Source organism: Dehalobacter sp. MCB1 (assembly GCF_003590275.1).
Classification (GTDB): domain Bacteria; phylum Bacillota; class Desulfitobacteriia; order Desulfitobacteriales; family Syntrophobotulaceae; genus Dehalobacter.
Genome location: NZ_LXPC01000013.1, coordinates 230,686 through 277,280, shown reverse-complemented (window position 1 = coordinate 277,280; position 46,595 = coordinate 230,686). Strand labels below are relative to the sequence as shown.

Below are 46,595 nucleotides of genomic sequence, written 5' to 3'. Positions count from 1 at the left end.
TGCATTTACTTTGACAGCTCACCCTGAAATATCAGTATTTATGGCATTGATTTTATAAAAGAGCTGTTGACACCCGACTTTTTCATTCGTCCTCAACAGCTCTTCTCATGTTTGATTACTTCATTGCTAAAGAATTCTAATACTCTTGTATTTTGGAATCTAATTAGAGTGGACTTTACGGCGCAGTTAGAACGCTTACCGGAGGCAGTTTGTATTTTTCCGGCCACTCAAGCCACCACTTATATCTCTCGATCTGTTCGGTGCCATATCCAAACATATCATCAATGGCTTTCAGCATCGACGCAGAAGTTTTACTCTGGCTTCCAATCCAAGTTCCCGCCTGGTGGAACCAGGAATCTTCCTTGGAATTCCACGGGCAGACCTTCATGCATCTTCCGCAGCAGACACCTTCTTCATTACTTACCCGGAATTCGGCACACTTGTCTGCATCGTTTTTCCAACGCAGGTAACCGTTCACTTCTTGCATATCATCGTCGAGTGAAATAGCGCCGTTAGGACAATTTTCAGCACATTTTTTACAGATACGGCAGAAGTCAAGAAGCCCAAAATCAATGGGTTTATCCGGAGCAAGCGGCAAATCTGTTGTAACAGCAGCCACCTTATTACGGAATCCCAACCGGGGATGAATAGCACAATCACCTGTGCGACACAGTTCGCCCAATCCTGCCGCTATAATAACCGGAGGCATATTTGCTGTATAATCCACAGCGTATTGCGCCCGGGCGTTATAACCAAGATTTCTGATATATTGCGCGATAATAACAGAAATGACTCCAGTTGCGTGATATCCCAGGAAAGATTGGGATTGGCTGATAGCGTCATAACCTGTGGAACCGAGCGTTGTTTTCAGATTCTGATCGACCATAACCACAATAGCATAGGGCATCTCCGGTTCAGTTATTGGCTTGACGCACTGTTCCCTGGGTAATTCAAGCAACTCTCTTGTGCCAAACGGTTCATATATCGTTTTTTCAAACCAGTAAGCATACGATGGCATCTTGCCGATTCCCACATCATCGGCTCTTAAAAAATATGCCAGGTCTTTGATATGCATCGACATTTGTTCCGGATCTGGAATTTCCGTTTTCACAGGAGCAACGGGACCTTCCACGAGGGGTTTCGGTAGGCTTGTTCCCATAACTATCGCCAGGGACATAGGGTCTTTGGGGATGAGATTGTAGAGTCCCAATTGTGCTCTTTGACTGACTAATCCCTCAGCACAACGATCAAACCCACTGTCGTATTGGCTGGTTTTCTTTATCGGTCCGACAATTTTCGTAGTTCCCAGCCACTGGTCGTTGTGCTCTACAAAACGGAGCGAGACGCTGCCCATATCATGGACAGGATGCAGTTTGGACCATTGACCTTTGGGTGCGGGCGTATACTTAAACGCCTCACCTGCCGCACTGGCAGCCTTGGCAGGCGCTGTCAGCGCCCCGACAACCCCCATAGCAGTAGCTGCAGCACCGGCTTTCAGGAAATTTCTCCGGTTTATCTTTAACTGCTGTTTTTGTTCGTTACCCAATTTCTTCCCTCCCAATCAAGCTTGTTGTGAACTTGCGTTTCCGGTTTTTTTCACGCCGATAAAACCTAGCAGCCGTGCCTGAACGACAGCAAGCACCACAGATATTCCTAAGAACAGGAATATAGCCGTACTTGTTGCTTTAACATGGCCGACCGATGCGTTAATGTAAACAAAGGAAACCCCCATCCACGTGATGGCATACCAAATAACATATAAGGCCCAGTTCAGTACTGTTTTCCACATTAAGTCCCTTTTGGCGCGAGGTTTAATAAAAAGAATCCCCGCTAAAAATAACACACCGGCAATAAAAATTAACAATGTACCCATTATCTTCACCTCCTCTTTTTATGATTTGGTCGAATCACTAAGTACATTGTACATATATTGTTTTACTAATTCTTATAATATGGATTATAAGTTTTTAAATTTTTTTATCATTCATACAATCAATATCAACTTTTTTGCATGAAAAGATACCTGTCTTCTTTTTGTCCCAAACCAAAAAATAACTGACGAAAGGTTCGTCAGTTGCTGATCTGATCTTTAAGTCTTTTTAAGTCAAAGATTATAATCTTATTGGATGTTTTACGCAAAATGTTCTTTTCTCTTAGATTTTGGAATATTTTGCAGACAGTCACATAATGGACACCTGTCATTTCGGAAATAGCCTTTTGCGACAACTTAATATTAATTTCATAAACATTGTTAACTAGCTCTCCTTTCGCAAGGCAGAGTTTATAAAGCAATCGTAGAACCCGAACCGAAGGATTATAAAGAGCCATCTCCTTAGCTTCATGCATGAAATAGCCGCATTTTGATGCATAACTCGTAATAAATTCACAGAGAACTTCCTTATCCTGCTGAAACATCTCAAGCAGCTGGTCTTTTGAAAAAAAACATACAATGCTCTCTTCTTCCGAAACAACATCAACGAGACAATCATCAGGCTGAAATAATCGATCGGCAAACGTACCAGCATCAGCATGGAACATTAACCTCCTTCTTCCATCCTCAGTTAGAAAAGTAATACCTAATTTTCCTGAAATAACATAGATAACGCTATCAATGATCTCTCCGGGTGAAACAACGGAATCCCCTTTTTGGTAATTCCGGACGATCCCCATATTGAGATATTTTTTCAACTTATTTATTGGATAAAAATGATTCGGTAAAAGATAATTGTTGTTAAAATTTTTTTCCATAATTATTATTCCCCTAAGAATTTCATTCTATTGTCCTTTTTGTTTCTACGGCATCCGACTTGTTATAATAAATATTATCATAATATAAAAACTCATAATGTTGGCGCATGCTACATAACTAAAAAAAATATTAGGATCGATATCCCCTCCTTAAAATTTTATATAACATTTTACTAATTTCTATATGATTAAAGCGCTGGCTAGAAATAATATACAATATGAAGAGGAAATCTTGGAAAGTTAAATCCATATTAAATTAATCAAAGTTAATGTATACTAAATTTAAAAACTTTTATCATTCAAATGACCATCAAATAAATTACGAAGAGGTATATACAGGAAGGAGGGAGGAAGGTATGAAATACGATTTTTCTGATGAGGTGGCAAGAACAATTCCTGACACATTCTACCCTGTCGAGAAACTGCAAAAATTTATCCATCTAGGAATTGTGAAATCCTATGCAAAAGGAAGTGCTATTACTTTACCAGGGGATAGTGAGCCGATGCTAATCTATGTGCTTTCAGGAAAAGTCCAAATCAAAATGGTAACAGAGGACGGCAGGGAAAGATTGCATTATTTTTGCGGCAAAAATGGAATCCTGTGCAAGCTCTTTCCGATGAATCATGATAATTCCTATATAACCGCTATAGAAAAATGCAGCGTATGTTTTTTCACTGAGGAGCAGCTCAAAGCAATGTTTCAAATAGATGACGATATATTTTTTGAAATCTTAAAGAATACTTTTTCTAAAAGCCTTTATTTTATGATGCAAACAGTTGAAATGGAATTATTCAATCCGACGATTAGGATAGTAAGACTGATTTACGGTCTATGTATTTCCAACGGAATACCCGTAGGAAATTCATATGAAGTCCGTCTCGAATTGTCTCAGAGAACTATTTCTGAAATCTCAGGAGTCCATCATGTCACGATATCCAAAGTATTAGGATATTTGGAAAAGCAAAAGATTATCGAGAAAAAGAAAGGCAAAATCATTATCCATGATTTAGATAGATTAAAAGAGCTGACATTTGAGAAACATCTTTTTTAGTCTGAAGTGCCAGGAACTTTACGAATTAGAAGAAACTGAAAGCGGCTATAAGGGTTAGTAAAATTTAACTAAAATTGACACGATATTCTAAAGTATTTTATAAATAACTAAATTTTTGAGGAGCTGATAGTATGGGAGAAGACAAATTCATGCAAACCTATTACAGAAAAGTAAATGTGATTATTCTAGCAATTATCTCTGTTTTGATGACATCCCTGATTATTTCTTTTTTTACGGGCGCGAATGTCCTCGCTCTTCCAGCATTAATCCTACTTGTATGTGCGGTTGTGATTTCGGCCGCTTTTTTATTCCTTAAGAAATATGAGAATATTGTTGTGTATTTGTTGATCTTTCCCTTTATTGCGATTGTAGCGAATTCGATGACTCTTTCGCCGGCCAATGCCGAAGGCATGGCTATCACTTGTCTATGCATTGTAGCTCTTTACTTGCGAAAAAATTTACTCGCATTTGCCGGCATCGTTCTTTTAGCAACACTTATCCTCATGAAGGTTGCTTGGAATATTCTTGATAGCAGTCTTCTTCCGGGAGAAATTACGTCTATCATTCTATCTACAATCAGTCTTTATTTTTTGGTAAGATGGGGAGCTGAAACGATAATTGCGTCGATTAACAAACAAAGGCAGCTTGACGAACTACTGGAAGAAAAGAAAGGTGAAATCAAAGTAATTAAAGAAAGTACCTTAGCTTTAAACGAGGATATTTATGAAGCGAATAATAACCTTGAAACAATTAGTGAAATAAGTAACGCAATGGGAACAGCTTTCCAGGAAATCACCAAGGGTGTCGTAGGTCAGACCGGAAGCATTACTCAGATTAGTCAGATGATAAAAGAGGCGGATAGGAAAATTTCAGAGATAGTCAATTTTTCAAGTCAACTTGAAAGCGTTTCGGAAAATGCCATAAGTGCCGTAATGGAAGGCTCAGAGAAAATAAGTATGATGGGCAAGCAAGCGGATCTCGTCAATCAGACGGTTAACAAATCCTATGTTACTGTTCAGGAATTAAGCAGCAACATGGATGAAGTAAATAACTTCTTAGAAGGCATTAATCAAATCGCAGAACAAACGAATTTATTGGCATTAAATGCCGCCATTGAGGCTGCCAGAGCCGGTGGATCCGGCAGAGGATTTGCAGTGGTCGCTGAAGAGGTAAGGAAGCTTGCTGAACAAAGCGCAAACACCGTAAGGCAAATCAGTCAAATAATCTACGAAATAAAGGAAAAAACCAAAAACGCCCTTGACGAAGTGAATAAAGGACAGACGGCAACTCAAGAAGGCGCGGCAGTGGTCAAGCAAGTTAATCAAACCTTTGAAATGATTATGGCTTCTTTTGAAGAGACCAGGAAAAACATAACCGAGGAGAACAGAAGAATTAATAACATGGTAGAGCTATTTTCACTCATTAATAAAGAAACGGAAAGTATTGCAAGTATTGCCGAGCAACATTCGGCTTCAACAGAAGAATTGATGGCAACCACAGAAGAACAAAATGCAAACATTGAGGTCATTTTCAAACGGATACAGAATATTAAAGATTCCAGCAATAACTTGCAAAGAATTATCAAGTAATTTTTGGTTCATAGTTACTCCCGGAGAAATCCGGGAGATATTTTTTATGATGTGCACAACCAGAAGAATATTTTAATTTGTTAATTTAAATTAACATTCCCACCGAATAAATCAGTAGACTTATATCTAAAAGGAGGTGGATTTATGAGTACATTCTTAATTTTTCTTGCCGGTGTGTTATTTTTAGCGGGGATTCTTTGGATTAGACCTCGCGCCCAAAAGAATCTAATGTGGAAAACGGTACTGAACTGGTCCTTATATGTTATTTGGTATGCCGTCACTTGGATGGGGATTTCCTTTGTTTACATTAATGCCAGCGTAGGACACGTTAAGGCATCCAGCACGGCAATTTTCCTGTTCGGAGGTATTTCGATCATATTGGCAATAGTGCTGGCGCGCATCTTAGGGTTTATCCGTATTAATAAAAAGGTCAATGAATCAATCAAGGCTTAGAGGAGGAAAACGAATGTCCGCAAATTCAGAAAATAACAAAAAAGGATTTTCGGTCAGCCGCCGCGGTTTTCTGAAAACCGGGGCAGCAGCCGCTGCAATGGGCGTCATGGGTGCGATTGCGGCTCCGGCCAAGATCGCCAACGCAGCAGCATCGTCACCTAGTTTGGACTATCAGCCCGCCAAAGGACAATGGTCAAAATTGCGTCCTGTTAACAATTACGGCGGAGCAACCGTCCGTTATGTAGAAAATAATAGCGAGTGGCTCGGGACGACCAAGCTTCTCGGAAAAGTGGTTCAAACCGATGAGAAAGATGCCGGGTTTGCCCTGGCTGTATCAGGAGAACTGGGTGACAAAGCAAAGGCAGGAATTCTTACTACAATGCTTAGGTCTCCGATGGTGGCACCGTTTGCAGGTGCTATTGGAGCAATCAGTGCACCTGCAATGCTCACTGGCAAGCCAAGTCCTAGAAAATTGCCGATACCTGACCCCGAACAGATGTCTCAGCATATTAAAGATTTTGCCTATTATCTTCGTGTAGACGAGGTAGGAATCGGTAATATGCCTGATTATGCTTACTACGCTAGCCAAATGGCTCCGCCCTTAGCCGCATATCTTACGAAAGCTGTTCCCGAAAGTGTTCCTTATGGAAAAGCACCTATTACAGATAAAATGCCTTACGTTATTTGTATGTCTGTACAGATGCATTTGGAAACATGGTTGGCTTCAACAGGATATGACTCCATGGGTGTCGCCCAATCAAACCGGTGTTACCATGCTGCTGCCAATGCGGCGGTCATCATGGCGAATTATATTCGACAGCTGGGTTATAATGCCCGGGCCCATCATTTTGGGAACTACGAAGTTCTTATACCGGCTTGTATGATTGCCTGCGGAATGGGTGAACTAACCAGGACAGGTGATACTTGTGCGCATCCTCGTATTGGTTTCCGTCATAAAACTTCAGCAGTTACAACAGATTTGCCTTTGGCACCGGATAAACCGATTGATTTTGGCGCACTGGATTTCTGCAGAGTGTGTATGAAGTGTGCGGATTACTGTCCTGCACAGGCGATTACTTTTGAGAAGGATCCTATGCCGCACAAGGGTTATCTCCGCTGGAATACTGATTCTAAGAAATGTACGGTATTCCGCGCAGCTAACGATGAAGGCGTCAGCTGCGGAAGATGTGTGAAAGTATGTCCTTGGAACTCCAAAGAAGATTCCTGGTTCCATGAAGCGGGAATCTTTATTGGCAGCAAAGGAGAAAATGCTTCAAAGTTGCTTAAAACTATCGATGATATGTTTGGTTACGGTACGGAAGAGATTGAAAAATACAAGTGGTGGTTGGAGTGGCCGGAACTTTATAAGTATGACGTTGAAGCAGTTCTCAAGGCTGCTGCAGCACCTGCAGCACCTGGAGCAGCTCACTAAACTTCCGGAGCTTTATAAGTATGACGTGAAGTAATTCTCAACGTACCCGGTTAATCGGAACGATTTTAAGGCGTAATTTTTGAGGACTCTTATTTTCTAAAAAGCTGGTGACAGTCTATCAGACCGTCACCAGCTTTTTTGTGACTGTGGCTGACGTCATGGATCCGCCTTTAGCGGATCCATGTGTAGACGGGAGAACATTCTTAACTTATCTGGCTTTGGTTTTCCGATAAATAGTATATTTCAACGTCATGCAAGTTAACTCTTTAGAGGAAGTAAGTGGCCATTAGAGGACTGAGCCTTCATATTAGGGGACAGTCCTCTATTTCTAGATAATTGAGTTACTTTATACAACCTTTCTGTCGACATGAGTTAAGTTTTATTACAACATATAGAGACTGTTCATAATTATACGCCATAAATCAAAATATTTGTTAAGAAATAACATGGTAAGACTGAACTTCACTTATTGCAATCATGATGGCGACAGCTAAAATCAATAAGATAAATACTATATCTCCTATACGTAATTTGCTTTTCATTGCTTAACCTCGATGTTATTCAATTCATTTGCAGATCTTGCTTTGATTTCTTCGACTCCTTTAATTCTCTGAACCTTTTTCAATTTCACTTTCTCTGGTATCCCTTTTTTTAAAATCCCCATGATATATCTCCTGGGGCGTAAAATAATCTCATTGAGTATCAACCCCGGACAAAAGAACCTGCACCAGAATCTGCTGATAAAGAAAGAACTAAAAATCACGACCGGCAAAATAAGCCACTGAATACCAAATCCCTGACGACCAAACAAAGTAGCGAATGGCTCGTAACCGGCAAAACTCGGTGACTTCGTCAGGAATGCACCTATGAGTGCCAGGTATATGAGTATATACCTTAATTTAGCCGCTTTGGCTTCGATTGCTTTATTGCAGCATTTGAATTTACCGCCGCCCACTTTGGCTGTGATTTCCTGCAAAGCGCCAAACGGGCAAAGCCAGAAACAGTAAATATTCTTTCCTATTATAAAGGTAATCACCGGGATTCCAATTAAGAGGATATACCAAACGAGGTTTTCACGGATTGATGGGAAATTCCCCATGAGAAGTCCGGCAATATTTGCAAGCGAAATGGGCGTATTATATTGGAAACCAATGATGACTAAACTTCCTAAAAGGGCAAGCCGACGTAATTTTTTTTGTTTGAATGCCATGCCAATCACTATCAGGATGACCAACGCTATGACGGCAATTTCCTTGGACCCGAACTTAAACGGTTCCACTTCATCCTTAACATTCAGCCCGAACTCGCTCCTGGCTACGGCATGGCTTCCCCGGGAAACCGCTTTGGCTATCCCCCTTGTAGAAAAGGTTGCACCCGATATCCGGTCGATATCCTTGTTAATGGATAAAGGATCTGTGATGTCTTTTCCGATGAATCTTTCCAAATATTTTTGATCTAGAATATTATCGATAAATGATGGTGTATCCTTGTGTGCGGCGATAACCGTCCCGACAATCTTTCCTTGCAGGTCTATCCCGGTAACCATTTTAATCGGCCCGCCATAAGCAACCGCTTGTTCGATTACGACGTAGCCTATTTTTTCTTCCCTGCCGTTTTGACCTTTTGTTTGCCCTTCGTATATAACAGGGGAAGACGCAATCTTTTGAAAAGATTGCGCTTCCGGGAACACTTGATTCATAAACGGTATGATATCGTTATCTGTATGAGTCCAGCTAAAAACCAACGTTAGGAGGAATACAACTGCTGCTGCAAACATAATGATTTTATTTGCTGAGTTTTTCATTTCTGCTCCTATTGAACATTCGACTTATTACAATTATGCCGCCTCTACTTTATTGGCTTTCTTCTTTGAAGGTATCAAGGAGTCTAAGCGTACCGTAAGGATAATTAAGACAAGAAGAATCGCTCCGAAGATTAAGAATCCCATGCCGGCAGCCTGCATCTCACCTTCGGCAATGCTGTAGACGATCCAAGCCAGGAGAAATGCTCCCCAGATCACGGATATTGCCGTTAAAATCCAGCGGGCTACGGACATTTTTCCTGCAGCCTGGAATTTGATATATACGAACCATATGGATGATGCCATGAGTGCTCCCAAGGTTAACCAGAAAATAATCATATTACCTCTCCTCTTTTCTTATTTATTCCAGAATTCCTTTATTGCATCCGGAACAGAAATCTTACCATAACCGAACAAATCGTCAAAGAACCTCAGAACAGGTTTTGCAGGTGTTTCTGTGCCCAACCTTACTAAGTCGTGATGCCATTCCTGGCGTTTGTTGTAAGGGCAGACCTTAATACAAATACCGCAGTCAGTACCGACTTTTGACCATTGGGTCATACACTTCACGCCATCTTGAGCCCATTTTTTGACTCCCGGATTCGTTATGGAAGATGTTTTAAAACTTGGTTCTACATCATGGGATATTGCTTGTGACGGGCAGGCGTCAGCACATTTCATGCAGGTTTTGCAGAATTCCATCGCTCCGAAGGTAACCGGTTTATCAATAGCCAATGGCATATCCGTGAACAATTTATATATCCGCACTCTCGGCCCATATTCCTTAGTGACCATAATACCGATTCTGCTGATCTCCCCTAGGCCGGCCTGAATAGCCAAGGGAATACTTAAAGCCGTATCATTGGAACAAGGTATGGCCTGGTAGCCTAATGTCCTGATAAATTTAGCCAACTTATGGAGGAGAACACCCGCATCGGAGTATTCATTGCCGGAAGCAGCCCCTTGGGGCAAAGCTGGGGCAGTCTGATAGCAGTCATAATCCATTTCAAAAAGCGCCACAATAACATTTGTAGGCGTAAACGGTAACTTATTGGGAACAGGTTTACCCGTTGCGAGATCGAGAACTTCAGAAAAGAGCCACCGTTCATCATAAGGGCCAATCCCGACCTTACATGATCCCCAGAATTTTGTTACTCTTTTGATGATCGCGCTCGCAGCTTCGGGGCTTTCAAATTGGTACTTGTTGGGGTTTACTTCACCTTCCCAAGTAAATAACCCTTGCGATTGAAAACCCGGAGCGCCCAGACCCTTATTGATATCCTCTTCAATTGACCAGCAGGCATGATCAAAGGCGAACTCAAGCTGTCCCCAGCCCTCTCCTCCTTCTTGAGGTATTGTCCCAAACCTTTTTCCGGCATATTCTGCAGAGACAGCACCAATCGGAGCCTGAGAAGCCATGCTATACCGTTTGTAGTCACTGGAGATTTCCACCGGCATGTCATCATGCTCGACAACTTGTGCATTTGCGATGCTATTACTTCCCAGCAGTTCAGAACCGAACAATGCGGCACCTGCTGCTCCGACCCCTACTCCTAGAGAGGTCTTCAAAAAACCGCGTCTGCTAAATTCTTTGGAAAAAGTTTTTTTCTTCTGAGTTTTTTTCTCTTTGTCATTTTCAGGAATCATACCTTATCTCCTCCTTAAAATATTTGAACTACAATTATCATAGATAAAATAAAATATTATGAATAGATAACTATTTTACAGGTGTACACTATTGAACATTAATAAATTTAATTTTAAGGACAAAATAAAATAGTTGTTTCAATATTAAAAGGGAGAATCAAGCGTAATAAAAAAATCAGGCTGGTTTCTGACAAAAAATTGGTGTACACTAAATATTATCAAAACAATATTGCAGGATCATAATAAAGAAATATCTTCTAACAACGAAATTATGATGCTTTATACCCTAGATGAATTTCAGGAAAATCTATCGAAGGGGAGTGTGCCATTTATGGAAGAAATTAGAAAAGATAATTTTACACAAATTATCAAACTTTCTAATATCTCTCAAAAATTATTGGACGTAGGAGAAGAAGTTTTCTTTGCTAAAAATAAGATACTTGTTTCTGCCGGAGATGTCCCCGATGGATTTTATTATCTAAAAGATGGACTGGTTAAATCTTGTGTATACTCTACAAATGGTAATGAATACATATGTGGCCTTATAGACAAGGGAAGTATCTTTTTGGAAGCCAACGCAATTTTCAGTATTCCTAGTGATGGTTATTTCAAGACAATGGAGCCTTCGCATTTACTTTTTTTTAGGAAAGAAAACATTTTGAATTTGTTACAAACCGACTTTGATGTAACGCTATCAATATTACAATCGATTACCTACAAGTTTTTTGCAAGTGGTTACTTTTTTACTGAACTGCTGGTTTATGACTCAGAATGGAGACTATGCCGTCTATTATTAACATTTGCCGATAATTTTGGAATGGAAATAGAAAATAAAATCAAGCTGAATATTAAAATCAGTCAGCAGTTTATTAGTGACATGCTGGGCGTCACTAGAGGCACGACTATAAAGGTGATCAATAAATTAAAAGAACTGGATTTAATCGAGCAAACAAACGGCTATTATTTTATTAAAGATTTGCAAAGGCTAAAAAATTATCAGACTGAAATTGCATTATCAGTAATTAATAACCGACCAGAAATAAAATAACGCCCCGAACTTGAAAATAAACTTACGCTAAGCACCCTGTGAATTTCGGATCGAGTGTTCGCAGAGGTGCTTTTCATTTTTTTATTTTTACCATGATCGTCCAGCATTTTTGATCTTTCCAATTCTTCCAGCTAAAGAGTGAGTAAACGCTTATTGTAAAAAAGAATGAATTGCCGGTATCTTTTTGAGAACCTCTGCTCCTTGATAAATGTCAGGAAACTTTACATGGATTAATTGCAGAAAAGTGAGTGTGAACGCAATAATTGAGAAAGTGGAAAAAACGATCAGCTCCCGCCACTGTTTTCTACTCACCAGGCTGGGCGCTTCTCTGAGCACAATGATGACAAACGCAGCTATCAATAGGAAAATATACATTCGAACCTCCTTAAACGCGGATATTGAAGTCCTTAGCGGCACAAAAATGCTACCCTCCGCTTGGCAACTTTCTTATTTTAGCCACGACCAAAGAAGCAAGCGGAAGAAGCAATTGAAAACTTATATATAGAAGGTACGCAGATTCCTTCCGAGCCATATGAATACTCAATTTATACGACACTAAGGAAAAATTAAGCGCGATGATCCCGATTGGCAATACAAGTTCCGCATAAGAACGCAGTTTGAGTAGCTGAGCAACCCCCAAGGTTGTAGCGTAATAAGCCGTAATTATGCCAATAAACAGCGTAAACATGAGTCCAATCGCCACCAATATTTCCATTCTAGTAAACACATTGGCGATGTTAATCTGCCGCACTGCCTCGTAATATGGCAAAACCATGATTGCTGCACTATCCCCCAAAACAGCAATGTACTGCACACTGATAAAAAATAAGGACACCCCTCCAATGACCAAACCCGTACGAAACGCTCTTTTAACCTGATTAACAATATTGACATAGGGCATGAGCATGAGTAAAACGAATACATTGGCAAAGGACACACCTACTAAAACAGAGAGACTGTAAAGCATATCTTTCAATGGAACGTCCATGACCGGGAAAAAATTGGCCGGCTCCATGTCCTTAAGCAACAGAAAAAATGTTAATGAATACAAAACGATTGTTATCGCCGAGAGTATAAGGCCGACCCTTCCGATCACTTCCACTCCTTTTCTGAGCGTCCAAGCGCAAATCAGAAAAAACAGGATTTCAATCACAATCTGCGGTGTTTCCGGCATGATATAGCTCACAACAAACTCCCCGATAAATTGAAAGAACGCAACGAGTACAAAGAAAAAATAACCAAGATATTGAATAGAAATGAATTTTCCGACATAGGGGCCGAAAATAATGTCATTGATCTGGATGATATTTTTACCTGGAAATTTTACGACCAAATTCAAAAAAAATAAGGATATTAAAAAATATACAAGTAAAGCCGCTAAAGAAATCCACCAAATATCCTGTTTTGCATATCTGGTGGCAAAACCTACCATTAGCGAAGAACACTGAATAATCCCCGCCACTAAAAAAGTCAGTTGAGAACTTGCCATTTTCCCTTTTTCTAGCTGCATAATCTTCTAATGCTCCTTTTTAAGGAATCTCCACCGGCTTGGTAATTCTTCCGGGAAAATTAAGCTGAGTCTTAATATTCAAGCCGAGATCTAATTGTTGGAAAATATTCTCCCAATCGGCTGAAATTTTTTTCCATTCTCCCGGTTCCTTCCTGTGGATCTCCTCTCCAAAACCAAAGATATCGGCATTAAGCTCTTGGGCTTTTTCCAAAGCAGCATTAATTTCATTTTCTATCACTGCTGCTGTTCTTTTCTCTAAATCCTCAAATCCCGTGGGGGTCGCCATGCTTTCCTGACCTGACTGGCTTCCGAGATCGCCTTCAACCCGAATCTCTATTTTGAATTGAAGCTTGCCGTCAGCAATCGTAGGAATTATCTTGGTGTTGGAATGGGTGATCTCTAACATGGCCTTTTCTCCATCCGTTCCTTCGACCTCAATAATGCCGTTTTTGATCTCATTTCGTATCCATAAAAGACCGCGCGTTTCTTGGCTGTTCAGTTCACCTGCGTATTTATCCCCTTTAAAAACCGCCGTTCCTGCTAGCCGGAGTTTTTTTTGCTGACCTGCACCGGCAATTTCGATGATCGGCAGGATTGAGGATGTGGACCTGCTCATCAAACTTGAAATAAATTGTTCCAGATTGACTTGACAGGACTGAGAATTTCCTCCCTGTAATTCGACCAAACGGCTGATTTCCTCTGCCGGCATATTTCCTAACAGCGGCGGTACATCAAGGATCTCGTTTGCTTTGCTTTCCGAAAGAAGAACCCAGACATTTAACCGCGCCTCCTGGTTCCTGACAAAAAAGTCGATATGCTTCTGAAGACCCTCTTCCGCTAATTCCCGGCTCAGGACAATTACCTGATTATGCGGGAAATAGAGTTCCTTGTTCACCTCATGAGAAAAACCACGTAGGATATCAAGTTCGTTCGCCCCGGTGTCCGTGACGTTCGTATAGTTTTTCGAACCGCCGCCGCTTTGATCCTTTGGACTTGATTTTCCATTGACCGGTTTAAAAATTTCTATGGTCATACGGACATGATCACTATCCGCCTTGTCCAAGCCGATTCCCGAAACAATTGCCAGCGAATTTAATTCATGCCGACCCCAACAGCCGCTTAGTACCAAAAGCAAGCAGCTAATAAATAAGATTTTCATAAATAAACTGATCTTTCTCATGGTTCCCTCATTAAAATCATTTCCTGGTTTTTTTGGATTTTTCAGAGACATACTCGGGGCTTAATCGGAACTCCTGTTTTTGGGGATCATGCCAACTGATGGCGCGCGGACGAAAGATCATTGCCCAAAAAGGGGCCCTTACAAATGTGTCTTTCATATCGCGGAGGCTGAAAGGCGCCAGCGGTGATAAATACGGGGTCCCGAAGGATCGTAATGAGGCCAGATGGACGAGCAATGCCAAGAAAACCAACATAATTCCATATACTCCCAAAGTACCGGCAAACAGCACAAAAAGAATCCGTAAAATCGCCTCTGAATCGGTCTGTGCCGGCAACGTAAAACTGGCGATTGCAGTCAACGCCACTACAATCACCATTGGCGAACCGATCAGACCGGCAGAGACGGCTGCCTCTCCGATTACCAACGCACCGACAATGCTGACAGCCTGACCTACAGGCCGGGGTAAACGGATTCCGGCTTCTCGCAAAATCTCAAAGATGAGACCCATGAGCAGCGCTTCCATCACAGATGGAAAAGGAATGCCTTCTTCCGCAGTTGCCATTGTAAACAGTAGGGGAGTTGGAATTAATTCCTGATGAAAACTGGATATAGCAACATAAATTGCCGGAGCAAGGATACCAATCATAAAAGCGATAAATCGGATGATCCGGACCAAGCTGGCGTAAAAAGGCCGGATGTAATAATCCTCCGGACTTTGAAAGCTTTCAATGAAAAGTGCTGGCACGGTTAAAACAAAAGGAGTTCCGTCAATGAGGATTGCTGCCCGCCCCTCCAGCATTTTGGCTGCGACAATATCCGGTTTTTCACTATTGCCTACCGTGGCAAAAAGTGAAAGCGGTGCATCTTCGATATATTGTTCAATATATCCTGACTCCAGAATCACATCTGTTTGAATCCGGTTGAGCCTGCGGTTAATCTCCGAAATCAGTTTCGGATTGACAACTCCTTTTAAATAAGCAATACAGACCGTTGTCTTAGATTGTTCTCCTAAGATCAATGTTTCTAAAGTAAAATTTGGATTTTTCAACTTTCGTCGAATCAATGTAATATTCGTAATAATTCTTTCCGTGAATCCTTCGCGCGGCCCCCGGACAACAGAATCCGTCGGAGGCACCTCCACACTGCGGCTCTCTCCCCCTCCGCCGATCATAACTAACGCTCCTGAAGCTCCATTAATCAAAAAAACAATGCTTCCGGATAGACACTCTTTTATGACTTCTTCAATGACGTTTACTTCTTTAACATAGCCAACGGTAAGTATTGTTTTTTTTATTAATTGCAGCAGTTCCTGACCCGCCAAGGCAGTACTATCTATCCGTTTATCGTTCATTAATGGTTTCATGATATTATTGTTGAGGTTATTGAGATCCGCCATACCATCCAGATAGATCAGTGCACTTTCGGTTTCTAGCTTAGATCCTAATGAAAAGTCCCTTATTATGAGATCCATACTATTGCCTAGACTACTACGGATATACTCAACATTTTTTTTTAGGTCCTTGGATAGCCGCCGACAGGTTTTCTGTGTTCGCTTGACCTGCTCATTGTTTGAATTTTGGTTCTGCCACAAATAGCGTATTTTTTTTATTATATATTGAAACAAAATTGTGCGCACCTTCCACTATTTGGTTATTAACCTTATTATTACCACTTCAAAAAAAATGATACCCCAGATGTTAAATTCATAAATCATTTAAACCGCTTTATATCTTCCGCTCAGGGGTTAAACATACGAAAAACTGTAATCTCAACAGCGATGATACAATTTTAACCCAAATAAATATTCGACGATAAAACAATATTAAGCATAAGCAAAAACCCACCGATAAATTGTCCACACTTTACCGGTAGGTTTTTGCTCAGTCCCATTTAAATATTCTGGGCAACATTAACAATATTTTCGGCTGAAGTTATTAAGACGGACATTGCATCAACGATTTGCTCTGTAGCCATCGTTTGAAGTCATTTCCAAAAAATATCATTGATCGTTACGTTCTTCAAAACGAACAATAATGTATAGATTCCCATACAACAGGTGTTGGCAGGCACAACATTAATTAAAGGGCAAAATAGAATTTGGTTTTTCAAAATAATCAGGGAGATAGGCATTAGAAATATTTGAAAAGATAAAACAAAGTATCCTAATTCCAAGCATATTACTCGAAAATCTATGCCATTACAAGCATTGTCATCATTGCTTTAATAATCCCTTCGGCCATAGGCGCAGGCATATTGTTCTTTTCGATGAGTACTTTTTTTAGTTCTTCAAGACTGTCTGTAAGTTGATAATTTTCCATACTTCCCTCTCCTTTTAATATTTTCCGTTTTCATGAATATATTGACATACTGCCGCTAAATTTTCCGGTTTCGCATCATTTAAGGAGACCAAATTTTTGTCGGTTGAAAAAATATAGTTGCCACCGGGCGCATACAACTGTAAACATTCCTTGGCTTTGTCGAGACACTTTTCTACCGTTCCAAGTCGAAGGAGATCAATAGGCATTCCGCCAACTATGCAAAATTTATTGCCAATGGAATCTTTTATCTTCTTCAAGTCACCATGTTCAAACAGCCCAATCATGTCTCCATCCGGCAGTCCCTGCAGAATATCAAGATAGGGCATCCAATTGTTTTCCATAAAGAAGAAAATCTTATAACCCCGCTTTACGGAAACTTCATCTACAAACTTACTCATAAATGGGAAGTAAAATTTTTCAAAATCTTTTGGTTTTAGAAAAGTCGGCAGATGTAGTGGCACAAAGATTACTCCCTTATTATCCTCCGGAGTCGTATAGGCACCTATGGCCATCTCCATAGATGATATAAACAAGGCCTCACAAGCAGCATAAAATTCTTGTGGTTTCCTTCTGATATCACTGGATACCCCAACAAAATCCCGTAAGTAATCAAGTAACATGTCCGGAGAAAGGATAGCCAAACCTTTGGCCAATACCGGGAGTCCCAATTCGTTTTCAATTCTTCCGTCAACCACGGCATTATAGTGTAAAAACTCCATCATTTCGCCAACGGCCTTTTTAAGACGCCCAAGGTTTCCTTCTATATCATTTTTTAAAACAGGAAACTTCCGCGGAATAATAACATTAACAAAAAAATTAAACGGATTTGCAATCAATTGTTCATATTCATCAGGCATCATAGTTTGCCCATGGCTACCTTTTATAACAAAACCTTTATCGGTCAAGGTATACAAACCTTCTCCAAAATTACTCAACATCTTTAACGGAAAAACATTGCCATTTTCTAGAATTCCATCCAAATAAAATTCTTCATTTATTTTATTATATACCTGAAATAATATATTCGGGTCTTTAACATACGCATCTTCCACACTAACTCCGGCATGGTAGGGACCGAATGTTTCTATGATTGGAAGAACCGGAACCCTATCAGGAGTACCTCTCTTAAAGGCTGTATTCAATCTTGTCAATTTTTCCTGATACAAAGGGTTAATATTTGTCATTTAATTTTCCTCCTTTTAGTAAATAAAAGCCTTTATTCACGTATTAGAAGCAGTTTTTAACATTTTCTTGCCTTTTAACTTACCCATTTCTGACATATCTTTACGCCTTCAGCTGCATTGGTTGTAAAGGCATCTGCTCCAATTTGTTCACATGCATTGTTTGTCACGGGGTTTCCGCCAATAATAATTTTTACGTTCTCTCTTAGCCCCGCTTCTTTTAAGGCATCAACCGTATTTTTCATAGATTCAAGGGCCAATGTTAAAACACCGCTCATACCCACGATTTCCGGATTAACCTCCTTCACTCTTCTCACAAATTCACTGGCAGGCTGGTCTATCCCCAAGTCCAATACGTTAAACCCAGCCGCTTCGGCCATGCTCCTAAAAATGTTTTTCCCAATATCATGTAAATCCCCCGCAACAGTTCCCAAGACGATTTTCCCCCTATTGCCTTCATTTTCAGCACTTAGAAAAGGTTTTAGGGTTTCAATGGCATTCGCTAAGAGTTCTCCAGCAAAGATCAGATCTCCAACAAAATATTCTCCTTTTTCAAATTGGTCACCAACAATTGACATTCCACTCTGACAAGCGGCTACTACTTGCTTAGCATCGTCTTCAGAAGGATTTGCCTGAATAAAAGTGTTGAGCAATGAAAGTACCTTCTCCTCGTCAAGTTCCCCTATTGCTGTTGCTATTGCGTCTAAATTCATACTTAAGCCTCCCCGCACAATTTTTTTACTAGTCCTTATTCAATTTCCAAAGGACTCCGGTTTAGTAAATGATTAATATTATTATAGATAAAATAAATATTTAGATAAAATGAAAATGAACAGATTCCTACTATCCAACAGGTGTTAGATGTATGTACCTCCTTAATTAGGGGATAACATAGAAAAATGTATACGGCCCACCTAAATCAGAAGCGAGCCGTATAATATCATTTTCAGATTAAACTGTACGAATCAGCTCGGCATCTGGATTTTATAAAACTCCGGCCATTCCAGCCACCATTTGTATTTATCAATAACTTCAGTGCCGTAACCAAACATATCATCAATTGATTTAAGCAATTTTGAGGCAGCTTGACCCTGACTTCCGATCCATATTCCTGCTTCATGGAACCAAGAGTCCTCCTTGGAACTCCATGGACATACTTTAATACATCTACCGCAACTAACACCTTCTTCGTTACTGCAACGGAATTCCGTACACTTCTTCGAATCAGTGTTCCAACGCAGATAGCCGTTATATGGCACAGGATCCAGGTCGAGGGTAATCGCTTTAGAAGGACATTCATCCGCGCATTTTTTACAAACCCTGCAAAAGTCCAACATTCCGAAGTCGATCGGTTTGTCCAGAGCCAGTGGTAAATCAGTCGTTATGGCAGCAACTTTTGACCGGAATCCAAACCTGGGGTGAGCGACACAGTCCCCCGTTCTGGTAAGTTCACCCATTCCGGCAGCGATAAGGCAAGGTCCCATAACGGCTTCATAGTTGCCAAAATGTTGGGCTCTGGCGTTATAGCCGAGAATTCGGATGTATTGTGCCATCATTACCGCAATATTTGCAGAAGCATGGTAACAACGTGTGGATTGCGAAACGGCGATTCCATCATAGCCTGTTGACGCCAGATACGTTTCCAAGTGTTGTTCCACTGCCACAACAATGACATTGGGAAGACTGGCAGTAACCGGTTTCTTTGTAATTGTCGCATCCTTTGAAACCATACCTGAAGCAAAAGCCCCCTGGGTAGGCTCCATTGTACTTGCATAATAAGCGTAGGAAGGCATTTTACCGATACCTACTTCGTCAGCCCTCAGATAATAAGCAAGATCTTTAATATGCTGCGACATCTGTTCCGGATCCGGAATCGGGAGTCTTTCCTGTGAAACAGGACCATCGACTATCTCCGGACCACTAATAGTATTAATTGCTATAATATTACTGGTTGCCAGCGGACTCCTTAGACCTGACTGATAATACCCATATTTTGCTTTCTCGCTAAGCAAACCTCTAATAGCTAAGCAGAATCCCCCGTCTTGTTCATCAAATTTTTGAACTTTTCCTGTAATCTTCGATGTCCCCAGCCATTGATCATTATGTTCTGCAGAACGAACAGAGGCTCCTCCATAATTTGCTTCGGGACGTAATTTGGACCATTTCCCTTTGGCAGGCTGATAGCTTAAGCTTGTCGACGCAGCGTTGGCCATCTTGGATGGCGCAGCAATCGCTCCCATGACACCGACCGCAGCTGCAGCCACGCCGGTTTTCAGAAAACCGCGCCGGCTTACTGAAAATTGTTGTTTGAATGCTTTTTCTTTATTCTGAGAAATCTCCGACATTCACTTTCCTCCTCTAAGCCTGTAATGACTTGGTCTTTTTCTTTGCGCCGATAAAACCTAAGACTCGGGCTAAGACGATAGCCAAAATAAGTGCAATCCCCCCAAACAGGAAGATCGCCGTGCTCGATGCCTTGACGTGTCCAACGCTTGCGTTGATGTAAACAAAGGAAACCCCTATACAAGCAGTAACAAATAAAATAACATATAAAGCCCATATTGATACGGTTTTCCAAGTCTTATCCTGTTTCGCACGAGGTTTAATAAAAAGAACACCAGCTAAAAATAATATACCCGCCAAAAATATTAGTATTGTACTCATTTGTTTCCTCACCTCCTTAATTATCTTTTTTAATACAAATCTGTAATTACTGTATAAAAAATAAACAAGAATGTATAGATTTCTAGCCAACAGGTGTTGGCTAGATAACATTATTTTAATTTAATGACAAAATAAAATTTATTTTTAAATAATTTAAGCTGGTATTTGACAAAAAAACAGTGTAAACTAAATATGTTTCAGTGATAATTAGGAAAATACTTTTTCAAAGAAAATCCATGATAGGAGTTTGATTTTATGAAAGAGTGTAGACCCTTTTCACGTATTGTCAAATTTCGTGATATCCCCGAAAAATTATTGGACGTAGGGGAAGAATTATTCTTTGCTAAAAATAAAGTAGTCTTTTCTCAGGGGAATGTTCCAGACAGATTTTATTATATTAAAGATGGTCGGATCAAAAGTTATAAATACTCTCCAAGGGGTAATGAACAGATACTTACCCTTCTTGAAAAGGGTAGCATATTCTTAGAATCTGGTGTACTTTTCGATATTCCGATTGACAATTATTTTGAGACTATGGAGGACTCGCATTTAATTTTCTTTAGAAAAAAAGACCTTTTAGAATTATTGGTAACAGACATAGATGTAACACTATATGTAATGCAATCAGTTTCCCGTAAATTTCATTTTTATGAGTATCTTTTCGACGAACTACAATTTTTTAATACAGAGTGGAGAATATGCAACCTGCTATTAACATTTGCAGATCATTTTGGGATAGAAGTAGATAATAAAATTAAGCTGAATTTTAAAGCTAGTCAGCAATTAATTAGTAATATTCTTGGTGTCAATCGAGGGACGACTATTAAAATATTCAATAAATTAAAAGAATTGAATTTAATCGAGCAAACGAACGGCTTTTACTTTATTAAAGATTTGAAGCAGCTAAAAAATCATCAAGCCGAAATATGCCTTATGGATAGCTGAGGTATTAGGTTAAATCATCTAGCCAAAACATTTAGGAATTATTGCATAACCTTATCTCGGTCACCAATAAAAAATGACCAAGGCTAAAAAACCAAGGTCACGATGATTTTTGTAGTTTATTATCAAGTACAATTTTTAGTCATTAGGTTAATAAACAGCATGATAAGCCTGAATTTCACTAATCACAACCATAACGGTGACAGCCGATATCAATACAATAAATAATAAATCCCCCATACTTAATTTGCTTTTCATCCTTTGACCTCGATCTTATTCAATTCATTTACAGATCTTGCTTCAATTCCCTTGCTTCCCCGAACCTTTTTTAATTTGGCTTTTTCTAAAATCCCCATGACATATCTCCTGGGGCGTAAAATGATCTCATTGAGTATCAAGCCCGGACAAAAGAACCTGCACCAGAATCTGCTGATAAAGAAAGAACTAAAAACCACGACCGGCAAAATAAGCCACTGGATACCAAATCCCTGCCGTCCAAATAAAGTGGCGAATGGTTCATAACCGGCAAAACTCGGTGACTTCGTCAGGAACGCGCCTATGAGTGCCAGGTAGATGAGTATATACCTTAGTTTAGCCGCTTTTGCTTCGATCGCTTTATTACAGCATTTGAATTTACCCCCGCCCACTTTGGCCGTGATTTCCTGCAAAGCGCCAAACGGGCAAAGCCAGAAACAGTAAACATTCTTTCCTATTATAAAGGTGATGACCGGGATTCCGATTAAGAGGATATACCAAACGACGTTTTCACGGATAGATGGGAAATTCCCCATGAAAAGTGCAGCTATATTTGCAAGCGAAATGGGCGTATTATATTGAAAGCCAATGAAGACTAAACTGCCTATCAGGGCAACCCAGCGCAGTTTTCTCTGTTTGAATGCGGCGCCAATCACCGTCAGGATAACCAAAGCGATAACGGCAATTTCCTTAGACCCGAACTTAAACGGTTCAACCTCATCCTCCACATCCAGTCCGAATTGGCTCCTGGCTACGGCATGGCTGCCTTGGGAAACTGCTTTGGCAATTCCCCGGGAAGAAAAGGTTGCGCCCGATATCCGGTCGATATCCTTGTTAATGGACAAAGGGTCCGTGATGTCTTTTCCGATGAATTTCTCCAGATATTTCTGCTCGATGACCTTATCGATAAAGGATGGCGTATCCTTATGGGCGGCAATAACCGTCCCTACAATTTTTCCTTTGGGGTTAATTCCTGTGACCATTTTAATCGGACCGCCGTAAGCAACCGCTTGCTCGATTACAACGTAGCCTATTTTTTCATCCCTGCCGTTTTTACCTTTTGTTTGCCCTTCGTATATAACAGGGGAAGACGCAATCTTTTGAAAAGATTGCGCTTCCGGAAAAACTTGATTCATAAACGGTATGATATCGTTATCTGTATGAGTCCAACTCAAACCTAACGTTAGGAAGAATATAACTGTTGCTGAAAGAACGATTATTTTTTTTGCTAGGTTTTTCATTTCTTGCTCCCGTTACGTTAATATCTGTTTGATTGAAATTATGCGGCCTCTACTTTATCAGCTTTCTTTTTGGAGGGTATCAAAGAATTTAACCGTACCGTAACGATAATGAAGACAAGGAGAATTGCTCCGAAGATTAACAGCCCCATGCCTGCGGCCTGCATCTCACCTTCGCCGATGCTGCTGACGATCCAAGCCAGAGTAAATCCTCCCCAAAGTACAGAGATCACAGTTAAAATCCAGCGGTTTACGGACATTTTCCCTGTAGCCTGGAATTTGATGTATACAAACCATATGGATGATGCCATCAGTGCCCCTAAGATTAACCAGAAGACAATCATATTACCTTTCCTCCATTCTTATTTATTCCAGAAGTTCTTAACTGCATCTGGAACGATTATTTTCCCATACCCGAACAAATCGTCGAAAAACCTCAGGAGCGGTTTTGCCGGAGTCCTTGTTGCTAGTTTCGCTAAATCATGGTGCCATTCCTGGGTTGGTTTGTTGTAGGGGCAGACTTTAATACAAACTCCGCAGTCACTGCCGACTTCTCCCCATTGGGTCATGCACTTCACTCCATCTACCGCCCACTTTTTGACTCCCGGATTGGTTGATTCCTTTACTTTGAAACTTGGTTCATCATCATGGGATATTGCTTGGGAAGGACAGGCATCCGCGCATTTCTTACAAGTCTTGCAAAATTTCATCGCTCCGAAGCTAATCGGTTTATCAATGGCCAAATCCATATCCACGAAGGTTTTACATATCCGCTGTCTAGGTCCGAATTCCGGCGAGATCATAATACCGATCCTGCTGAGTTCCCCTAGTCCGGCCTGAATAGCTAAGGGGACGCTTAAAGCCGTATCGTTGGAACAAGGTATGCACTGGTAGCCTAATGTCCTGATAAATGTAGCCAACTTACGGGAGGTAACACCCATATTGGAGTAGATATTAGCCGAAGAGGCTGTTTGGGGCAAGGCCGGGGCAGTCTGATAGCCGTCGTAATCCATTTCAAGAATCATTACAATCACATGGCTAGGCGTAAACGGAAGCTTATTGGGAATAGGACTATTCGGATTCGGATGGTTCGGATCAGCAGCCGCAACCGGATCCATGACCTCAGAATAGACCCACCGTTCATCATAGGGGGCAATCCCCACTTTACTTGCTCCAAAATACATAGCGGCTTTTTTAATTATAGCGCTTGCAGCTTCAGGGCTTTCAAACTTATACTTGGTAGGATTTACGTCACTACCCCAATTTGGATTTACTTCACCTTTCCAAGAAAAGAGCCCTATCGATTGGTAACTTAAGGTTGCCTGATAATGATTGATATCCTGTTCAATGGCCCATGAGCCGTTATCTAAAGCAACTTCAAGCTGAGTCCAGCCCGGTCCGCCAGTTTGCGGTATTGCCCCCATCCTTTTTCCAAAATATTTTGCACCTCCGGGGCAAGTTAAAACCGGAGATAACCTAGTGTAACTATACCGCTGATAGTCAGTGGAGATTTCCACCGGCATCGTATCATGCTGTACAATATCTGCAGCATCTGCGACGCCGTTTCCTCCTGTTAATTCAGAACCGAACAGTGCCGTTCCAGTCGCTCCAACTCCTAATCCAAGTGAAGTTTTTAAGAATCCCCGTCTGCTGAGTTTTGTGGATAATACTTTTTTTTCTTTTTTCGCGTCAGATTTTTCATTACCCAACTCCATCGTCATCTCCTCCTAATAGAATTTGTTTTTAAAATAAGATCTTATTTGCCTTTAAGATATCATTTTTTCTAAAAAAAGATACGAGTATGAACTACAGGTGTAGTCTGTACAACACCAATTTATTTTTAAATGAGCTATAATTACTTTGAATATTAATACCAGGTATGAACAGAATAACGACAGTGAAAATCATTTCGAAATTAAAACAAATGAAATAATTGAACAGATCAACGGATATTACCATATCAAAGACATCCGTCGATTGCGGAAGTATCAACAAAATATCAAAAACAATTTATGCAAAACTAATGTAGCGTTAAATGAATTTTTATTATAATTAAGCATGGACTAATTTATCTGGGAGTTGATTTTGTGAAAGAATCCTTCGGACAATTTCCTAGAATTTACAGGCTTGAAAACATTCCCGAGGCACTCATTGGAAGAGAAACAGAAGTCTTTTACAAAAAAAATACGATTATTGTATCTCCAGGTGATGTCTTAGAAGGCTTTTATTATATAAAAAAAGGCAGGGTAATCGCCTTTGAATACTTTCCAAAAGGCAATGAAGAAATTTTGTCCATTCTCGAAGAGCGCAGTATCTTTTTAGAGTCTAATGTCCTTTTAAAAGTACCTGCTTTCTGTTATTTTAAAACGTTGGAGGATACCTTTGTAAATTTTGTAAAACGTGAAGATCTTCTGGAATTATTGGCCAAAGATTTAAACGTTACTCTTTATGTTATAGAATCTATTGCCATGAAATTGTACTCTCATGTTAACCATGCGGATGAAATACTCTATTATGATTCGGAATGGAGAATCTGCAACCTATTATTAACTTTCGCCGATAATTTTGGGGGAAAAGAGGACAAAAAAATAAGGCTGAATATTAAAACCAGCCAGCAGTTTATTAGTAATTTACTGGGTATTAACAGAATAACTACTACGAAAGTTATTTCAAAACTGAAACAAATGAAATTAATTGAACAGACTGATGGGTATTACTATATCAAAGACATTCAACGATTACGGGAGCATCAAAAAAATATTATTATCTAGAGGTTTTTCTAACCTCTCCACAACCGACCTAAGTTTTTTGAAAGCCTCTCCTGTTTCAAGGAAGCGTTGGAAGCTTTTTGGGCAATCGTTTCTCTTCCTGACTGATTCATTATTGGCTGTCGAGATTTCATTAATTGGGCTAAATTCTGAATCGCTTGGTTAAGTTCTGCCGAGATAGTACTAGTCTCGCCTGATATCGTTTTAATCCGTTTAAATCCTTGACTAACATAAAATGACCTGGGCTGAAAGCCCAAGTTATAGAGATTTATGATACAGATAATTTTTATACACTTTAGTTTGAATCTTTGATTAAGAAATAAAGTGATAAGCCCGCCATTCACTTATCACAATCATAACGGCGACAGCCGATATCAATACAATAAATAATAAATCCCCTAAGCTTAATTTGCTTTTCATTCTTTGACCTCGATGTTATTCATTTTATTTTTCTAAAATCCCCATGATATATCTCCTGGGACGCAAAATGATCTCATTGAGTATCAACCCCGGACAAAAGAACCTGCACCAGAATCTGCTGATGAAGAAAGAACTAAAAATCACCACCGGCAAAATAAGCCACTGGATACCGAATCCCTGCCGGCCAAACAAAGTGGCGAATGGCTCATAACCGGCAAAACTCGGTGACTTCGTCAGGAATGCCCCTATCAGTGCCAGGTATATGAGTATATATCTTATTTTAGCCGCTTTGGCTTCGATTGCTTTATTACAGCATTTGAATTTACCGCCGCCTACTTTTGCTGTTATTTCCTGCAAAGCGCCAAACGGGCAAAGCCAGAAACAGTAAATATTCTTTCCTATTATAAAGGTAATCACCGGGATCCCGATTAAGAGGATATACCAGACCAGGTTTTCACGGATTGACGGCAAATTCCCCATGAAAAGTGCGGCTATATTTGCCATCGAAATCGGTGTATTGTATTGGAAGCCAATGAAGACTAAACTGCCTATCAGGGCAATCCAGCGCAGTTTTCTCTGTTTGAATGCGACGCCAATTACCGTCAGGATCACCAAAGCGATAACCGCAGTTTCCTTTGCCCCGAACTTAAACGGTTCAACCTCATCCTTCACATTGAGCCTGAACTCGCCCCTGGCTACGGCATGGCTTCCCTGGGAAATGGCCTTGGCAATCCCCCGGGAAGAAAAAGTAGCGCCCGATATACGGTCGATATCTTTGTTAATGGACAAGGGGTCCGTGATGTCTTTGCCGATGAATTTCTCCAGGTATTTCTGGTCGATGACTTTATCAATAAAGGATGGCGTATCCTTATGGGCGGCAATAACCGTCCCGACAATTTTTCCTTTGAGGTCAATTCCGGTGACCATTTTAACCGGTCCTCCATAAGCAACCGCTTGCTCGATTACGACGTAACCTATTTTTTCTTCCCTGCCGTTTTGATCTTTCGTTATCCCTTCGTATATAACAGGGGAAGACGCAATCTTTTGAAAAGATTGCGCTTCCGGAAAAACTTGATTCATAAACGGTATGATATCGTTATCTGTATAAGTCCAACTAAAACCTAACGTTAGGAGAAATACAGCTGTTGCTGCAAATACAATCATCTTACTTAATAGTTTTTTCATAATTTTTTTATTTTTGCTCCTGTTAAAGGTCTGCCTCACTCTGATGTTATGCTGCTTCTGCCTTATTAGCTTTCTTTTTGGAAGGTATCAAGGAATTTAACCGTACCGTCACGATGACTAAGACAAGAAAGATCGCTCCGAAGATTAACAACCCCATACCTGCCGCCTGAATCTCGCCTTCGGCAATACTGCTGCCGATCCAAGCCAGAGTAAATGCTCCCCACAGTATGGAAATCCCACTTAAAATCCAGCGGCCTACAGACATTTTACCTGTAATCTGAAATTTTAAATAAATGAACCAAACAGATGATACCATCAACACACCCAGAAGCATCCAGAATATCGTCATTTTATCTCTTCCCTTCTTATTAATTATTTACTTATTTATTCCAGAATTTCTTTGTTTCATCTACGACATTTGCTTTTCCGTATCCAAACAAATCATCGAAGAACCTAAGAATTGGTCTTGCGGGTGTCCTTGTGCCCAGTTTCGCTAAATCATGCTGCCATTCGTCAAGTTTATTGTACGGACATACTTTGATACAAATTCCGCAGTCACCGCCATTTTCACCCCAGAAAGAAGCACATTTTTCTCCATCTGCAGCCCATTTTTTAACTCCCGGATTTGTTGAGACAGAGCCGAGTTGAAAACTTGGTTCTTTTTCTTTCGAGATGGCTTCTGAAGGACAAGCATCCGCACACTTCATACAGGTTGTGCAGAATTCTTTAACCCCAAAGGTAATCGGTTTATCGACTGCCAGCGGCATATCTGTAAATACTTTGCATAACCTTACTCTTGGACCAAACTTTGGTGTAACAAGAATCCCTATTCTGCTAAGTTCCCCTAATCCTGCATGAATAGCTAGAGGTACACTTAAAGCGGTATCGTTGCCACAGGGTATAGCCTGATAACCTAACCTTCTTACAAAAGTAGCTACTTTGTGAGCAGTAGCACTCATGTTCGAATAGATATTTCCGGCCGCGGCGGCTCCAATGAGTGCAGGGGCAGTCTGAAAAGCTTCATAATTCATTTCTAAAGCCATGACAATGACACTTTTAGGCTTAAATGGCAAATTATTTGGTACGCTTTCACGTGTTTTCATATTAACTACGGTAGAATATACCCATCGCTCGTCATAAGGAGCAATCCCCACCAGACTAGCACCCAAAAATGCGGCTGCTTTTTTTATTGTCTTACTCGCTGCTTCCGGGCTTTCGAATGTAACCATGTTAGGATTTACTTTACCTTCCCAGGAATATAACCCATTCCCCGCTATACCTGCAGCGCTTCCTTTATTAAAATCATTTTCCACAGACCAGGCTGCAATATCAAGCGCAGCATCGATTTCACTCCAGCCATCCCCGCCCTTTTGAGGTATCAAACCATCTCTTTTCCCTAAATAGCTATCAAAATAAGGCTTGATTTTAGGATCTCCAGTCCGACCACGTATGATAACAGTATTTTTTTGTTCCATCCGTTGATAATCCGCTGAGATTTCTACCGGCATTGTATCGTGCTCAGTTATTGACAGACCAGCGGCAAGACTATTCTCTGGATTAACTAGCATATCGTAACTTAGAACGCTAGCCCCTAATCCGATGCCGATAGAACTTTTTAAGAAATTCCGTCTACTTAGTTTTAATTTTATGTCCCTGAAGTCATTCTCTTTTGAATCCATATTCATTTCCCCTTTCTTTTTTTTTAAATTATCATACTTCTTAAAAAGGAAATAGCACCCTAGGCAACAATGAATAGAACTTTTAAATAACGGTTATGGACCCCTATATTATGGCAGCAGAATTAGGTGGGCTGTCCAAAAAACGGTGAGTTAATAATAAAATAATATTTTATTAATATTTTGCTAATACATCAGAAAGCTATTTTACGAAATGGTTAATAAATTTGTGATAAACTACGATATTGTATAATGCTTACTTTTTCAATGAGCTGCGAAAGGAGGGGTAGCAATATTTTATTTACAATAAATATCTATCAATTAAAACAATGAAGATGAATTGAAGATGAATTTGAGGAGGGGAAAAATCTGTATGGCCGATGTGATAGACAGGATTTGTGATTTAAGTCTTAGCAGAAGAGCCTTTATTAAAGCCAGTACGGCAGCTGTAGCCGGATTGTCTCTGGCAGGATGCGGCAATACGTTAAAAACTGTAAGTACGCCTGTAAAACTAGAGGAAAGATGGGTCACCGGCAGTTGTATTTATGATTGCGGCGGAAGGTGCTTGAATAAAGCATTAATCAGAGACGGGATCGTTATCAGACAAAAGACTGATGATACCCACCCGGATAGCCCTGATTTCTTTCAGCAAAGAGCATGTAATCGCGGCCGTAGTCTTAGAGAGCACGTGTTTGCTGCAGACAGGCTTAAATACCCTATGAAACGCAAGCATTGGGAGCCCGGTGGCGGAAACAAATCTTTACGCGGTATTGATGAATGGGAACGCATTTCCTGGGATGAAGCGTTAGACATTTTGGCCAGTGAACTAAAAAAAGCAAAAGAAAACTATGGCAACCGTTCAATATTAATTCCGCACACCTCAACCCGGGATAGGGACATTAATAAGGTAATAAGTCTTTATGGCGGATATGTCTCGACTTGGGGTACAACATCTTTTGGTTCATGGGGAACGACCGCCACGAAGGTTGGTTATTTGTTTTTTAGTCCAGATCCAGTTAATGACAGGATAGATATGCGCAAATGCGACACTGTCATAATGTTAGGTTTGAATCCAGCCTGGTCATCTCCTGGAAGCGCTTTCTATCATTATTTGCAAGTTAAAGAAGCCGGGGCAAAATTTATTGCTATTGACCCTTTCTACACCGATAGTGCCGCAGCTTTAGGGGCAGAATGGTTACCTGTACGTCCAGGTACAGATACAGCTCTGTTATTGGGTATAGCCCATACTTTAATTGTTGAAGATGATCCTGTAACAAATCCTTTGATTGATTGGGACTTTTTGAAACGTTGTACAATTGGTTTTGATGCAGAGAGCATGCCGAAAGACGAAGATCCTAAGGAGAACTTTAAAGATTATGTTCTTGGAACTTATGATGGTCATCCAAAATCTGCGGACTGGGCTTCAAAAATCTGTGGGCTTGAACCAAGGCAAATTCGTTATATCGCCCATGAACTAAGAAAAGATAAGAAGGTAGCTTTTTTGTCCAGCTGGGCGCCCGCCAGAACCAGTAATTCAGATGGATTGCCCCAGCTTATGATGACATTAGGTGCAATGACCGGCCATATTGGCAAATCAGGCCATATGACAGGATGCTCTGTTCACCGAGGTGGAGGTAACGGTGGGCCTTACTTTTTGTACAAAGTTGGTGCAGACAAACTGCCTGCAATACCAAGAAAAGTAAATGACTATATTAATTTTTCAGACCTTTGGCAAGCTTTATTGGATGGTCATTATAAATCTACCGGTAACAAAGCTTTGCTGAAAGCTGAGGAAAAGGAATTAGATATTCATGTAATTTTACAGTCCAGTAGCAATATCTTAGGAACTACACCCAATGTATTAAAGGGAATTGAAGCAACTCGCAAAGTGGACTTCGTTGCAGGCCTGGGTCAATTTCTGACGGCAAGTGTAAAGTATTCTGACTTAGTATTGCCCGTTACTACCGGTTGGGAAAACGTTGGTGAAATTAATCGTTTAGGTACAAAAGAAGCTTTGATCATATCTACCCAGGTAATTGAGCCCCTTTATGAAGCAAAGACTGATCGTTGGATTGCAATTGAGCTGATGAAGCGTCTAAGTCTTAAGGAAAGTGACCTGTTTCCTTTTAGCGAAAAACAAGCCTTTTTTAATACGATTGCCAATACAACAGTAATCGATCAGTCCGGCAAAGTAACAGTTCCCGCGGTCAAAACAGAATCTTCTGCTAATTTGATCATGAACACAACAGTAATTCAGGATGCCGCCACATTTGTCCCATTGGCTAGGATCACTGCGGAAGATATTACTGAATGGGGTGTCCAAGGAGCTCCGCAAGATGGGATAGTTCCTTTTAAAGAACTGCTGGAAAAAGGTGTCTATCAAATTGAAAGAAAACCCGGTGATAATTTAGAGTATATTGCTTTTAAAAAATTCGTGGATGACCCTGAAGCGAATCCATTAAAAACCTCAAGTGGGAAGTTTGAAATTTTCTCTAGGGATCTTGCCAATACGATTAACAACATGGGTTATTCCTCCATAAAACCTATTCCAACTTATATTCCACCAATAGAAGGTTATGAAGACACCTTCACTGATTGGAATACCCAGACGAAAGGAGAATATCCATACCAAATAGTATCGCTTCATCATTTAAGCAAGGCTCATACCAATTTCTCCAATAACCCCTGGTTAATGGAGGCTTGGAATAACCCGATATATATGAGTTCCAAAGACGCAGAAAGCCATAAATTGAAGGAGAACGATACCGTTCTTGTCAGTAGTAAATACGGAAAGGTCTTAAGAACGGCGCATATTACAGAGCGGATGATGCCAGGTACAATGGCGATCCATCACGGATGCTGGCCAGATATCGACAATGCCACAGGGATTGACAAAGGTGGTTCGGACAATGTTTTATTAGGAACACCTGCAACCGGTGCCGGATTAAATGCCTATAATTCCTGCCTTGTCAAGATTGAAAAATGGACAGATACACCCTTAATTCCTGATGTAGAAAAATCACTGGATATTATTTTTTAGAGAGGAGGGTAAACATTTATGGGAAAATTAGGATTTTATTTCAATATGGATGCTTGCCCTGGCTGTCGTGCCTGTCAGGCTGCCTGTAAAGATAAAAATAGTTTAAAAGTTGGTGTACTTTTTCGTAAAGTAAGATCATTTGAGACGGGCAATTACCCTAATCCTGGAGTCTATCATTATTCCGGTTCCTGCAATCACTGCAAGGATCCTAAATGCGTAGCTAGCTGCCCTACCCGCGCCATGCATATTGATGCAGATGGTACAATACAACATGACGAAGATAAATGTATCGGTTGCCGCTATTGTACCTGGAATTGCCCTTATGGAGTGCCTCAATTTATCGAAGAATTGGGAAAGGTAGGAAAATGCGATGGCTGCAAGGATTTACGGGATCAGGGAAAGAACCCGGCTTGTGTAGATGCTTGCAATATGCGTGTGCTTGAATGGGGAGATATTGACGAATTGAAAGCTAAGCATGGTGATTCATTGACCAGTGACCTGCCTATTCTACCACTCTCTACTGTCACAAATCCTTCATTGCTGATTAAACCCAGAACAACAAGTTTACAAGAGAATCCACGGGAGTTTGTTCAATATTCTCGAACAAAGGGGGTTTAAAAATGGGAGAAATCGCTTTATTGATTTTTTCACTTTGTCTGCAGGCCGCAATTGGAACTATGTTGTGTATAACATTGGGTAAAGTGTTTTATAAAGATCTAGTATTTAAAAAAGCCGTTTTAGTAACGGCGATCTTAAGTGTCATCGGTGTCCTCGCCTCCTTGATTCACCTGGGACGCCCCCTGTCATTCTTAAATTCTCTCAATCACCTTGGAGGTTCTTGGTTAAGCAATGAGGCATTCTTAGCGGGGATCTTTATGGGAATAACCGTATTATATGCCTTAGTCCTTTATGTAAAACCTAATAATCAAACTTATAATACAGTACTACGATACGCTGGAAGCCTAGTTGGTCTGGCCACTGTTTTCACTATGGCAAAAGTCTATGCTACGACAGCTGTTCCTGTATGGCAGGGAATCAACACATATGTTGATTTTTATGCTACCACAACTGCTATAGGAGTTATGATTTTTATTGTAGCAGGTTTCAAAGAAATCAAAAATATTGATAAAAGGCTTTTGGGAATTATTATTCTAGCTTCTGTGATTATTCAAGTGACCTTTGCAGTTCCCAATGCGATTGGCTTAAGTCTTAATGGAATGGCTGCCCAGGCAAGTGTCAAAATATTAAACGGAATGAGTGTGGCTGTTGGTCTGAAGTGGCTGCTTATTTTGGGAGGGGCAGGAATCCTGATGTGGTCTGCAGCCCAGGAAACGGACTTCGAAGCGACAAAATCTTCAACAGGATGGATTTATTTTGCTGGCCTTATGCTGGTTATCGGCGAGCTTATAGGCAGATATGTTTTTTATGCGGCTATGATGGCTACTACTGTTGGATTGACTTAAGCGGGTAAAATAAGGAGGAGAGCCTATGGAAATAGCATCCGGACAGGATAGTATAGCCATACTTTTGGCAAATAGAACTTATCTTTATCGCTTATTGCAGAACTTTTTTGGAAACGAGCCTACTTCGGAAGCAATCGCTATTCTAAACAGCGATCATACCACGACCTCATTTTATTTGCTGTCTATAGAAGATAGTCTCGAACTCATAAAAGATTTTGCGGAGCAATTTAAAAGCAATAGCGAAGAAACTTTGAACAAATGTCGCTGTGAATATACAAGGCTGTTTATCGGTCCTAATCGTCTGCCTGCTCCTCCTTGGGAATCTGTGTATGTAATGAAAGAAAGGTTAATCTTTCAAGAAAGTACATTCAAAGTACGGCAATGTTACTTAGAATATAATTTTCTTCCTGTTCATTACCGCTTGGAAGCTGATGACCATATTGCTCTTGAACTGGATTTCATGGTAAACCTTAGTCGTCTTGCAGAATCAGCTTTTGAAGTAAAAGATATGGATAAAGTGCGAAGGATTTTGGGAGACCAACAAACTTTTTTAAATGAACACTTGCTGGTTTGGACTCCCCAATATATTTCAGATTTGCAAGCGGCAACTCTCCACCCTCTGTATCAGGGAGTAGCTAATATGTTGAGAGCGTTTTTAAATGCTGACCGGGATGTCGTTAAAGAAATATTGGCCTCTCTTTAATATTTCTTCCAATTCTCTAAAGAAAACACGGCTTCAATATGCTAATTGGAAGCCGTGTTTTCTTTTCATTGACTCAAACATAGCTGTGCAAACTTGGAAGAAGAATATTTACACCGGCAAATGTGAAAAGAACGACGATAAAGCCGATAAGAGTTAGGATGATGGTGAACTTGCCTTTCCACTTCCCCCTCATCCTGATATGCAGGTAGGAAGCATAGATCAGCCAAGTAATTAGTGCCCACGTTTCTTTTGGGTCCCATGACCAATAGGATCCCCAAGCTTGTTCTGCCCAGACAGCTCCTGAAGCAATGACCAAAGTGAGAAAAGAGATACCAACGAGAATCATTTTATAGGATATTTCCTCAATTGTATTGGGGTTGTAAGAAGTGTCTGAAGAAATAGGAATTCTCTTAGACAATTTTAGCCGATCCATCCAAAGATAGATGATCCCTAATGCAAAAGAAACAGCAAACGACCCATAAGCGATAATTGCTGTTAGAACGTGAAAGTAAAGCCAACTGCTTCTTAAGGCAGGCATGAGGGGCCTGACTGAGTTGTCCATGAAAAACACAAGAAGAACCTGTATGCTGGTTATCATTATTAAAACAATAGGACCTGCCTGTTTAAAATTATATCGGGATTCCATAAGTAGATATACCACAACGGTTCCCCAATTAAACAGCAGGAAAAACTCGTACATGTTGGACAATGGTGGGTAGCCTGTCCATATATACCGGATAATTAAGACAACGGAGTTGATAATCAAACCACCGATTGTCATATTCTTTGCGGCCATACCAATTTTTGTTTTCAGTAACCCATCCATGGATTTGATTGAAATATGTTTAATGTACAAAAGAACGGCGACACCGTAGCATAAGATATTAATTATTAGGAGGGGCCTTTCCAAATAATCCATTCTTTTTATCCTTCCTCAAAAATTGCTTTTTCCCAATCAATAAGAGAAAAAATCCGGTACATAGAAGAAAAAAACCAGCCATTACGACAGGTATCCCAGGATCCTTCTTTATTTTCAAAACGGAATAGAGTTCTGTTCTTTTGTAAGTAAGCGTGATATCAGGGCTAACCTTTATTTTGGTTCCTGGTTGCATAAGAAATCGTCCCGAATAGATTCCCGCCTCATGTTTACTTAGCATGTACCCCGAATCCGTTTTGGATATTTCTACCGAGATGTTTTTAGATAATTGCACAGGAGTATCATCGGGAAGATTAAGTGTCTCATACTTGCCGGTGTTTTCAAGATCCATTTCATGCATATATCCATAACCGCTCTGGTATATTTTTATCCCATCAGATTTAATTGGGTGGTTAACTGCCGTTTTACCAACAACTTCAGCAAGGCCATTTCTTTTCATAACGATTTCAGACTGCCAGTTGGCAATCTGCCCATTGTCGTCATAGATTATCTCAAAGCTTTTTAGGTGAACGGAACAGATGTCTGCAAAAGGATTAGGTACAGCAGTGTCTTTGTCCGGAAAACAGAATAGGTCCGTTTCGCCTCCAAAGCTTTTTATAAAGGCTCCTAACAAAATGATAATAACAGCAAAATGGATGAGCCATGGAGCGAAATGGATTAAGTGATTATCAGTTTGTTTTTCTGATAATAACCGAACAAGCTTTGGAATGCGGACCGCTCCTGTCTTTATGGAAGCGAGGAATTTCAACATTTAATCCTCTCCCTTAAGAAATCAGGTCAGTCGATACTACAGAATTTATATCCCACGCCCCAAACCGTTACAATATATTGGGGCCTAGCCGGTTCTTCCTCAATTTTTTCCCGGATTTTTCTTATAAATACAGTAATAGAGCCAGTATCCCCAACATAGTCTTCGCCCCATAAAATATTAAAAAGCTGCTCCCGGGTAAAGACCTGTCCGGGATTATGCGCCATAAAGCAAAGAAGCTCGAATTCTTTTGATGTTAGCTCAGCTTTTTGTCCCCGTATCTTTACTTCATAATGTTTACAATTGATTTCTAGATCCTTTATTTTGAAGATATTCGGATGATCCATCGTTTGTTCATAATTGGTAAAATGAGCTGTTCTTCTTAGTAGGGCTTTTATTCGCAGCGACAATTCTACAGGGCTAAAAGGCTTAGCGATATAATCGTCAGCTCCCATATTAAAACCTACGCTTTTGTCAACGATATCTCCTTTCGCTGAAAGCATGATTATCGGGACAGGACTGTCCATTCTGATAATTCTACAAAGTTCAAATCCATCCATTTCAGGCAACATGACATCAAGAATAAGAAGAGAAGGCTTCTCTCTTTTAAATGTCTTTAAAGCGGTTTCTCCATTGCAAGCATAACAGAACTGATAACCATCTTTGATTAATATTTGTTCTACAACTCTTCTTATGCTTTCTTCATCATCCACGAGCATCACTTTAAACTTTTCCGGCATCGAATTCTACATCCCCCTCCTTAAATGTCTCTGGCAGGAATACCAACGGTAAAAGTACTTCCTACATTTGGTTTGCTTTGAACTGTAATCCATCCGCCATGAAGCTCTGCCAGCTCTTTGGCGAGAGCCAGTCCTAAACCTGTTCCTCCATATTTTCTTGAGGTAGAGCTATCCGATTGCGTAAATTTTTCAAAAATATATTTGAGATCTTCTTCCTTAATACCTATGCCCGTATCCTTTACGATTATCAGTACTTCTTTTTTGACTATATCATAACTAATCCTAATTTGAACCTTACCATCCTTTTCCGTAAATTTTATCGCATTTCCAGCAAGGTTTTCTACGATCCTGCGAATCTTTTCTGGATCAGCTTTAAATAGTGGTATATTGGAGTCTATTTTAATAGAGAGATTGATGGCTTTATTTCTGGCGAGGGGGATAATGACTCCTTCCACAGAGGCAATGACATCTGCCATATCCATTGTTTCCAAGACAATTTCGTTCTTACCCGCTTCAATCTTAGCCAGATCTAAAATATTATTAATCATTCTTAAGAGAATCTCGCTGTTGGCCCGGATTTCTTCCAAATGGCGCCTTTCATTAATCCCCTCAAAAGATTTTTCAACGAGAAGCAACTCGGTGAAAGCGATAACAGAAGTAAGCGGTGTTCTTAATTCATGACTCATGATTGCAAGAAACTCAGATTTATAATTATTTACCTCTTTCAATCTGAGGTTTGCCTCTTCAAGCTCTTTTTGGTGTTGTTTAAGAATCTCATTTGCTTTTTCCAGTTCAAATGTTCGATCCTCAACCTTTAATTCCAGGTTATTATAAAGATCCCTAAGTTGAATGATCATTTGTTGAAAATGCAAGGCTAACTGCTTAATTTCCCCTTCAGCATGTAACCCAGTAAGGTCGACATCCAGGTTACCACTTCCAACCTCGCTAACCGCTTTCTCCAGTTCACTTAATGAACTTGTTACCAGTCTTGTCACCAATAAATAGATGGAGATGACGCAGACAACAATGAGGAGAAGAAAGAAAAAAGCATTTCCCTGTAAATTGGTTCTTGTATTTTCTAAAAATATATCCATGGGCATAACAAGACTTAGGGCCCCGCCGGAATCACCTACTTTATATCCTTCCTTAGGATGACCGGTTACATCAATTTCTCCTTTGGGCTCACCATGGCAGGACAAGCAAGATTCTTCAATTTTCAACGGAGCCATATAACGGAATACTTGTTTGCCATCTATAGTATCGATCGCCCAGTATTCTCTCAACTTAGGGTCAATTTTAAAATGTTGCAGGACATTCAATTCAAAATCATCCGGCGCATTTTGTACGTTTCGATATAAGATATTAGTGGGTTTAAGATGGTAATTGGTTAATTCTGAAAAAAATACTCCTATCCCCATGGTAACTGTAGAACAATTCATATGTTTAAATTCAAAGTTACCCTCTGCGTCATAGTTTATATTATCCTGGTTAAGTGAAATAAACTCCCAGGTAGCGATTTGCTGTTTTGTGATTACCTCAGCCTTTTCCTTCATTTCATTCATGGCCTGACGATGTTGTAATTTGTAGTCCCAGATGAATTTAATGCCTAGTACGATAACAACAATCAGAATAGTTGCTGCCATGAAGCGAAAGGTCAGATTGTCTTTTCTAAGCTTCAAATGGAATTACACTCCCAATAATATAATGCTTCAAATAAAATACAATTTCATAATAAAAAATTCACATGAAAATGCTGATTAGGGATTCAATTGAGATTTAGAAGGGACCGACCTTAATTTTTCTTATGGTTGAACTATTTTCTGTGCGTGATACTGTTTTAATCCCTCAAAATCTACAATATAGTAATATCCGTGTATCTGATTAATATAATTTAATTTTTTTAATTTATTAATCATTCTAATACACGTATTTCTATTGATCCCAAGAATATTACTTATAAATTGCTGACTAATTTTAATATCTAATTTTATTGCATTTTCTTCTTCGATTCCAAACTTTTCGGCCATTGTCAGGAAAAGGTTGCATACTCTACATTCAACATCATAGAAGAGTACTTCACGCAGCTGTGCCACACTCGAGTAAAACTTTTTGGTCAAAGATTCCATAATAAACAACGATACATTCAAATCGTTTGTTATCATATCTAAAAGTTTTTCTCTAGTAATATAAACCAATTGTGTATCCGTAATTGCCTTAAAATAAACAGATGCAGGCCTATCAAAAAGTACATTTGACTCTAAAAAGATACTTCCGGTTTCTAAGATAAATTCAATCTTCTCATTACCTCTGGGTGAATAATCTACACATAATACCCTACCCTTTTGGATATAGTAAAACCCATTAATAATTTCTCCAGGGGAAATAATCACTTGATTTTTTTTAACATAAATTTTTTCTCCAGCTTCGGCAAAGGTTCTTGATGCGTTTTGTAATTTAAGTATAATAGGAAAATTTTCTCCCAAAATCAAAACCCCCAAAATGATTTAGCGTTATGTCAAAACCATTTAACCAAATCATCCAAGAATCCCCGATTTATCTACTTAACCTAAATAAGAAATTTCCTTTTTATAATAAGATTATCATATCCTCTTATAAGAAAAAAGATGTCTAGGTTGCAGTTTTAACTATTTTGCTATCAGAGAGACTGAAAGCTGACGACGGTATTGCCTATCCATAGACTGAAAAAATGACCAAGGCTGAAAGCCAAGGTCAATAGATTTACGACACAGTAATTTTTATCCACTTTAGATTTAAATATTCGATTAAGAAATAGCGTGATAAGCCTGGCATTCACTTATCACAATCATGATGGCGACAGCCGATATTAATACAATAAATAATAAATCCCCCGTGCTTAATTTGCTTTTCATTGTTTAACCTCGATGTTATTCAGTTCATTTACTGATCTTGCTTCGATTCCTTCGGTTCTTTCGGTTCTTTCGGTTCCTTTGATTCCTTGGGTTCTTTCAATTCGCTGAACCTTTTTCAATCTCGCTTTTTCTAGGACCCCTTTTTCTAAAATCCCGATAATATATTTCCTGGGGCGCAATATCATCTCATTGAGTATCAAGCCCGGACAGAAAAACCTGCACCAGAACCTGCTGATAAAGGAAGAACTAAAAATCACGACCGGCAAAATAAGCCACTGGATACCGAATCCCTGCCGTCCAAATAAAGTAGCAAATGGTTCGTAACCGGCAAAACTCGGTGTCTTTGTCAGAAATGCCCCTATCAGTGCCAAGTAGATGAGTATATACCTTAGTTTAGCCGCTTTGGCTTCGATTGCTTTATTGCTGCATTTGAATTTACCGCCGCCCACTTTTGCCGTGATTTCCTGTAAGGCGCCAAACGGGCAAAGCCAGAAACAGTAAACATTCTTTCCTAATATCAAGGTGATAATAGGGATTCCAATTAAGAGGATATACCAAACGAGGTTTTCACGGATGGACGGGAAATTCCCCATTAATAATGCGGCAATGTTGGCAAGGGAAATCGATGTGTTGTATTGAAAGCCAATGAAGACCAAGCTGCCTATCAGGGCAATCCAGCGCAGTTTTCTTTTTTTGAAGGCGACACCAATCACCGCCAGGATGACCAAAGCGATGACGGCGATTTCCTTGGTTCCGAACTTAAACGGCTCTACTTCATCCTTCACATCCAGCCCGAACTCATCCCTGGCTACGGCATGGCTACCCTGGGAGACTGCTTTGGCAATCCCCCGGGAAGAAAAAGTAGCGCCCGATATACGGTCAATATCCTTGTTAACGGACAAGGGGTCCGTGATGTCTTTGCCGATGAATTTCTCCAGGTATTTCTGGTCGATGACCTTATCGATAAAGGACGGCGTATCCTTATGGGCGGCGATAACTGTCCCGACAATTTTCCCTTGCAGGTCGATTCCGGTAACCATTTTAATCGGTCCGCCATAAGCAACTGCTTGCTCGATTACGACGTAACCTATTTTTTCTTCCCTGCCGTTTTGATCTTTCGTTATCCCTTCGTATATAACAGGGGAAGACGCAATCTTTTGAAAAGATTGCGCTTCCGGAAAAACTTGATTCATAAAAGGTATCACATCATTATCTGTATGAGTCCAACTGAAACCCAACGTTAGGAGGAATATAACTGCTGCTGCAAAAACAATAATCTTACTTAATAATTTTTTCATAATTTTTTTTATTTTTGCTCCTGTTAAAGATCTGCCTCACTGCAATTATGCGGCCTCTACTTTATTGGCTTTCTTTTTTGAGGATATTAAAGAATTTAACCGCACTGTAAGGATAATTAGTCCAAGAAGAATGGCTCCGAAGATTAACAGTCCCATACCGGCAGCCTGCATCTCGCCTTCACCAATGCTGCTGACGATCCAAGCCAGGGTAAAGGCTCCCCACAGTACGGATATGGAAGTCAAAACCCAGCGAGTTACGGACATTTTGCCTGCAGCCTGGAACTTGATATAGACAAACCATAGGGATGATACCATGAGTGCACCCAGAATTAACCAGAATATGATCATCATTCTCTCCTCTTTTCTAAAATATTTTTACTTATTCCAGAAGTTCTTTGTCGCATCTGAAGCACTCACTTTTCCGTATCCAAACAGATCATCAAAGAACCTTAGGATTGGACGGGCTGGCGTTCTTGTTCCCAGCTTCACGAAATCATGGTGCCATTCATCAAGTTTGTTATATGGACATACTTTAACGCAGATTCCACAGTCAGTTCCAACTTGTGCCCATTGGGACAAGCATTTTTCGGCATCTAAAGCCCATTTTTTTACACCGCCACTTGTGGATACCGTTATCGTTTTAAAACTTGGTTCTTTGTCATGCGATATCGCTTGCGAAGGACAAGCGTCGGCGCACTTCCTGCAGGTTTTACAAAATTCTGCAACCCCGAAAGTAATCGGTTTATCAACAGCTAACGGCAAATTCGTAAAGATTTTGCACAATCTGACTCTTGGTCCATATTTAGGCGTAATGAGGATCCCAATTCTGCTAAGTTCTCCTAATCCTGCGTGAACGCCCAAGGGAACACTTAATGCTGTATCATTGCCGCAAGGTATGGCCCGATAACCTAATCTTCTCAAGAAAGTTGCCACCTTATGAGCCGTTACACCCATATTGGAGTAGATATTGCCGGCAGAAGCACCTTCAAGCAGAGCCGGAGCAGCTTGAAAACTTTCATAATTCATTTCAAAAGCCATTACGATTACGTTTGTCGGTTCAAACGGGAAGACATTTGGTTTTAAAGTCGCCGTCTTCGGGTCAGTGATAACATCCGTGTAGACCCATCTATCATCATAGGGTGCGATTCCTACTAAATCTGCTCCAAAAAAGGTGGCTACCTTTTTTACCACTTGGCTTGCAAGTTCAGGCGTTTGAAATTTGTAAACATTAGGACTTACTTTTCCTTCCCAGTTATATAATCCTAAATTCGCGAATCCAGGAGCATGATAGCCATTGACATCATCCTCAACGGACCAAGCTGCATCATCCATAGCATATTCAAGCTGACCCCAGCCCTCTCCGCCTTCTTGAGGGATTTCACCGGTTTTTTTCCCGACATACTTAAAAAAGTCTGCTTGAACAATTTGATCCCCGCGAAAAGCTCTCATAAACACAGTATTCTTTTGATTATAACGTTTGTAATCACTCGAAATCTCCATCGGCATCGTATCATGTTGTTCAATGCCTGCAGCATTCGCTACGCTGTTTACCCCAGGAAGCTCGTAACCTAACAAAGCCGCACCAGCTGCCCCAACCCCCATTCCTATAGATTTTTTCAAGAAGTTCCGCCTACTCAGTCTTAACTTTTTTCCATCAGAATCCTGTTTGACCAAAGTCATGTTTTTGCCTCCTTTTTTCTTATTTAATTCAAAATACCATGGAGAAAAAAAGAGAACCAGTAGTCTGGATTACCGTAGTAAGCCCAAATTACTAGTTCGTATATCTGAAAAATCGTATTTAGTAAGAAAATTATTTAATCTTTTGTCTTGCCTGGTACTGTTCTAGTCCGTTTAAATCCTTGATATAGTAGTACCCGTCAATTTGCTCAATATAATTCATACCTTTAAGCTTTTTGATAATTTTGATACTGGTAATCCTATTGATCCCGAGTAAATGGCCAATAAATTGGTGACTGATTTTGAAATTCAATTTAATCATGTTCTCTGTTTCAATACCATAAGATTTGGCCATTGATATAAAAAGATTGCATATTCTCCATTCAACATCATGAAAAAGTAATTCTTCTATTCGAGACATGCTTGAAAAAAATTTCTTTGTCAATGATTCCATAATAAATAATGATATATCCAGATTATTTAATATTAATTCCATAAGTTTATTTTTGGATAGATGAATGATATAAGAATCTTCAACTGCTTTGAAGTATGTAAAAGCCGGAACATCGAAAAGCAGATTAGACTCCAGGAAAATACTTCCATCTTCAAGAATGAATTCTATTTTTTCGTTACCTTCAGGAGAGTATTCTATACATAATACCCGTCCCTTTAAAATATAATAAAATTTGTCAATGATTTCGCCTGGCGAAGCTATCGTTGTATTTTTTTTGTAAAATTCTTTCTCTCCCGCTTCAATTAAAGTCTTTGATACTCTTTGTGATCTGAGGATGCTAGAAAACATTTCTTTCAAAATTAATTCACCCCCTAAGACCAATTTCCAGAAAATCAAATTGGAGAGTCTCTATCTTAGATCAGTTTTTATTATTTTAGCTATCTCTACTTTTTAAATTAATATTACACTCTTTCAATATTTTTTACAAAAATAAAAATAATCTTTTGCCCTATAGGTCCATTTGTTTTACATAGAGTTAAAAAAGACGGTTTTCGATTGCAATACCGCCCATTCTGTCCATTAATCTATTCACAATTAATTACACCAATATCTTCATCTTCCGGAGGTAAAGGCTCAGAACATTTTTAAGAAATAATATAATCCCGCCTAACATTCAGAATATAGCAGAAGACAGAGATTAACTAGTAGTCCAGACAACTAACGACCCTGGCTTTTGATCCGTTATATCCTTTATCTGGATATCCTGAAATTCGCCAACGTAAAAATGACCAAGGCTGAAAGCCAAGGTCATAAGGAAGTTAGGATATTCGATTAAGAAATAGCGTGATAAGCCTGCCATTCACTTATCACAATCATGATAGCGACAGTCGATATCAATACAATAAATAATAAATCCCCCATACTTAATTTTCTTTTCATTCTTTGACCTCGATGTTATTCAATTCATTTGTAGATCTTGCTTCGATTTCTTCTATTCCTTTGGTTCCTTGGGTGCCTTGGGTCCTTTGAGTTCTTTTAATTCCCGGAACCTTTTTCAGTTTTGCGTTTTCTAAGCTCACTTTTTCTAAAATCCCCATGATATATCTCCTAGGACGCAAGATGATCTCATTGAGTATGAGCCCCGGACAGAAAAACCTGCACCAGAATCTGCTGATAAAGAAAGAACTAAAAATCACAGCCGGCAAAATCAGCCACTGGATACCGAATCCCTGCCGGCCAAACAAAGTGGCGAATGGCTCATAACCGGCAAAACTCGGTGACTTCGTCAGGAATGCACCTATGAGTGCCAGGTATATGAGAATATACCTTATTTTAGCCGCTTTGGCTTCGATTGCTTTATTGCAGCATTTAAATTTACCGCCGCCCACTTTTGCCGTGATTTCCTGTAAAGCGCCAAACGGGCAAAGCCAGAAACAGTAAACGTTCTTTCCTAATATCAAGGTGATAACCGGGATTCCGATTAAGAGGATATACCAAACGAGGTTTTCACGGATTGACGGGAAATTACCCATGAGAAGTGCGGCAATGTTGGCAAGGGAAATCGATGTATTGTATTGGAAGCCGATGAAGACTAAACTGCCTATCAGGGCGATCCAGCGCAGTTTTCTTTGTTTGAATGCTACGCCGATCACCGCCGGGATGACCAAAGCGATGACGGCAATTTCCTTTGAGCCAAACTTAAACGGCTGAACCTCATCCTTCACATCCAGACCGAACTCGTCCCTGGCTACGGCATGGCTGCCCCGGGAAATGGCCTTGGCTATCCCCCGGGAAGAAAAGGTAGCGCCCGATATCCGGTCGATATCCTTGTTAATGGACAAGGGGTCCGTGATGTCTTTGCCGATGAATTTCTCCAGATATTTCTGCTCGATGACCTTATCAATGAAGGATGGCGTATCCTTATGGGCGGCAATAACCGTCCCGACAATTTTTCCTTTGAGGTCAATTCCTGTGACCATTTTAATCGGACCGCCATAAGCAACCGCTTGCTCGATTACGACGTAACCAACTCTTTCTTCCTCACCGTTTTGATCTTTTGTTCTCCCTTCGTATATAACAGGGGAAGACGCAATCTTTTGAAAAGATTGCGCTTCCGGAAAAACTTGATTCATAAACGGGATGATATCACGATCTGTATGAGTCCAACTGAAACCCAACGTTAAGAGAAATACAACTGTTGCTGCAAATACAATGATTTTATTTGTTGAGTTTTTCATTTCCAGCTCCTGTTAAAGGTCTGCCTGACTAAAATTATGCGGCCTCTACTTTATTGACTTTCTTTTTTGGAATCAAGGAATTCAACCGTACTGTCACGATAACTAGGACAAGAAGAATCGCTCCGAAAATTAACAGTCCCATGCCTGCGGCCTGCATCTCGTCTTCTCCAATGCTACTAACGATCCAGGCCAGGGTAAAGGCTCCCCACAGTACGGATATGGATGTTAAAATCCAGCGGGCCACGGACATTTTGCCTGCAGCCTGGAATTTGATATAGACAAACCAAAATGATGACGCGATGAGTGCTCCCAGGAACATCCAAAATATTATCATTTTATCTCTCCTCTTCTCATTAATGCATTTACATTTATTTCCAAAAATCCTTTACGGCCTCAGCAACCGTTGCTTTTCCGTATCCAAACAGATCATCAAAGTACCTTAGAATCGGTCTTGCAGGCGTCTTCGTAGCAAATTTTGCTAAATCATGGTGCCATTCGCTCGGTTTGTTGTATGGACAGACTTTAATACAGATTCCGCAGTCAGTACCAGCGTCAGCCCACTGTGTTAAGCATTTCTCAGCATTTACGGCCCACCTTTTTACACCACCATTTGTGGAGACCGTTGAGACTTCAAAACTTGGTTCTTTATCATGGGTTATCGCTTGCGAAGGACAGGCATCTGCACATTTCCTGCAGGTCTTACAAAACTCCCTGACCCCAAAAGTAATCGGTTTGTCAACAGCCAAAGGCAAATCGGTAAATATTTTGCAGAACCGCTGTCTCGGTCCAAATTGCGGAGTGATAACAATTCCTATTCTGCTGAGTTCTCCCAGTCCGGCATGAATCGCCAAAGGAACGCTCAAGGCAGTGTCATTGCCGCAGGGTACGGTTTGGTAACCTAGAGCTCTAACAAAATGGGACATCTTATTTACGACAACACTCATACTGGAATAAATATTTCCGGCAGACGCAAGTTCAAGAGATGTCGGGGCAGCTTGGAAGCCCTCGTAACTCATTTCAAGAGCCATGACAATAACACTTTTAGGTGTAAACGGGAGATCATTAGGAACGCTATCCATCTTTTGCATATCGTATACACGTGAAAATACCCACCGCTCGTCATAAGGGGCAATTCCTACCAGACTCGCACCAAAGAATTTTGCAGCCTTTTTAACGGCTTTACTTGCAGCTTCAGGGCTCTCAAAAGTGTATTTATCAGGGTTTACTTTGCCGCTAATTTGCGGGTTCTTCCATTCGTATAATCCCTGACTGGCAAAACCTGGAGCATGATAACCATTGA

At 40.2% G+C, this 46,595-nt stretch carries 44 protein-coding genes (1 of these 44 running past the window's edge); 11 read left to right on the top strand and 33 right to left on the bottom strand.

The genetic code is table 11. The annotated features are described in order from the left end of the window. Nucleotides 1–175: 175 nt before the first annotated feature. The 3 genes from A7K50_RS11310 to A7K50_RS11300 form a co-directional block, all read right to left on the bottom strand. Nucleotides 176–1,546, bottom strand: coding sequence for a reductive dehalogenase (locus tag A7K50_RS11310; protein WP_119776310.1), 1,371 nt, complete (start codon nucleotides 1,544–1,546; stop codon nucleotides 176–178). A 15-nt stretch (nucleotides 1,547–1,561) separates the two neighbouring features. Further along, nucleotides 1,562–1,873 carry a dehalogenase gene (locus tag A7K50_RS11305; RefSeq protein WP_165904967.1) on the bottom strand — a complete coding sequence of 104 codons (312 nt, stop codon included), beginning with the start codon at nucleotides 1,871–1,873 and terminating at the stop codon, nucleotides 1,562–1,564. Between the two features lie 197 nt (nucleotides 1,874–2,070). Then, nucleotides 2,071–2,748: a Crp/Fnr family transcriptional regulator gene (locus A7K50_RS11300; RefSeq protein WP_119776308.1), complete on the bottom strand. Its 678-nt coding sequence runs from the start codon at nucleotides 2,746–2,748 to the stop codon at nucleotides 2,071–2,073. 356 nt (nucleotides 2,749–3,104) lie between these two features. On the opposite strand from A7K50_RS11300, the gene A7K50_RS11295 reads away from it, so the two are divergent. From A7K50_RS11295 to A7K50_RS11280, 4 genes are all read left to right on the top strand, one after another. After that, nucleotides 3,105–3,800 (top strand): Crp/Fnr family transcriptional regulator, encoded by a 696-nt coding sequence (locus tag A7K50_RS11295; protein WP_119776306.1) that lies wholly within the window; start codon nucleotides 3,105–3,107, stop codon nucleotides 3,798–3,800. A 131-nt stretch (nucleotides 3,801–3,931) separates the two neighbouring features. Beyond that, nucleotides 3,932–5,389: a methyl-accepting chemotaxis protein gene (locus A7K50_RS11290; RefSeq protein ID WP_119776305.1), complete on the top strand. Its 1,458-nt coding sequence runs from the start codon at nucleotides 3,932–3,934 to the stop codon at nucleotides 5,387–5,389. A 144-nt stretch (nucleotides 5,390–5,533) separates the two neighbouring features. After that, nucleotides 5,534–5,842, top strand: a complete 309-nt coding sequence (locus tag A7K50_RS11285) for a dehalogenase (protein ID WP_119776303.1) — start codon at nucleotides 5,534–5,536, stop codon at nucleotides 5,840–5,842. Nucleotides 5,843–5,855: 13 nt separating this feature from the next. Further along, nucleotides 5,856–7,274, top strand: a complete 1,419-nt coding sequence (locus tag A7K50_RS11280) for a reductive dehalogenase (protein WP_119776302.1) — start codon at nucleotides 5,856–5,858, stop codon at nucleotides 7,272–7,274. A gap of 538 nt (nucleotides 7,275–7,812) precedes the next feature. Here the strand turns inward: A7K50_RS11280 and A7K50_RS11275 are convergent. From A7K50_RS11275 to A7K50_RS11265, 3 genes are read right to left on the bottom strand one after another with little or no spacing between them, the layout of a single operon-like run. Continuing rightward, nucleotides 7,813–9,078 carry a 4Fe-4S binding protein gene (locus A7K50_RS11275; RefSeq protein WP_119776300.1) on the bottom strand — a complete coding sequence of 422 codons (1,266 nt, stop codon included), beginning with the start codon at nucleotides 9,076–9,078 and terminating at the stop codon, nucleotides 7,813–7,815. 33 nt (nucleotides 9,079–9,111) lie between these two features. After that, nucleotides 9,112–9,414 carry a dehalogenase gene (locus A7K50_RS11270; RefSeq protein ID WP_119776299.1) on the bottom strand — a complete coding sequence of 101 codons (303 nt, stop codon included), beginning with the start codon at nucleotides 9,412–9,414 and terminating at the stop codon, nucleotides 9,112–9,114. An 18-nt stretch (nucleotides 9,415–9,432) separates the two neighbouring features. Further along, nucleotides 9,433–10,722, bottom strand: coding sequence for a reductive dehalogenase (locus A7K50_RS11265; RefSeq protein ID WP_119776297.1), 1,290 nt, complete (start codon nucleotides 10,720–10,722; stop codon nucleotides 9,433–9,435). 271 nt (nucleotides 10,723–10,993) lie between these two features. Between A7K50_RS11265 and A7K50_RS11260 the strand changes: the two genes are divergently transcribed. Next, entirely contained in the window at nucleotides 10,994–11,770 is a 777-nt protein-coding gene (locus tag A7K50_RS11260; RefSeq protein ID WP_119776341.1) for a Crp/Fnr family transcriptional regulator, read from the top strand. A 150-nt stretch (nucleotides 11,771–11,920) separates the two neighbouring features. On the opposite strand, the gene A7K50_RS11255 is transcribed toward A7K50_RS11260, so the two are convergent. From A7K50_RS11255 to A7K50_RS11220, 9 genes are all read right to left on the bottom strand, one after another. Further along, on the bottom strand, nucleotides 11,921–12,145 hold the full coding sequence (locus tag A7K50_RS11255; protein ID WP_119776295.1) for a hypothetical protein: 225 nt from the start codon (nucleotides 12,143–12,145) through the stop codon (nucleotides 11,921–11,923). A gap of 49 nt (nucleotides 12,146–12,194) precedes the next feature. After that, nucleotides 12,195–13,280: an endospore germination permease gene (locus A7K50_RS11250; RefSeq protein WP_119776294.1), complete on the bottom strand. Its 1,086-nt coding sequence runs from the start codon at nucleotides 13,278–13,280 to the stop codon at nucleotides 12,195–12,197. Between the two features lie 19 nt (nucleotides 13,281–13,299). Next, nucleotides 13,300–14,460, bottom strand: coding sequence for a Ger(x)C family spore germination protein (locus tag A7K50_RS11245; RefSeq protein WP_158582058.1), 1,161 nt, complete (start codon nucleotides 14,458–14,460; stop codon nucleotides 13,300–13,302). Between the two features lie 16 nt (nucleotides 14,461–14,476). After that, nucleotides 14,477–16,084: a spore germination protein gene (locus A7K50_RS11240; protein WP_119776290.1), complete on the bottom strand. Its 1,608-nt coding sequence runs from the start codon at nucleotides 16,082–16,084 to the stop codon at nucleotides 14,477–14,479. 565 nt (nucleotides 16,085–16,649) lie between these two features. After that, entirely contained in the window at nucleotides 16,650–16,778 is a 129-nt protein-coding gene (locus A7K50_RS14500) for a hypothetical protein (RefSeq protein WP_282432345.1), read from the bottom strand. Nucleotides 16,779–16,792: 14 nt separating this feature from the next. Then, nucleotides 16,793–17,944: a uroporphyrinogen decarboxylase family protein gene (locus A7K50_RS11235; RefSeq protein WP_158582057.1), complete on the bottom strand. Its 1,152-nt coding sequence runs from the start codon at nucleotides 17,942–17,944 to the stop codon at nucleotides 16,793–16,795. A gap of 92 nt (nucleotides 17,945–18,036) precedes the next feature. Beyond that, nucleotides 18,037–18,672 (bottom strand): cobalamin-dependent protein, encoded by a 636-nt coding sequence (locus tag A7K50_RS11230; RefSeq protein WP_119776286.1) that lies wholly within the window; start codon nucleotides 18,670–18,672, stop codon nucleotides 18,037–18,039. Nucleotides 18,673–18,924: 252 nt separating this feature from the next. Continuing rightward, nucleotides 18,925–20,304: a reductive dehalogenase gene (locus tag A7K50_RS11225; protein ID WP_119776285.1), complete on the bottom strand. Its 1,380-nt coding sequence runs from the start codon at nucleotides 20,302–20,304 to the stop codon at nucleotides 18,925–18,927. 13 nt (nucleotides 20,305–20,317) lie between these two features. Then, on the bottom strand, nucleotides 20,318–20,623 hold the full coding sequence (locus A7K50_RS11220; RefSeq protein ID WP_119776283.1) for a dehalogenase: 306 nt from the start codon (nucleotides 20,621–20,623) through the stop codon (nucleotides 20,318–20,320). Nucleotides 20,624–20,878: 255 nt separating this feature from the next. Between A7K50_RS11220 and A7K50_RS11215 the strand changes: the two genes are divergently transcribed. Continuing rightward, the gene (locus tag A7K50_RS11215) at nucleotides 20,879–21,568 is read left to right on the top strand and encodes a Crp/Fnr family transcriptional regulator (RefSeq protein WP_119776281.1); all 690 of its coding nucleotides are present in this window, start codon (nucleotides 20,879–20,881) and stop codon (nucleotides 21,566–21,568) included. A 251-nt stretch (nucleotides 21,569–21,819) separates the two neighbouring features. Here A7K50_RS11215 and A7K50_RS11210 read toward each other — a convergent pair whose 3' ends face one another. From A7K50_RS11210 to A7K50_RS11200, 3 genes are read right to left on the bottom strand one after another with little or no spacing between them, the layout of a single operon-like run. Further along, a complete protein-coding gene (locus A7K50_RS11210) occupies nucleotides 21,820–23,061 on the bottom strand; it encodes an FMN-binding protein (protein ID WP_119776280.1) in 1,242 nt (413 codons plus the stop codon). A gap of 38 nt (nucleotides 23,062–23,099) precedes the next feature. Further along, on the bottom strand, nucleotides 23,100–23,402 hold the full coding sequence (locus A7K50_RS11205) for a dehalogenase (protein WP_119776278.1): 303 nt from the start codon (nucleotides 23,400–23,402) through the stop codon (nucleotides 23,100–23,102). Nucleotides 23,403–23,420: 18 nt separating this feature from the next. Continuing rightward, nucleotides 23,421–24,773, bottom strand: a complete 1,353-nt coding sequence (locus A7K50_RS11200; RefSeq protein WP_119776277.1) for a reductive dehalogenase — start codon at nucleotides 24,771–24,773, stop codon at nucleotides 23,421–23,423. 372 nt (nucleotides 24,774–25,145) lie between these two features. Here A7K50_RS11200 and A7K50_RS11190 point away from each other — a divergent pair, with 372 nt between their 5' ends. Further along, complete coding sequence (locus A7K50_RS11190) at nucleotides 25,146–25,829, top strand: Crp/Fnr family transcriptional regulator (RefSeq protein WP_119776274.1); 684 nt, start codon at nucleotides 25,146–25,148, stop codon at nucleotides 25,827–25,829. Nucleotides 25,830–26,270: 441 nt separating this feature from the next. On the opposite strand, the gene A7K50_RS11180 is transcribed toward A7K50_RS11190, so the two are convergent. From A7K50_RS11180 to A7K50_RS11170, 3 genes are read right to left on the bottom strand one after another with little or no spacing between them, the layout of a single operon-like run. Further along, on the bottom strand, nucleotides 26,271–27,431 hold the full coding sequence (locus tag A7K50_RS11180) for a 4Fe-4S binding protein (RefSeq protein WP_119776271.1): 1,161 nt from the start codon (nucleotides 27,429–27,431) through the stop codon (nucleotides 26,271–26,273). Between the two features lie 46 nt (nucleotides 27,432–27,477). Beyond that, entirely contained in the window at nucleotides 27,478–27,780 is a 303-nt protein-coding gene (locus tag A7K50_RS11175) for a dehalogenase (RefSeq protein ID WP_119776269.1), read from the bottom strand. 31 nt (nucleotides 27,781–27,811) lie between these two features. After that, nucleotides 27,812–29,110, bottom strand: a complete 1,299-nt coding sequence (locus A7K50_RS11170) for a reductive dehalogenase (RefSeq protein ID WP_243103732.1) — start codon at nucleotides 29,108–29,110, stop codon at nucleotides 27,812–27,814. Nucleotides 29,111–29,480: 370 nt separating this feature from the next. Between A7K50_RS11170 and A7K50_RS11165 the strand changes: the two genes are divergently transcribed. Genes A7K50_RS11165 through A7K50_RS11150 form a run of 4 tightly spaced genes read left to right on the top strand, consistent with a single transcriptional unit; the run spans nucleotide 29,481 to nucleotide 34,313 of the window. Next, entirely contained in the window at nucleotides 29,481–32,147 is a 2,667-nt protein-coding gene (locus tag A7K50_RS11165) for a molybdopterin-dependent oxidoreductase (RefSeq protein WP_119776266.1), read from the top strand. Nucleotides 32,148–32,165: 18 nt separating this feature from the next. Next, nucleotides 32,166–32,765 (top strand): 4Fe-4S dicluster domain-containing protein, encoded by a 600-nt coding sequence (locus A7K50_RS11160; RefSeq protein ID WP_119776264.1) that lies wholly within the window; start codon nucleotides 32,166–32,168, stop codon nucleotides 32,763–32,765. Between the two features lie 2 nt (nucleotides 32,766–32,767). Beyond that, complete coding sequence (locus A7K50_RS11155) at nucleotides 32,768–33,610, top strand: DmsC/YnfH family molybdoenzyme membrane anchor subunit (protein WP_119776262.1); 843 nt, start codon at nucleotides 32,768–32,770, stop codon at nucleotides 33,608–33,610. Nucleotides 33,611–33,635: 25 nt separating this feature from the next. Continuing rightward, entirely contained in the window at nucleotides 33,636–34,313 is a 678-nt protein-coding gene (locus A7K50_RS11150; RefSeq protein WP_119776261.1) for a molecular chaperone TorD family protein, read from the top strand. Nucleotides 34,314–34,386: 73 nt separating this feature from the next. Here the strand turns inward: A7K50_RS11150 and ccsB are convergent, their stop codons facing one another. From ccsB to A7K50_RS11090, 12 genes are all read right to left on the bottom strand, one after another. Continuing rightward, a complete protein-coding gene (gene ccsB / locus A7K50_RS11145) occupies nucleotides 34,387–35,232 on the bottom strand; it encodes a c-type cytochrome biogenesis protein CcsB (protein WP_119776259.1) in 846 nt (281 codons plus the stop codon). Further along, on the bottom strand, nucleotides 35,198–36,001 hold the full coding sequence (locus A7K50_RS11140; RefSeq protein WP_119776257.1) for a cytochrome c biogenesis protein ResB: 804 nt from the start codon (nucleotides 35,999–36,001) through the stop codon (nucleotides 35,198–35,200). The genes ccsB and A7K50_RS11140 overlap by 35 nt, the downstream gene beginning before the upstream one ends. Before the next feature lie 26 nt (nucleotides 36,002–36,027). After that, nucleotides 36,028–36,738: a response regulator transcription factor gene (locus tag A7K50_RS11135; protein WP_119776256.1), complete on the bottom strand. Its 711-nt coding sequence runs from the start codon at nucleotides 36,736–36,738 to the stop codon at nucleotides 36,028–36,030. Between the two features lie 20 nt (nucleotides 36,739–36,758). Beyond that, nucleotides 36,759–38,381: an ATP-binding protein gene (locus A7K50_RS11130; protein WP_119776340.1), complete on the bottom strand. Its 1,623-nt coding sequence runs from the start codon at nucleotides 38,379–38,381 to the stop codon at nucleotides 36,759–36,761. A gap of 159 nt (nucleotides 38,382–38,540) precedes the next feature. Continuing rightward, nucleotides 38,541–39,221, bottom strand: a complete 681-nt coding sequence (locus A7K50_RS11125; protein WP_119776254.1) for a Crp/Fnr family transcriptional regulator — start codon at nucleotides 39,219–39,221, stop codon at nucleotides 38,541–38,543. 404 nt (nucleotides 39,222–39,625) lie between these two features. Then, complete coding sequence (locus A7K50_RS11120) at nucleotides 39,626–40,927, bottom strand: FMN-binding protein (protein ID WP_119776253.1); 1,302 nt, start codon at nucleotides 40,925–40,927, stop codon at nucleotides 39,626–39,628. A 45-nt stretch (nucleotides 40,928–40,972) separates the two neighbouring features. Further along, nucleotides 40,973–41,275, bottom strand: a complete 303-nt coding sequence (locus A7K50_RS11115) for a dehalogenase (protein ID WP_119776251.1) — start codon at nucleotides 41,273–41,275, stop codon at nucleotides 40,973–40,975. A 27-nt stretch (nucleotides 41,276–41,302) separates the two neighbouring features. Further along, nucleotides 41,303–42,607 (bottom strand): reductive dehalogenase, encoded by a 1,305-nt coding sequence (locus tag A7K50_RS11110; protein WP_119776250.1) that lies wholly within the window; start codon nucleotides 42,605–42,607, stop codon nucleotides 41,303–41,305. Nucleotides 42,608–42,737: 130 nt separating this feature from the next. Then, a complete protein-coding gene (locus A7K50_RS11105; RefSeq protein ID WP_119776338.1) occupies nucleotides 42,738–43,406 on the bottom strand; it encodes a Crp/Fnr family transcriptional regulator in 669 nt (222 codons plus the stop codon). Nucleotides 43,407–43,993: 587 nt separating this feature from the next. Then, nucleotides 43,994–45,295, bottom strand: a complete 1,302-nt coding sequence (locus tag A7K50_RS11100; protein ID WP_119776248.1) for a 4Fe-4S binding protein — start codon at nucleotides 45,293–45,295, stop codon at nucleotides 43,994–43,996. A 34-nt stretch (nucleotides 45,296–45,329) separates the two neighbouring features. Next, nucleotides 45,330–45,629, bottom strand: coding sequence for a dehalogenase (locus A7K50_RS11095; RefSeq protein WP_119776246.1), 300 nt, complete (start codon nucleotides 45,627–45,629; stop codon nucleotides 45,330–45,332). 34 nt (nucleotides 45,630–45,663) lie between these two features. Continuing rightward, nucleotides 45,664–46,595, bottom strand: partial view of a reductive dehalogenase gene (locus A7K50_RS11090; protein WP_119776244.1) — the 3' portion only. 385 nt of this gene lie beyond the right edge of the window; the window shows 932 of its 1,317 coding nt (coding positions 386–1,317); the start codon falls outside the window, past its right edge; its stop codon occupies nucleotides 45,664–45,666.

What these genes read in the sequence shown, in the direction of transcription:
- A7K50_RS11210 (WP_119776280.1), bottom strand. Translation starts at nt 23,061, where the DNA reads ATGAAAAACCTAGCAAAAAAAATAATCGTTCTTTCAGCAACAGTTATA.
- A7K50_RS14500 (WP_282432345.1), bottom strand. Translation starts at nt 16,778, where the DNA reads ATGGAAAATTATCAACTTACAGACAGTCTTGAAGAACTAAAAAAAGTA.
- A7K50_RS11165 (WP_119776266.1), top strand. Translation starts at nt 29,481, where the DNA reads ATGGCCGATGTGATAGACAGGATTTGTGATTTAAGTCTTAGCAGAAGA.
- A7K50_RS11205 (WP_119776278.1), bottom strand. Translation starts at nt 23,402, where the DNA reads ATGATTGTCTTCTGGTTAATCTTAGGGGCACTGATGGCATCATCCATA.
- A7K50_RS11255 (WP_119776295.1), bottom strand. Translation starts at nt 12,145, where the DNA reads ATGTATATTTTCCTATTGATAGCTGCGTTTGTCATCATTGTGCTCAGA.
- A7K50_RS11105 (WP_119776338.1), bottom strand. Translation starts at nt 43,406, where the DNA reads ATGTTTTCTAGCATCCTCAGATCACAAAGAGTATCAAAGACTTTAATT.
- A7K50_RS11175 (WP_119776269.1), bottom strand. Translation starts at nt 27,780, where the DNA reads ATGACGATATTCTGGATGCTTCTGGGTGTGTTGATGGTATCATCTGTT.
- ccsB (WP_119776259.1), bottom strand. Translation starts at nt 35,232, where the DNA reads ATGGATTATTTGGAAAGGCCCCTCCTAATAATTAATATCTTATGCTAC.
- A7K50_RS11155 (WP_119776262.1), top strand. Translation starts at nt 32,768, where the DNA reads ATGGGAGAAATCGCTTTATTGATTTTTTCACTTTGTCTGCAGGCCGCA.
- A7K50_RS11275 (WP_119776300.1), bottom strand. Translation starts at nt 9,078, where the DNA reads ATGAAAAACTCAGCAAATAAAATCATTATGTTTGCAGCAGCAGTTGTA.
- A7K50_RS11230 (WP_119776286.1), bottom strand. Translation starts at nt 18,672, where the DNA reads ATGAATTTAGACGCAATAGCAACAGCAATAGGGGAACTTGACGAGGAG.
- A7K50_RS11110 (WP_119776250.1), bottom strand. Translation starts at nt 42,607, where the DNA reads ATGACTTTGGTCAAACAGGATTCTGATGGAAAAAAGTTAAGACTGAGT.
- A7K50_RS11120 (WP_119776253.1), bottom strand. Translation starts at nt 40,927, where the DNA reads ATGAAAAAATTATTAAGTAAGATTATTGTTTTTGCAGCAGCAGTTATA.
- A7K50_RS11245 (WP_158582058.1), bottom strand. Translation starts at nt 14,460, where the DNA reads ATGAGAAAGATCAGTTTATTTATGAAAATCTTATTTATTAGCTGCTTG.
- A7K50_RS11305 (WP_165904967.1), bottom strand. Translation starts at nt 1,873, where the DNA reads ATGGGTACATTGTTAATTTTTATTGCCGGTGTGTTATTTTTAGCGGGG.
- A7K50_RS11135 (WP_119776256.1), bottom strand. Translation starts at nt 36,738, where the DNA reads ATGCCGGAAAAGTTTAAAGTGATGCTCGTGGATGATGAAGAAAGCATA.
- A7K50_RS11130 (WP_119776340.1), bottom strand. Translation starts at nt 38,381, where the DNA reads ATGGCAGCAACTATTCTGATTGTTGTTATCGTACTAGGCATTAAATTC.
- A7K50_RS11180 (WP_119776271.1), bottom strand. Translation starts at nt 27,431, where the DNA reads ATGAAAAAACTATTAAGTAAGATGATTGTATTTGCAGCAACAGCTGTA.
- A7K50_RS11295 (WP_119776306.1), top strand. Translation starts at nt 3,105, where the DNA reads ATGAAATACGATTTTTCTGATGAGGTGGCAAGAACAATTCCTGACACA.
- A7K50_RS11215 (WP_119776281.1), top strand. Translation starts at nt 20,879, where the DNA reads ATGAAAGAGTGTAGACCCTTTTCACGTATTGTCAAATTTCGTGATATC.
- A7K50_RS11285 (WP_119776303.1), top strand. Translation starts at nt 5,534, where the DNA reads ATGAGTACATTCTTAATTTTTCTTGCCGGTGTGTTATTTTTAGCGGGG.
- A7K50_RS11100 (WP_119776248.1), bottom strand. Translation starts at nt 45,295, where the DNA reads ATGAAAAACTCAACAAATAAAATCATTGTATTTGCAGCAACAGTTGTA.
- A7K50_RS11260 (WP_119776341.1), top strand. Translation starts at nt 10,994, where the DNA reads ATGATGCTTTATACCCTAGATGAATTTCAGGAAAATCTATCGAAGGGG.
- A7K50_RS11270 (WP_119776299.1), bottom strand. Translation starts at nt 9,414, where the DNA reads ATGATTATTTTCTGGTTAACCTTGGGAGCACTCATGGCATCATCCATA.
- A7K50_RS11140 (WP_119776257.1), bottom strand. Translation starts at nt 36,001, where the DNA reads ATGTTGAAATTCCTCGCTTCCATAAAGACAGGAGCGGTCCGCATTCCA.
- A7K50_RS11095 (WP_119776246.1), bottom strand. Translation starts at nt 45,629, where the DNA reads ATGATAATATTTTGGATGTTCCTGGGAGCACTCATCGCGTCATCATTT.
- A7K50_RS11300 (WP_119776308.1), bottom strand. Translation starts at nt 2,748, where the DNA reads ATGGAAAAAAATTTTAACAACAATTATCTTTTACCGAATCATTTTTAT.
- A7K50_RS11250 (WP_119776294.1), bottom strand. Translation starts at nt 13,280, where the DNA reads ATGCAGCTAGAAAAAGGGAAAATGGCAAGTTCTCAACTGACTTTTTTA.
- A7K50_RS11225 (WP_119776285.1), bottom strand. Translation starts at nt 20,304, where the DNA reads ATGTCGGAGATTTCTCAGAATAAAGAAAAAGCATTCAAACAACAATTT.
- A7K50_RS11150 (WP_119776261.1), top strand. Translation starts at nt 33,636, where the DNA reads ATGGAAATAGCATCCGGACAGGATAGTATAGCCATACTTTTGGCAAAT.
- A7K50_RS11170 (WP_243103732.1), bottom strand. Translation starts at nt 29,110, where the DNA reads ATGGATTCAAAAGAGAATGACTTCAGGGACATAAAATTAAAACTAAGT.
- A7K50_RS11160 (WP_119776264.1), top strand. Translation starts at nt 32,166, where the DNA reads ATGGGAAAATTAGGATTTTATTTCAATATGGATGCTTGCCCTGGCTGT.
- A7K50_RS11280 (WP_119776302.1), top strand. Translation starts at nt 5,856, where the DNA reads ATGTCCGCAAATTCAGAAAATAACAAAAAAGGATTTTCGGTCAGCCGC.
- A7K50_RS11115 (WP_119776251.1), bottom strand. Translation starts at nt 41,275, where the DNA reads ATGATCATATTCTGGTTAATTCTGGGTGCACTCATGGTATCATCCCTA.
- A7K50_RS11220 (WP_119776283.1), bottom strand. Translation starts at nt 20,623, where the DNA reads ATGAGTACAATACTAATATTTTTGGCGGGTATATTATTTTTAGCTGGT.
- A7K50_RS11200 (WP_119776277.1), bottom strand. Translation starts at nt 24,773, where the DNA reads ATGGAGTTGGGTAATGAAAAATCTGACGCGAAAAAAGAAAAAAAAGTA.
- A7K50_RS11290 (WP_119776305.1), top strand. Translation starts at nt 3,932, where the DNA reads ATGGGAGAAGACAAATTCATGCAAACCTATTACAGAAAAGTAAATGTG.
- A7K50_RS11265 (WP_119776297.1), bottom strand. Translation starts at nt 10,722, where the DNA reads ATGATTCCTGAAAATGACAAAGAGAAAAAAACTCAGAAGAAAAAAACT.